Raw genomic sequence first — 57,671 nt, 5'->3', positions numbered from 1 at the left:
GACCGCTTAAGCGAAAATATGGGTTCAAGGTTTCAAACAATACGTTATACGGAAGCGTTAAAAGCCCGAACACTTTGTACCGAGGGCGGAAAATCATATGGAACCCTTCTTCGACCATGTTTTTCAAGTTCCCGCGGCCCCAGCGCTTCCGTTGGCTGCTTAGTATCCGATAAGTATCCGGCGCTTGCGTCCAACATACGGCGTCCGGGCAAAAAGCGACATGGTAAGGGATTTTATTTTCCAGGCAATAACGGTGAAGCTTGATGACGATGTTCATGTCTTCCCCGGGATATCCGCCGCGATATCCGCCTACCGCGATGACCTTATCCTTCTGAAAGACGCCGAAGGCGCCGGACACGATGATCAATCCGTTAATGGCGCTCCAGCCGATCCGGCCGCCCAAGAAAGCTTTGATATACTCTACGTTCTGCAGCGCCGGCCACACTTTTTGCGGAAAACGGATTTTTTTGACGATCCCGTCTTCTACCGTACAGCTGTTCACGATTCGTACGTTTCCGCCGACCGCCACAGTCTCTTCGGGATTTTCCATATACACTCTGGCGATTCGGGTTAGCGCGTCTTTCTCCAGCAGCGAATCGGCATCGATCGTCGAAATCAGAGAATGGCGGGAAAGGTTGATTCCTGCGTTTAAGGAGTCCGCTTTGCCTCCGTTTTCTTTATCAATGAAAAACAAGTTCGGATACTCGGGATTATGATAATAGCCTCTGACCTTCTCGGTTTTAATAGGTTTGGCGACAAAAGGCTGAATCTCTTGAAGCTGGAACTCTTCGATCATAATTCGGGTCGTATCGTCATTGGAGCCGTCATTCACGACGATAACCTCGTATTCCGGATAGTTCAAAGCCAACAAGGATCTTACGTTTTCTTTGATCGTTAATTCTTCGTTAAACGCCGGGACTAACAAGGACACTGGCGGCAAGTGTTCGGAACCGGACAGCTTCTGAATGCGATTGTAGCGAATCCCTCTTTGAAGAGGCGAAGTATGGCGAATCGATAAAGCGAAAATCAGAAAATAAATGAAAGTAATCGCCAAGGCATAATACATCGCAAAGTAGCCGTAGCCCAGTAAAAAGTCGCGCAAGAAGTTTAAAAACTGCTGCAAATAATATTCGAATATTCTCATGCTTCGGTTTCCTCCTAAATCGGCTAACTACACAACGCGATAGATTCGTTTGTTTTTGCCGAACGCTTTTTCGTAATGGTAAGCCAACGAATTGTATCGCGTCAGCCGATCAAGGTCGTGGTGCCGGCTGGAAAGGGCCTCGATTTGTTCCTCGATCAGCGTTCGGAGGAATTCTCCTTGCTCCGATCCTCTTGCTTCTGCGGCGACTTCGCACAATTGGGCGGCTCCTTCTTCTCCGAGCAGCAACAGCCCGTTCGCGCTGGCGGCGGATACTCGCTTGCTTTCATCCAATAAGGCGCCTCTCATAACATCGATATATGGAACCAGCTTCAGATCCGCGATCGCTTGAGCCGCCAGAACGCGCACCTCGTCCAGCGGGTGCCGGAGCAGCTTTTGAACGACGTTTCTGGGAATAAAATGAACGGATTTCAGATAGATTTCCACGGCTTTATACTGAATGGTGCTATCCGGGGAATCGAGAAGACGATAGACAGCCGATGCCGCCGTCGGCTCGGTATACTCCTTCAATCCGCACAGACCGATTCGGATGAATTCATGGGTGTCCCGTTGCAGAAATTCCGCAAACAGCGCCCGATGATCGATGTCCGCTTCCTTAATCATGTCGACAAGCAGCTCGTAAAAGCCTTTGTTATGCTTCAGAAGAATCTGCACCATTTCTTTGACGTCCTGTTCATCGCGAGCGCATTTCGCAATCGAGCGGGCGACGACGAAGAGGGACGAATTCCGTTTATGCGTTCGGAGCAGCTTGAGCAAAGCCGGAACGGCTTCCCGAACTCTCATGCAGCCTAAGTGATACGCCGCATCGATTTTCGCGGAATAAGCGCCTTTGCTCAGACGATTAAGGTGATTTTGCGCCAGCCCCAGGCGGACGCAGAGCTCCATGCATTTCTCGCGAGGAGCTCCAGTAAAGTTCTCGATCATCTCGTTCAAGCGTTCCTGCAGCGCTTCTCGTTCCATTTTGCTTAATGCAAACGGCGGTGCGTTTAACGGTTCTGTTCCTTCGATATTCAATTGGATGTAGGTGAGATAATCTTTGATTTTGACCTCGAACCTGCGCTCCGTTCTGGCTTTGCTCACACTTTTGATTTTCAAGGCATAGACGGCCAAAGCGAATACGAGATTCAAAATAAGAAGTACGTATAGAAATTGGATCGCCACTTCGATGTTGATATACACAAATAAATCCTTCCTCTCTTCGCTTTATTCAGTTACCGGTTGATTGACTTCGCGCATCGCTTTTTGCATCGTGTAGTAGCTTTGTTTCGGGCGTTCCACATAATCGACATCGACATCCTCCCACCTGTCCCACGCGTAAAACGGAAGCTTCGATACCGGATACGGATCGCTGCCTTCGAGACCGATCACCTTTTGCGAATCTTTGCTGACGATCCAGGGAACGAGGCGAACGCCTTCGACTTTCACCGATTCGAATTCTTTCGTTCCGGTATCCGTGTAGCTAATGGCGCTGAGCGAGCTCGGATCGCTGAATCCAAGCAGCATCCACGGAATCCGAATTTCCAGCGTATTGCCTTTGACCTGCCACATCGCCTTCGAATTATAATTCGGATCCTGCGGGTTGCTCGTTCCTCTTCGCAAGTCTCCGACGTCGATATCGCCGAAGGGATGATCGAACCGGGCATCCGGATGTTCCAGCAAATAATTCACGACCAATTTCCAGGGCTTAAAAAGTCCGCTATCGTCCTGCAGCTCTTTGGGATCAAAAGCTAATATTTTCGATAGATGACCATAGTACCGGGTATGGAAATCGTAATTGGAGGCAATCATCATCCGGCCTTCGTCCTCGTCGCCGAGCTCGATTAACGTCTCCAAGCCCTCGTCCAGCGTCTTTCCTTGGAGCTGCGGAGCATGGCGATTGCCGCCTTTTAAAGTGTCAAAGCCCAGATAGATCGAATGATTAGAAAATTCTAAAGATTCGGAAAAATTAACCAAGAGGTATAGATAACCTTCGTCATGCGTGGCCCATATTTCGTTAAATCCTTCGCTCTGCAGCTCCAGCTTTGTCTTGTCTCCGTTATCCAGCTTGTCCCAGTCCGAAGCGTCCCCGTCGATGTGAATCGTATCGTCTTTGCTCGGATACATACCGAGTACGCCGAAATGGGATTCGTTCGTGAGCGTGTTATACCAGTAGGCCCGGCGATCGGGAACGTCGTAATGCATCGTGTTCCATGTTTTCTTAAACCATTCGTCCTGCCACGTAAACAGAATCGCTCCAGAGTATCCCTCCTGATGGATCTGACGGAACATATCCGCATCCATCTCCCCCTGCTCCTTATCGTCGTGACCGCCCTGATCGCGCCCCAGCATGCCGGTATGGGCAATTCCTTGCGAGGCGGGAACGCCGAATTCGGTAATCATAATCGGCATCTCGTTATGATATTCCTTCAGCTTGTGGAGATAGGTTTTGTAGCTATCCGCTTCGCCTTTGTCGTTTTTCATCGTTTGGAACGATTTGTCGAAGGTGAAGAAATCCGGATAGTAAGGGTACACGTGATAGGAGGCAAAATAACCGGCATCCCAATCGACGGCCGCGATATGCGTCGGATCGACGCTGACCATATCCTCGGCAACGAGCGGCTCGCCCGGATGCTCCAGCGGATCAGTCGTTACCCAATTCGAGAAGGCGATCGGATGCTGCCATCCGTGCTCGGCTTCCGTGGCAGCCGTGATGTCGACCATCTCGGCCAACCATTTTTCAAAGGGACTTGCTCCGGGTTGGCTTTGAAAATGCTCGCCCTTATAATCCGCAACGTCCGGATTGTTCTTATTCGTCTTGACCACCATCACAGGGTCCCATTCCGTGCCGACGATCCAGCTCATGAGATAAGGGCCGGCATTAAAGACATAGCTGCCGCTGGCTTTGCCGGAATGCTCTTCGGCTTCAAGATCGATATTTCCGTACACGGCTTCTACAGCCTCTTGAATCTCTTTTTCAAACTTCTGTTTAACCTTCGGATCAAATGCGTTCTGCCCCTCGATCAATTGCTCTTCCGGACTCCACACCCCTTGAATAAAAAAGAGCGGATTATCCCGATGCTTCGCATTATATCGGACCAGAGCCTCGTAAAACTCCGGTTTAAGTACGGTGTACACGCGAATAACGTTGGCGCCCATCTCTTGAATCATTTCAAACCATCTCATATAGTCGTCTTTTGAAATCTCGAGCTCGCCGGGGAAATGTCCCGGAACCGCAGCTCCCATATTCACCCCTTTGGCGAAATAAGGATTCCATGACTGGTTTTGAAATTGTTCGATTTGCGTTCCGTTCGTTTTGAATTTCACTTTAACGCCATTGCCGATCTCGGCGCTTTCTACCTTAGCGATTGGCGGCATCAACCAATAGGCGACCGCCCCGCCCACGACGACGACAACAAGTCCTAATCGGATAAAGCCGTTTTTGAGTAACTTTTTCATTGCCTTAATTTAGCACAGACCTATGCCTTTTCGGCATTAATTATTTTTTAGAACTTTAATAAATCTAGCCGTTCCTTCTCTCGAATTCTGTGTAAAAGAAAAAGGCTACCCCCTCGCTTATGAGCGGAGATAGCCTTTAAATAACGAATTGGACATACTATATGAAACATTAACGCATTTTTAGAAATTACTTATTCAGAATTAATACAGGGCAGCTTAATCGGACTCAAAAAGCCGTTCGCCGCGGTGCAGTCGCCAGGCGATCCGAGCCGTATGCGGCATCTCTCTTGCTGTCGGAGCATGGGCGGCAAGATAGCGGGCGCATGCGATCAGCATCGTATTCGCGGCGCGATCCGCCAACGCTTCGGTTCCGTCCATGGCGCGCCAGTGGTCATATTCGGCGATTGCGGCCTCGTACATTTGAAAAGAATGAAATTCCGCGTCTTCTCGCAGCAAGCTGTGACCGAGCGTATTGAGCAGCGGCGCATGGTCGCGGCCGGAGTCCAGGTAGGCGGCAACCCAGCCGGCCGCCTCTTCCACCTGTTGGCGTCGATCCAGCAGCGAGAGCAAGTCCTCGGTCGAGGCTTCGGCTATGCCCGCCTTGTATTCGTCCTTCTTCGGCTTTGGAGCGCGCGGAACGTTCAAGAAACGGTCATGATAAATCGCGATCGCCCCATAAAACAATGCGCGGTACAGCAGAGGCTCCTGCGAACGCAGCAGCCTTTCGTGCACGGCATGTGCGTAAGTAAATGTATGCAGCACGGCCAGCCAATCCCCGAAGTCGTTCTGGGTATGGAAGCGTGCGATGCGTTCCGCGGCCGCCAGAGTAATGAGTCGGGCTAACCTAGCAGGAGCAATGCCCCCCATCAGCGCATCGGATATTTGTTGAATCGTTGCAAGGGGTTGGTCCCCGAGCAGCTGATCTACGAAAGCGTCTTCATTAAAGGCGGAGGTGGCGGACTTTCCGGACAAATCATCGCTCCGTAATTGTTCAAAGGCTTGCTTCAAGGGCGTAACCAGATCGATCGGCGATTGCCAATGATGCTGCTCTTCGCTGCGCGACGGATTTCTCATCAGAGGCATGAGCGAGGCAAGTATGATTTCGGCAGCGTCCGGCCCAAGCGCATCAAGCGCTTCGAACGCTTTATTATGAAAGTCGAACGTATGCCCTCCGTCCAAATAGAAATGGTCCGTGACCGCAGTAAGCAGCATATCTGCAAGTTCATCCGACGACATGCCGGCGGTAACCGCGGTCAGCAGCACTTTCTCCGCGCCTTGCGAATCGCGGACTTCGACACAGTTGCGGTACCAGTCGGCGAGTCGCTTCGGTGAAGTGTCCGCAGACGGCAGCGGACCAAGCAAGTGGCGAGGTGCGCGGCCAGCCCCGGCGCGGGCAACGTGTACAAGTCCGTGATAGAGCGCCAGGATGCGACCTTGCTTATCGAGCTTCGGAAGAACGTTGCGCATAGCGGTCAGAATCGTCAAGCCGCTGCCCCAACCGCTGCTTAGCGATGTCCCGTACAAAATGCCGATTCGCACGATTTCATCCTCGGACACGCCTGCTTCGATCAGACCGACAACCGCTTTGGCAATGACGATGCCGATGTTCTGCTCCAAGCCTTCCCGCAGCCGCTGATTCAACTTTTCAATACTCATCGTTTGCCGCGGCGCCGGGTTAACCCATACTTCCCCATTCTCTATCTTCACGTCGTGAGCCAGCGCATCGTCCGCCCAAGGATCAAGCGTGCCGCCGCTGCAGATGTCGAAGCGCGCATGATGCCAATGACAGGTCAATATTCCGTCGCACAGACTGCCTAGGTGAAGCGGAAAACCGAGATGCGGACAGCGATTGTCCACTGCCGCCGCTCCGTCCTCATGGGCAAATACGGCGATTCCCCCTTTGATGACCTTGGCGCCCTCAGACTTCAGTTGGTCCAGCGTTCCGGCAGAAATCCATTCCTCTGTTCGCATTGCTTTTCCTCCTATTTTATAAATTCTCGGACAAATCTAGGTTGAACCCCTGAAGTGGGAACCCCTTGCATTCCCTTTCTCCATTCCATTGGACCATCTCTTGATGTCTTTGGTTCAACTCACCGCCCTTATTTATACTAATTCTAATCTAATAACAATTACGAAACAATGCCAATTAATTTCGTGTACCTTTCGAATCCGCTGCCCATTCCGCTTCATGATCCAAATCGGGCATTTTTGCTGCCTTTAGACAATTCGACGAGTCCGCATCCAGAAGAGCACAGCCGCGGCGCTTACCAAGGCCCCAAGCCAGCATACGCCTATCCAGCCTGCGCGAGAATAAGTCAGAGTGGCGGCAATCGCACCGGCGGCGCTGCCGAAGGAATAAAACATCATATAGGCGGCGGTAAGACGGCTGCGCGCTTCAGGGCGCACGCTCAAAATCAGGCTTTGGTTCGTCACATGTACGGCTTGCACAGCAAAATCGAGAAGAATGACCCCGACAATCAATCCCCACAGCGTTTGCGACATAAGACTCATCGGCAGCCATGACGCAAGCAGCAGGAAAAGCGCCCAGCCCGTCGTCCGTTGGCCCAAGCCGCGATCGGCCAGTCGACCGGCCCCCGCTGCGGCCAACGCACCGGCCGCTCCGGCAAGACCGAAAGCTCCAATCGCACTGTGCGAAAGCGAGAACGGCGGGGAGCTAAGGGGCAGTACAAGCGAAGTCCACAAAATGCTGAACGCCGCAAATATCAACAGCCCCAGCACACCCCGAACGCGCAATACCTTTTCTTGAGCGAATAGCAATATAACCGAACGAATCAAATGCAAATAAGTCAAATCGGTTATGACGCGCGAACGGTTCGGCAATGCCCGCAGCAGAATGCTGGCCATTAGCAGCGTCATAGCGGCGGAGGCGAGGTAAACCGAGCGCCAGCCGGCCAAATCCGTCAATATGCCCGCAACGGTTCTTGCCAGCAAAATTCCGATCACAACGCCGCTTGTTACCAGGCCGATGACTCGCCCCCGTTCGGACGGTGCTGCCAATGTTGCGGCGAAGGCGACGATGGTCTGCACGATTACGGCGAGCAATCCGACTGCGGCGATCCCGGCAATCAGCACCGCTGCCGAGGAAGCCGTGCCGACGACGACTAATGCGGCCACAGACAGCAGCATCTGACCCACGATCAAGCGGCGCTGATTCAACAAATCTCCGAGCGGCACTAGCAGCAACAAACCCAATGCATAGCATATTTGAGTCGCCGTCGTAATGATGCCGATCGTGGAATTCGCCATAGCGAACTCTTTCGACAACACGTCAAGCAGCGGCTGAGCATAATAAATGTTGGCAACCGCCAAACCGCATGTCGCCGCAAACAGCAGCGCCAGCTTGCGAGATACGGATGAGCCTGAAGCGATCCCATCGTCTTCCGCTGCAGCAGCCTTCGATAAATTCGTCATTTTCATTTTAGTTGTACATCCCCTTATTCCGCAGTATATTTTGTACCGATTGGTACATAATTAATATCAAAAATCATAGTTGATGGTAGGGACTCCTGTCAACACTGCGCTTTTTTTTGACAGTTGAAGTTTATAAGGGTAAAATATTTTATACTAAACGGTATGAAAAGAGGCGCTATGATGGTACGACCGCGCGAATTCGATGAGGAGCAGGTTTTAGAGGCGGCTATGCGGCTGTTTTGGGAGAAGGGGTACGAGGCGACATCGCTAAGCGACTTGACGTCTGGCATGGGCATTCAAAAGCCCAGTATCTATTCCGCTTTCGGCGACAAAAAAGCGTTGTTCGAAGCAGCGCTGCGCAAATACACGCAGTCACACGCCGCTTCCGTCCGCTCCAAGCTCCATAACAACCGATCGGCCAAAGAAGCGATTCGGATATTTTTCGAGGATTTGATCGAGGAGGCGTACGGCGAGCAGCCTAACCGCGGATGCTTCTGTATCAATACGATGGTGGAGCTTGCCCCCCATGACGAAAAATTCGAGGTGCTGACGAGGGAGCATCAGATGTATCTTGCGGTTATTTTTCAGGAGACGATCGAACGAGGTGTACAATCCGGAGAGCTTGCGGCCCATTTGAACTCCAAGGCATTGGCTCAGACCTTTGTCGTTTCCTTGATCGGGCTTACCGTAATGTTGAAATCGCGTCCCGACCGGCTCGTAGCCCGCAATTGCTTAGAATCGATGCTGACGTTGCTTTAACCATAGGAAGAATAAACGGGCAACCCGCCCCGTTGTGGATATTAAGCGGAAACTCCGCCTTAAATTCGCCGCCACACCGTTTTTGGGGTATTTAAAGCGGAAACATCGCTTTAAATCTACAATTATGCTCATTTGGAAAATTTAAGATGGATTTCCCACTCTAAATCTGCGTATTTTCCCTATTCGACAAAATTAGCGCGGACTTTCCGCCTAAATTTTTCTGCCTGTTTGCCCCTTCGGTAGCTGTGGCGCTGGCGCTGACAAATGAGAAGGGACAAAATAGATAAGCAGACAACGGAAGTAGTCGACGTTGCGGTCAACTGCTTCCGTTATTCAAGCGGTCAGCCTCGGGACAACTGTTCGCGAACATTCAAGAATGTCTGATAGCTGCGTTCCGCGCATGAGGAAATCGAGACCGGATCAAAGCCGGTCATATCGGCGTAAAACGTATCGTTAAGCGGCTCGATCCATGAGGCCGGCAGCGCGGAGGCTCCTATGGAAGCGCCGAGAATCGAGCCGACGGTCGCGCCGTTGCAGTCCGTATCCCAGCCGCCGAGCACAGCGGTCGTAATGCCTCTCTCGAAATCGCCCTTCGAGTGAATGAGCGCGGCAGCGACAAGCGCCGCATTATTGTTCGTATGCACCTGGTGGTAGTGCTTAAACGCCTCCCAAATACGGTCGACAAGCTCAAGCTGGGTGCGGGACGAATCCGCGATGTCGACGGCTCGGGCAATATCGCTCGCCAGACGGGACGTGGACGGGATTTCCCGCAGCCCGGCGGCGACAATGCGATGGGGATCGGACTCGACGAATGCGGCTGCAATCATGGCGGCCACGAACATTTCGCCGTATATGCCGTTCTTCGTATGCGAGAACGAGGCGTCACGCCAGGCTAATTCCGCCGCCTGCTCCGGATTGCCCGCGGCGGTATAGGCGAAGCCGTCCGCGCGAATCTGCGCCCCGATCCATTCGCGGAAAGGATTCAAATACGTCCGCACCCACTCCTGTTTCTCGAGCCAGTCGGCCGGCTTCTCCGGCGGCATGTGCGAGACGACCTTAGCAAAGTTATAGTAGGCCTGCTGTTCCGCAGTGAACACTTGGCCATAGGTCAGGCGGCTGTGCCACAGCTTGCCGATGTCCCAAGAATCCCAATCCAGCCCCTTCTGCTCCATCATCAGCATGCCAAGCGCCGTATAGCGCACATCGTCGTCGCTTTCCATAAACCTGATCCGTTCGCGGGTGCTTTGCAGACACGATAGACGAAGACCCTGCGATTCGGCTCGCGAACGCTCCGGCGTATATCCGCGAATCGGCCAGGCGTCCGCTCCCTCAAACCACAGCTGAACGTTGCGCCAGCCCGGATTGCCGTTCGCGCCGGCCATCATCGGCTCGGACTCCAACGGTTTGCCGAGCGCGCAGCCGCTCAGTCTTCCCAACCATGCGCCGCGAAATCTGTCGCGCCACTGTTCCTCGCTGTAGCTAGCCTCCAGCCGTCTCAGCCCATCCGGCCGCAAGCGGCGAATCGCCTCCAGCTCCGACGGCTCATCGTAAGGAAAATCCGGCGACGGCGCAAGCCGGCTCAGCTCTTCATACAGCTTCATTAGCTTGCCTTCTTCCTCGCCGCATGCCACGCGAAGCTCCTCGAAGCCGTCAACGTTACAGCCTTCCTCGCGTCTTTGTATAATTTCCATGCGGACCAGTCCGCTTAACCCCGTCCATACCGCCATGCTACGCACCCTTTCGATTAGGTTATCTCTTCTTCTCCAAGATACCCCGAACGGACGCCTCATTCATCTCGTTTCCACATGGCGCTCTTCTCAAAAACGGCTATCTTTCTCCTCCTGCTGCCGCATACGGTACTGCTGCGGATTCACGCCCACGAGCTGTTGAAACGAACGATAAAACGGCGCAGAGCTCTGGAAGCCGCAAGACAAAATGACGTCCGTTACCGAGAGCTTGCTCGTCGCCAGCAGACGCTTCGCTTCCTGAATACGGACTAGCGTCAAATATTCCTTAAATCGTCTGCCGACGCCTTCCTTGAACAGATGCCGCGCTCGCGATTCGCTTAAATTCAACAGCTCCGCGATATCCTTCAACTCGAGAGGCTCATGATACCGATCAGCCATGTAATCGAGCGCCGGCTTAAGCCGCTCCAACGCGTCGCGTCTCTCCCTACTGGCCTCATGCGAGTATAGGGCTTCCGCTGCCCGATACAGCCAAGCGCTTAGCTCCAACATTCGGGCGCGAAGCACTGCGCCGTACTCCGACCGCCGCGATTCGTATTCCGTGATCAGGAAACGGAAAAAATCGGTCAACGACGACAGCCCGCGCAGCATCGGCCGCAGATCGGCCTCCGTCCAGACGCAGGTGCGCACGAACGCATGCAGAAGGCTGCGATGCTCGGCGGGGAGCAATTCGTCGCCGAAGTATACGAAGGCGCACCGGCAGCCCGTCCTCGCATCGGCTACGGCGATATGCGGCTCATAAGGCGGAAAAAGCAGCAGCGTCCCGGCTTCGATCGGCACGGCCTCATCGCCTATGTAGAACGTGCCGCGCCCTTCGAGGCAGAAGCCGATTTCGTAAAAGGAGTGCCAATGCTGCTCGGTGGGCTCCGGCTTCAGCCGATATTCGAACGTATGCATGGGCACGGAAGCTTCAAAGCCGAACATCTCTAGCATATTTTCTCCTCCTCCACATTGCCTGTTCCATTCCCCTCAAGTATACCGTACGAAATCGGGTTTGTACGTTTGCAACTGCCTTCTTGCATCTTGAATCGTTATATCGTAATATTACGATATAACGATTAGCGGAAAGGGGATTAACAACTTCAGTGGAAAACAATTTTAAGCATTACGAAGAGACGGCGGAAATTTTGAAGGCGCTCGCCCATCCGGTGCGGCTGTGCATCGTCAGAGGGCTGCTGACCAAGGAAAGCTGCAACGTGTCCTATATGCAGGAATGTCTGGGACTGCCGCAATCGACTGTATCCCAGCATTTGCAGAAGCTTCGATCGCTCGGCATCGTGGAGACGGAGCGCAACGGACTTGAAATCAACTACTCAGTCAAGGACGAACGCATCAAACAATTGATTCACATCTTCTTAGGGGAGGCAAAATGAGATGACAGGCAAAAAGGTGTTAATTGTCGGCGGGGTAGCAGGGGGAGCATCCGCAGCGGCGAGACTGCGGCGGCTGGACGAGGACGCCCATATCGTACTGTTCGAACGCGATCCCTATATTTCATTCGCCAATTGCGGCTTGCCCTACTATATCGGCGGATCGATTGCCGACCGTTCCAAGCTGCTCGTTCAGACTCCGGAGGGCATGAGAAGCCGCTTCAATATCGATGTGCGCACAGGCAGCGAGGTCGTTGCGCTCGATCCCGCCAGCCGCACCGTGCGCGTGCGCAGCGTTGAGCGCGGCGAATATACGGAAAGCTACGATGCTGTGATTTTGTCGCCTGGCGCCAAGCCGATCCGGCCTAACCTGCCCGGCATCGACAGCAGCCGCATCTACACGCTGCGCAACATTCCGGACACCGACCGAATTAAAACGAAGGTGACCGCCGAAGGCACGCGCTCGGCCATCGTGATTGGCGGCGGCTTCATCGGAGTGGAGATGGCGGAAAACCTGCGCGAGGCCGGACTATCGGTCAGTCTGGTCGAAGCCGCGCCGCAAATTCTGGCTCCGTTCGATGCGGAGATGACCGCCCCGCTCGCTCAGGAACTGGAAGCGCATGGCATCGACTTGCACCTATCCGAGATGGTAGCAAGCTTCGCCGATACGGAGAACGGCATCACGGTAAGACTGGCAAGCGGCCAAGAACTGCATGCGGAGATGGCGCTGCTGGCGATCGGCGTTACGCCGGATACGGCTTTTCTGAAGGAGAGCGGCCTTGCCTTCGGACCAAGAGGACATATTCTCGTCAATGAGCGCATGGAAACGAATCTGGAGAGCGTATTCGCAGTAGGCGACGCTATTGAGGTAAAGGACTTCGTCAACGGCAGCCAAACCGCCGTCCCGCTCGCCGGCCCGGCCAACAAGCAAGGGCGGATCGCGGCGGACAATGTGTGCGGACTCGACACGACCTACAAAGGCTCGCAGGGTACGGCCGTCATTAAAGTGTTCGGAATGACCGGCGCGGCCACAGGAAATAATGAAAAAACGCTGCAGCGGCTCGGCATTCCGTATCATGTCGTCCATGTGCATCCCGGCTCTCATGCCGGCTATTATCCCGGCGCTACCCCCATCTCGCTCAAGCTGCTGTTCAACGCAGAAGGAAAAGTGCTGGGCTCACAAGCGACGGGCTATAACGGAGTAGAAAAAAGAATCGACGACATGGCTACCGTTATCCGTCTGCGCGGTACGGTTGCCGACTTGACGGAGCTGGAGCTGTCCTACGCTCCGCCTTACTCCTCGGCTAAGGACCCTGTTAACATGGCTGCTTATGCTGCGGAAAATGTGCTGGCGGGATTAACGGACGTGTTCACGACGGCGGAGCTGGAGCGGCGAGATGCTGCGACGACTTTACTGATCGACGTCCGCACGGCGATGGAGCACGCCAATGGCCATATACCGGATTCCGTCAACATTCCTGTCGACGAGCTGCGAGGACGGCTGCAGGAGCTGGATCCTTCGAAGGAAATCTGGGTCTACTGCCAGGTCGGACTGCGCGGCTATACCGCCTCGCGCATCTTAGCGCAGAAGGGCTTCCGCGTGCGCAACCTGACCGGAGGCTATAAAACCTGGCAGTTGAGCCGGTATACGCCCGGGAAGCATACCGCAGCACCGGCGGCTCCAATAACGACGGCTACGATGACAGCCGTCCCGGAAACCGCCGCCGCATCCGCGCCTCCCGCGCCCGTCTCCGTCTCGGTCTCCGACGAGCCCGACGCCGTGCTGGACGCCTGTGGACTCTGCTGCCCCGGTCCGCTGCTTCAGGTGAAGAAACAAATAGACGGCATGGAGCAAGGGCAGATCTTGAAAGTAACTGCATCCGATCCCGGCTTTTACGAGGACATCCAGGCATGGGCGCGCATGACCCGCAATTCGCTGCTGAGCGCGGCCAGACTGTCCGGCGGACTTATTGAAGCGGTGCTGCGTAAAGGAGAAGCCGATACGGGCGCGCCCGCCGTCGCCGGAAGCGGCACGCCGCTCGAAAGCCAGCAACCGGCCGGAAGCCGTGCCAGCACCATGGTCGTATTCAGCGGCGACCTGGACAAAGCGATCGCTTCGTTCATTATCGCCAACGGAGCGGCGGCCAGCGGCAAAAAAGTTACGATGTTCTTTACCTTCTGGGGATTGAATATCATCAGGCGGCCCGACAGAATCAAGGTTAAGAAGGATCTGTTCGGAACGATGTTCGGAGCGATGCTGCCCCGCGGCAGCGGCAAGCTGGGCATGTCCCGCATGAATATGCTCGGCGCCGGTCCGAAGATGATCCGCCAGCTAATGCGAAGCAAAAATGTTTCCTCATTAGAGGAACTCATTCAAAGCGCCCTTGAGCAGGGAGTCGAGATTGTCGCTTGCCAAATGTCCATGGACTTGATGGGCATCACGCGCGAAGAGCTGATCGAAGGCGTTCAATTTGGCGGCGTCGGCCATTATCTCGGCAGAGCCGAGATGGCCGGGCATAATCTCTTTATTTAATATCGGCTCTATATATAAAGCGCAAGCCTGAGAGTTAACTCCTCTCTCAGACCTTGCGCTTTTTACATCGCCAACCTGCGGCGACAGGCGACTCGTTTAAATATTCTACATCATGTTTCTACTATTCTACGATATCGCCAGATCCCTGGTCGTAAGCGGGAAAACACCATTTATAATAGTCTTGTCAGCCTTTATGATGAAGATATAAAGCACATCTGGAACAGACAGGGGGAAGCAGCAATGCTTAAAGTCGTAATCGCGGATGATGAACGAATCCAAAGAGAAGGCATTGCCAAGCATGTCGATTGGCCTGCTTATCAAATGCAGGTAGTCGGACTGGCCGAGGACGGTTTGCAAGCCTTGGAATTAATCGAAAAAAACGGAGTCGATCTGCTCATCACCGATATCAAGATGCCCAGAATGCACGGTCTGGAGCTTGCCGAGCGGGCCAAGGAATTTAATCCTCAGCTTAAAATCCTGATCATTAGCGGATACGACGACTTTGAATACGCCAGAACCGCCATCGAGTTGAAAGCGTATGCCTATTTGTTGAAGCCGATTCCCTTTAACAAACTTAATCAGGAATTGGGTCACATAAGTGTCCAGATTCAACAGGAGCGCCTCAAACAGCAAGCACTCTCCACCCTGCAAGACCAGGTCGAGGAAAGCAAACCCGTGCTAGCGGAGAAGTTATTTAAGAATATGTTGGACGGTTTTCTGACAGATGAAGAAATGATTCGCCATAAAATGAAAACGCTATCTATCCCGATCCCCGATTACGGCTTCGATATATTGCTGCTGCAAATGGATAAACCTTCGGATCGCCCGGGTATGGAGAACCCGCTAGATGATCGACAATTCCTCAGTCAACTTACCCAAACAGGAATAGCGGAGAAACACGGACAAATCCTGCAGACGAAGGAGAATGAATTTGTCATCGTGCTGTATGCGCGCGGACCGGACGAACGTTCCTCCCTGCTTAGTACGATTCGTCGGATCAGAGACCCCTTGCCACCTGCCGACAGCCATGCTCTGACGATCTCAGTCAGCGGCCGGAAAGCAAGGTTAAGCCAGCTAAACGAGGCCTATAGAGAGTGCGCAATTGCGGCCGAACAGAAATTTCACCTCGGCAAAGGCCAGGACATCTTCTATCAAGACAGCATGCCCGATCAGCCGTTGTCCCCTCAATACGAAGTTCCCTATGAAGGCTTGATTCAAGCCATGGAGATCGGCAATATTCAACAAGCGGAGCAGTCGCTTGAGGAAATTTTCAACGAATTCGCCAATTCGTCCGTAACCCAAAAACCGGTCGTTAAAGCCTTTTGCTTCAAAATCATAAGCGACATCTTTCGCCTGCTTCACGAGGCCAACGAGAAGGTCGAAGCCGTATTCGGAGAGGAGCATGCATTTTGGAGTCAGTTTCACGATCTGGATACGTTGCCGGAAATGCGCGAGTGGCTGCTGGAAACGGTCGTGTCGGCCTGCCGCCATCTGCATTCCAAACGAATTCGAAAAAATACGAATACGATCGGAAACATCATTCATATTCTTGAAACCCGTTATGCGGAGCCCCTATCTATCGACGAGCTGGCCAAGCATGTCCATCTTACCCCCAATTACATCTCCAACATGTTCAGGGAAACGATTGGAGAGAGCATCATCGACTATTTGACGAAAATAAGAATGAAACACGCCGTTCGCCTGCTTGCCGACGAGTCCGTTCGAATCTATGAAGTCGCCGAGCAAACGGGATATAACAGCACCTCCTATTTTAGCGTCGTATTTAAAAATAGTTTTGGAATCAGTCCGAAGGAATATCGCGATAACGCATCAAAACGGTAACAAGGAGGCTCCCGGACACTGATGAAAACGCTCAACAATATCAAGCTTCGCAATAAACTGCTCATCTGTTACGGCAGTCTGATGATCTTTGCCGTCAGTTTGGTCGGTTTTCTAACCTATCATAAAATCCAATCCTACATTTACGATCAATCGAGCAAATCGTACAGCCAAACGCTTGACCAGATCGTGATGAATATCGAATATAAAATGAATACGCATCAGGAGCTTATGCGTCCTTACATTAACAATAGTAAATTTGTTTCCGCCTTAGTCACCTCCTATCAATCTCCGGCGGATTATTCGTACCAGTACTTGGATACGCTGCGTTCCATTTTTGAGTTGGAGACTCGTTACCCCGCCATTAAAAATATCATTATTTATAAAGACAACGATACTTTGCCGGACATTGGCACTTATCCCGACAATCCCGGCGTATCCGACGCCGGCCATACCGTTATTGATATCGACTTTGCCAAGCAAACGGCTTGGTACAAGCGATACTTCGCCAATCTGGAGGAGGGCGATCTGGTCGGCTTAATCTCACTTTCGAATACGACGATCTGGACGATGAATGAAAACCGGACCTTGATCTCCATCATTAAACCGATGATCTACAATCATGACAAGCTTGCCGGCATTGCCGAGATGCAGCTGAAAGTCGACTCTATTTTGCGCGGCCATATGTTCGGCGAGGAATCGCCGAAGGAGCTTTTCTATATTTTGGATGACGAAGGAAAAGTACAATTCGTGAGCAATCCCGAAATGGCGCCAATCGCCGCCGAGGACGATCTTGCAGGCAGTCTTGTTATGAGAAGCAGCCAGCCTGCAACGCTCGCCTTGGACCGGACCGACGCCTTGTCCGGCTGGAAGTATGTGCTGGAGGTTCCTCTGGATAGCTTAATGCTGAGCGCGCAATCGATCAGAAGCTTTACAATAGCCATTCTTGTTGGCAGCATCGTCATTAGCATCCTGCTTGCGTTGGCCATTGCCCGTGTGCTGACCCGAAGAATTTCACTGCTTGCGCGGCATATGGAAAGACAGGAGGATTTGACGCTCGAAATCGGTCCATCTGTAGACGGGCGGGATGAGATCGGCATGCTGACGCGAAGCTATAACCGGATGATCAAGAGAATTCTGGAATTGATCGACCAGCTCAGAACAAGCCAACAGCTGCAGAAGGAATCCGAAATCAAGTCGCTGCAAGCTCAGATTAATCCGCATTTTCTGTACAACACCTTAGCGACGATTAATTGGATGGCCGCGGACAACGAGTGTCAGAAAATCAGCGTAATGGTCGACAATCTCGCCACCTTTTACAGACTTTCTCTCAATATGGGCAAGCCGTTCTTGCGAATTAGCGAAGAGGTTAAACATATCCAAGCTTATCTGGAAATTCAGAAGGTCAGAATGGAAGACAAAATCAATATTTCCTACGAGATCGCGGACAATATTATGCACTTCTCCACGCTTAAGCTGATTTTGCAGCCTTTCGTCGAGAACGCCATCCTGCACGGCGCCGAGCATAACGTAGGCACAACCCATATTATTATCAAAGGCGGTTTGTCCTCGGACGAGAGCAGCGTTGTATTCGAAATCATAGACGACGGCGTAGGAATGAAAGCTCCCGTTCACAATCAGTATGTGAATCATGGCGGCTACGGGATTCATAATGTTCATGAGAAAATTCAACTGCAATACGGTCATCGTTACGGCGTCAGATTGTTCAGCGAGCCTGGCGAAGGAACCCGGGTTGTCATTCAAATTCCCGCTATCGCACAATAATTGCCCACAAGCAAAAACGCCTTTGGCATCCTTCGGACGATGAAGGCGTTTTGTCGGAGACGATTCAGATATGGAAAGGCGGCGAAGCAGCGCAACGTCTGCATTCACCGCCTGACTCCAGGACGTTATTTCTTCAAGTATTCATCGATCAGCCGCAGCTTCTCCTCTGTCACTTCCGGGGCGCCGATTTTCTTGAAATGCTCAAGCATTTCCTTCGTAATCTTGCGCGCCTCGTCTTCCGTCTTGGCGAATACCGCTTTGGCTTGCCACTTGTCTATTTCCGGCCACAGGTTCCCCCAGTGTTTGTCCCACTCGGGTCCGGTTCCCGCAGGGTTGAAGAGATTGTCGTCGATGGCAAGCCCCTCGGTCCAAGCAGTCTGCGCCAGCTTAAATTCTTCCGTTCCCGGCTCCACCGTAACGGCCGGAACCACGTTAAATTTCAACAAGTTATAGGCTTTAAGGCCAGTGCTCATTTCGAAAGAAGCATCTCCCTTGTCAAGCTCGGCTTTAACCTCGGGCTTAGGCTCGAACAAACCCTCTGCGTTCTTGACATAGTACTCGCCCTCTACGCCGTTCTGCAAGAGGAAGGCGCCTTCATCCGTAGCATTCCAGTTCAGGAATTCCATGAAGCGTTCCAGATTGCGGCCGTTTTCCGCGAACTTCTTGGAAATGGCGATTCCTTCAAACCCGTTGTAGTTCGCCGCTCCGTGGATCGGCATCGGAAGCCCTTCTATGCGAATTGGCGCTGACGGCACATAACGATTGTTGGCGTCGCCGGTCTTCAACACGCCGTTGGCAATATCCATCGGGCCATGCGTGTTAAAAGTAAATCCGACACGTCCGGAGCTTAGCTTGGCTTGATACTGATCGGGCTGCTGCGTCAGAAATTCCCGATCGAGCAAGCCGTTATTGTACAGCTTGTTCATGAATACCATGTACTCTTCAATCTGCGGGTGGTTGAACCACCAATAAAGCTCTTTATGATCCTCAGACAGGTTATACCAGTTTTGAGTCCAGGTATACATAAAGCTCTGTCTTCCCAGATGATCGAACGTAGCCGGAATAATCGGTTTGCCGTCCACATCCGCGATTTTCTCCTTAAAGGCCATGAGTACATTAAACAGTTCATCCGGCGTCTTTGGCACCTCCATCCCTACCTGCTTTAGCCAGTCCTCTTTGATGAAAAATCCGACGACCTTCTTGATCACGTCAGGATGATTGGCAAAGTTGACCGGAAGCACATACATTTTTCCGTCTTTTTTATTGGCGTACACCGACTCGTTATAGCTCTTGTCGCTGAATTTCAGCAGGTTTGGATACTTCTCGAGCCATTCGTCGAGCGGAACAATAAGTCCGGCGTCACCCCACTTGTTCAGAATGGAGTTGCTGACCTCGTTCGTGACATAGCGAACGACATCCGGAACATCTCCGCCGGCCAGCATCATATTCATCTGATCCGCCACTTCGCCGTTGGACATCGTTAAGCGGAGGTCAATGTTCTTGTTCTCCAGCAGCCACTGGCGCATCGGATTGTTCTCTTGCGGAATTTCCGTCGCTCCGATCAACAGCATGTTCACGACAAGCGGATCTTCCTTCGCTGGCGCGCTGGACTCCGGCGCAGAAGATGAGGATGAAGATGAAGACGAGGACGGCGATGCCGTCTTATCCTTGTTGTTGCCGCTGCAAGCCATAAGCGCGGCCGACATCAAGCTGATGACCAGAACAAGCGAGATTGCTTTCCATCTCTTTCTCACCGTAAAACCACCTTTTTTGTATTTTTGTATATTATCACGGTTCCCTAGGGCGTGTATGTAACCTCCGAGGATCGCAGATATTGCCGAATTTTCGTTCCATGCAAGGAACTTTTGTGAAGGCGTACCGGGGGTACGTCAAGCAAAAGTGACGAAGCAGGGGGCGAAAAGGCGGTGATAGATGCCTCCGAGCGGGTTTGCATACACGCCCTAGCCTTTCAAAGAACCGATAATAACGCCTTTGACGAAATACTTTTGCAGAAACGGATAGACGCACATAATAGGCATTACGACGACGACCAATGTCGCCATTTTAATAGATTGGGGCGTAACCGTTTTTCTCGTCTCGCTTACGAGATCGACCATCCCGAAGGAGGTCCCTTTATTCGAACGGGTTAGATCCAATATTTTCATCAGCAGCGATTGCATCGGAATCAGATCCTGCTTCGTCACATAAAGCGTGGCCATCATATAATCGTTCCAGTGGCCAACCGCCGAGAACAGACCCATGGTAGCGAATATAGGCAAACTGAGCGGAAACGCGATTTTGGCATACACCGTCAAATCGTTGGCTCCGTCGATCATCGCGGATTCCTCCAGTTCGGCGGGAAGCGCCCTGAAGAAAGAGCGAAAGATAAAGACGGAAGAAGCGCTGTACAACAATGGAACCACGTACACCCAGAAGCTGTTGAGCAAACCGAGCGACTTGAACAGCAAATAAGTCGGGATCAAGCCTCCGCTGAAGAACATCGTAATAATCAGCATCATATTGATCGCTTTTCTTCCTCTCAGCCTGTTCTTGGACAAGCCGTAAGCCAACAGCGAAACGAGCAGAATGGAAAGGATCGAGCCGATCAGCGTCCTCCCGATCGTAATCGTGTAAGCGTCCAATATATCGCTTCGCACAAAAATCGTTTTGTAATTGTCCAAAGTAAACGCGCGGGGCCAGAAGTGAATCCCCCCTCGGGAGCTGTCGTAGCCTTCGTTGAAGGACAACGCCACGATGCGCCAGAACGGATAGACGAACAGAAAGGATAATACGGTAAGAAATAAATAATTCAACCCTTGAAAAATTTTCTCTCCACGGGATATGATCACGGCGTTCACCTTCCCTTTTTCAGAAAATCCCGTCTTCCCCTAGTTTCTTCACCAGAAAGTTCACGGCGAACAGAGCCATCATGCCGATAATCGATTTGAATACCCCGACGGCCGTAGCAAGCTCATACTGGGCCCGGAATATTCCCATCTTCATCACGTACGTATCGATGATCTCCGCTTTGTCCAGCACCATGGAGTTCTGAAAAACATATACCTGTTCGAAGCCCGCATCCAGAATGCCCGCCATATTCAGAATGAATAAGAGAATAATCGTCGGGCGAATCGCCGGAAGCGTAATGTGCCAGATTTGCCTTAACCGGTTCGCTCCGTCAATGACGGCCGATTCGTATTGATCCATATTGACCGATACAATGGAAGCCAAATAAATGATCGTGCCGAAGCCGATTCCTTTCCAAATATCCGAAGCGACGACCATCCCCCAGAACAAGTCCGGATTTCCGAACCAGAAGATCGGCTCCTTGATTACTCCTAACGAGACGAGCAGATTGTTGACGACTCCGCCATCCGTACTAAACAGCTCATACCAGATGCCTGCTACGACGACCCAGGATACGAAGAACGGCAAGTAGGAAATCGTTTGGGTTACTCTCTTGAATACGCGATTGCGTACTTCATTCAATAAAATGGCCAATATGATCGGCGCCGGAAACCCGAACAGCATCTTAAGCAGGCTGATCGCAATGCTGTTCGTTAGAATGACTTGAAAGTTGGGGCTGTTAAAAAACTCCTTGAAGTTCGCAAGTCCAACCCATTCGCTGGCAAACACACCCTCGAGGATGTCGTAGTCTTTGAAGGCAATCAAGACCCCGTACATCGGCTGATAACAGAAAATCAGAAACCAGATCACCCCGGGAACGACGAACAGATAGAGGTATCTGTTATTCCACAGCTCTCTGCGTAATGAGGTTCCATTTAAGCGCTTACGCTCTAGCTTTTCTTCCATCTTATCCTCCTTGCTTCTCTATACTCTGTCTCGTTGGTCGGCTATTTCATTATAAAATGTAAGCGCTAAACTGATAATTCAGTATCCTACGGCAAGTGTTAAGTATTCTATCGAAATGGGGGCTGCCCCATAAGCACTCCAAGTTGCTTTAAAAGATAATCGATGAACAAGGTGCAAGGGGTATGTATCTCCCTCCGATGCTATACGCTCCCGAAATGGGAATGGGTAAACCCGTGACGAGGTAATTTCAGGAGCGTATGAGGCAGTCTCCGGGAGACACATACCCCTTTCTTTGTCTATCGATCATCCCAAGCAACTCCGCTTATGGACAGCCTTCCGACAGTTATCTAGGCCAACGAGCTTCCGCGCTCGGCAATGTCGGAAACGGAGCATGCGGCTCCGTCTGGTACCAGTAAGCGACGGAGGCGATATCGTCGATGCGCTCATACAATCTCAAACCGTCGTTGCCAATTTTCTGTACAGTCACTCGCAATTGCTGCTCGAACAGGATCGGATCGGCGATATGCCAGCGGTACAAACCGTGCATCGGCACGCTGTCGGGCGAAGTATACTCGCTCAACGTCTTATCGACTGTCGCGTAGTAAGGATAGCCGAGATAAGGCGTGTTATAGATTTGCTCGATGCGCATGCCGTTTTCAACCTCCGTAAAACCCCATGCCCCGCCGAAGTAGTCTTCGACCCCGGTCCCGCAAATCGTCGGATATTCCGTGTCGCCATCCATATAAAATTTGACTTCTCCCTCTCCCCACCAATATCGGCCGAGCGCGGTCCAGGCAAGGAAAGTACCGACGTATTTCCCTCTTCCGCGAACATTATCAATAATCGTGAAGTCGTTGCCGGGCGTAAAATCGTGCTCTCTTCTCCATTGCGCATGGAAGTAGCCGGTATCCTCGGGCAGCTCGTCAACGAGCATGTAGTTGATTTGATAGAAGAACATCAGCTCGGCGGCATGCTGGCTTTCAACGGTGATGACAGCCTTCCGGCGAAAAGGCATCGGAAAATAGCAGTTCATCCCTCCAACCGGGTTCACGACGATCGGTAGAGAATTCACGTTGTATCTGGCTCCGAAACCGTTGCAGAAAAAATCGCCAAGCGGCGCTTCGACAGACGGAGTCTCTTCATGGTCCCAGTACATGCGAAGCACCAGGTCGCTTGGCGCGTAGTAGCCTTTGGAGGATTTCTGCGGAAATGTCATCCACATGCTTTGAATGACGCCGGGTCCGTCGATTTCCGCAATCGTGACGTGTTCCCCCGGCTTCAGAATGAGGCACGGTCTGCCTTTGCGTCCTGCGCCAAGACCGCTTGCCTCCTTCCCGCCGCTTCCCGGCGCGCCATTCGGGTTTTCCGCGCTGATCGAACGGGATCGACCTTTAGGCAAGTGCGCAATCGAAGCAAGGTTAAATCCGTTATAGTCATTTGACATTTCAGTCACCTCTAACCGTTTCTACGGTAATGATCTGCTTCGGCTTAAAATGCAAAATCAAAGCTGTGTTATCCGATGAAGCAAACTGCGCCGGCCCCTTCCTATTCTCCTCCAGGTCCAGCATATAGGCTTCCTGGACCGGACGATCAAGCCGCAAGGTGACGGTATGCTCGGATTCCGTCGGGTTGAAGCAGCGAATAACCGTTCCGTCTCGAGCTTCCGTCTTCTTCATGGCGGACAGCACGATCGGATTGTCCGGCCGATCGAAGCTGGCAAAAGAATGTACGAGCGGCATCGTTCCTGTATGCCTGCGCATTTGAACCGCCCTGGCCGGCAGATGATGCTCGGCTGATTTCCTCCACGCTTCCCCTGTCTGCAGTTCGTCGCCGGCGAGCGGGATTAGCGCCAGACGATAGACCAGCTCTCCCTGACACTGCGCCTCCGGCGTAGCAAATTGCGGACCTGCCCCGCCGCTGATCGTGCGTACGTCCGGAGAACCGAGATAGCCTACGGAACGAACTAGCGTTACCGCTAGCTCTCCTTGGGGTGTCGCTTCATACTCGGGAAGCCCATAAGGCGCTATCGCAAACCCGTAGGCTCCGCAGGCGCTTGTTACTCCCGCCAAGCCCTGATTCGGCAGCGCGCCGACAGCATCCTCGATCCATTGATCGCTTGCGGGCTGAACAATCTTCGTCGACCGCCGGACGATATCGAAGGCGGAGGATGCCCAGCTTTGCTCCGATTGAATTCCTGTCGCCACCTTCACTCGCAAACGATGATCGTCCACCTGATTGTCGAAACGAGTCACCACGCCGACCCAGCGGTCATTTCGGCCAAGGCTAAGCTCCGTCGTCAACCGGCATTCGCGCTTGGCTGCCGAACGCCTACGACGATCGTTATCCAAGCCGACGGGCAACTGCCAGCTCTGCTCGATCCGAATCGTCCCCCGAGCCGGTCCGTCTTCCGCCACAGACAGGGAAGCCTGCAAGCCCAATGTAGTGAAGAGCTCATCGAACAGCGGCGGGGAGAACGTATAGCCGTCCCCGATATCGCCGCCATCCTCGTAAACGAGCAGGTTTTCATATTTTCGCCCCGTCGCCTTATCCCATAGCTGAACGCTGCCGTCCCGGTTCGCTTCCACACGCAGCCATTCATTCTCAAGCGCATGACCGTCTACCAGCGAGCGTTCATCCCTCGCCGCGTTGCGAACGGGCACGGCTGTGAAGGTTGAATAGCCCAGGGCAGGCAGCTCATAGGGGGCAAACCGCACCGTGGCCTTGCGAACATACGCCAAGCCAACGAGAATACCCTTCTCCTCGGGAGGCACAGCGGCATCCAGCAAGCCAAGATCTCTGACTTCGGCGTCAGGGTGGTTCCCAGCTATTAGCTCACGCTTCAAATCCACCCATTGCGAAGGCAGCAGACGGCCCTCGCTGTCGCGGATTTCAAAGAAGCGAATGTTCGCGTCGACATCCCGCAGCAGCAGCTCCACCGTAACCGCGTCCTTGCGACTATGCTCAAGCGGGTTAAACACATGGAAAACAATTGCCTCCTCCGGCAGAGCCGAAGTGTCGATCCGGGCGGCGATGGAGCGAAGGGATTCGTCCGTCAGCTGCTGCCCGATTTCCTGCGCCCATTCAAACCGGGTGATCATCTGCCGGTGCACTTCATCGCGGCTGCAGCCGCAGATGGAATCATGCGGATGATTTTGCAGCAAATACTTCCACGATTGGCCCAGCAGCTTATCCGGATAGGCTCCGCCCATACCGTGCCACATAGCGGAGAACGGCTCCGCCCATTTCTCCAGCTCATGCTGCACCTTTGCATTAAACTGCTTGAGCGGCATTCTGGAGGAAAGCACATTGGCCAGCAGGAAGTTGATCGCCCCATCCGTCGAACGGTTCGTATCTCTTAGCTCGCCAACCGCCGTATACAGCGAAGCTCCCTTTTTCTCCACATCAGCTCGCGTCTCCGCCAGAAACCGTTCCATCGTGCTGTGGATCAGCTTGAAGCCCGGAAACTTCGGCGCAAGCTGCCGAATAATTTCAGTCAGATTATCCTGCGGCTCCATATGGTCCACGCCCACCATCACCAGAACCGAAGCGGCTTGCGTAGGCGGGAGCAAGTGAACGTCGAGCAGCTCGCGCAGCTGTTGTTCCGCCTTGTCTAAATCGGCGTGAAGGCGAAAGACGCTGTTGTAGCCGATCGCATTCGGAAACCGGTAGGCAAACATCGTTGTCCCGTCCGCGCCCTGCCACCGCAGCTCAGTGTTCGACTTGGTCACAACGTCGCCAAGCCCCCGCCAGAACACGACCTCTTCCATGCCGAACCCGGCCAGAATTTGCGGCAGCTGCGAAATATGCCCGAACATATCCGGCAAATAACCGAACCGCTGACATCCTCCCATCTCCTCCGCAATCCGAATGCCCAATTGAAAATTCCGGATTAGCGCTTCGCCGCTGACAAGCGCCTCGTCCGGCTGCACGTACCAGGGCCCAACCTTGATTTTCCCTTCAGTAATGTAGCTTTTCAGCCGTTCCCGATCCTCCGGATGAACCTCCAAATAGTCGTCCAGCACGCTGCTCTGTCCGTCCAGATGAAAGCTGACATACTCGGGGTCCCGCTCCAAAATCGTCAGAAGCTTGCCGACCAGCCGAGTCAAACGAATTCGAAACTCCTGATAAGGCAAGTACCATTCCCGATCCCAATGCGTATGCGGAACAAGGTGTACATTAATCATGAGGTACCTCCGATAAATACTGTTTTTTCATCCTAAAAAAGGTGTAGGGGTCTAGCGGCTCAAGCTGCAGCTCAGGCCGCTCCTCCCGAATCATGGCTAACAAGTTCACGAGATGAGTCGGAGGAACGAGCACGGTACGGTAGACGATGAACTGCGGCTCCTCCGTAACGGTCAGGCTGTCGTAGATCACATCCGCAGCCTCTCGCAGCGTTCCGTAAGGCCCTATATTGTGAAAAAGCTGCTGGAATACCGTTCCCTCTACCGCGGCAGGCCCATCGTACTCCTGGGTAATCACCCCGTCCGGAGAAAAGCGGGCATACGCCTTCTGTACCTCTTCATTGATATACTGAAAGCCGTTAAGCAAGAAGCCGGTTACCGTCAGATCAAACCGCTCATAATACGTTTGGTTATGGGCCACCCATGCTTCCAATCCAGATGGCAAACCCGAATGGACTCTGGGCTCGATCAGATGAGTCGGGTTCAAGTAACCCGCTCCGGAATCGCCGGATACGAACACATCGTTGGCGGTCTTTGTTCGGTAGACGTATTCGAACGCTTGCGGCACGCGCTCGGATAAATTGGGATTGAAGCCCCACGCAAGCGGAAGCTGCCCTCTTCGCGGGTCGTCCCAGATCAGACGGATATGCGCATTAAGCCATGCCGCGGAATCGTAGTCTCCCATGAAGAATAGAACATAGACTTTGTTCTTCTCCGCCTTGTTCACGACCGCATCCGGCCTCGATTGGACGTATCGCTCCCCAAGTGGATGATGCCGGTGAACCGATGCGTTCGCCATCCCCGACAAGCCGTAGGCATCGGCGTCCATGATCGCATTGTAGCAGGACAGTATTTCCGCATACCGCCATTCCGTCTCTACGGCTTCATGTTTGCCCGGCCGGATGCTGGATTGCGTATATTTCACATACCAGGGCGTAAACCCGCCGACCGTAAAAATTCGCTCCCCTCCGCTGTTGTGATATTGGCTGAGCAGGATTGATTTCATCGTATGAAGATCGGCGCCTAACGGCTGCTCGGGATCGTCCCCGGGAAGCTCGTCGTCCCACGGGCTGAGATCGAAGAAAAAAGCTTTCCGAGCGATATAATAATCGTGATTCGTCACCATCGCATTGCTTAGATCCGGGTACCATTCCCCGTCGGGGAGCCAGCGCTGCGCGTCCAGATAGTAAGCAAGTAGATGGGGGTCGCACATTCCGGTATCCAGATAGTTCAGCTTGGCCCAGAGATAGGCGTCGCACTTGGCGCTTCCCGAGCTGGGAATATCGCTGCCCGGTATCGTACCGGTTCCCGTGAACCATCCGACAAGGCTGCGCTTCACGGGAAGTCGGCGATCCCCGGCAATAAATCGGCTATAGAACGAATCGGGAGCCGGATCGTACCGTACCGGAAGCAGCCGCTCCACGCCGCTTATGGTTGCAGCCACATTCGACGTGGCCGGAACCCCTTCATCCCACAGCACAACACCGTCCAACCAAGGCTCAAACACGGTCAGCAATTCGTCCCAATCCTGCAATTCCTGCCAGCTTTCACTCGCGAGAAATCCGTTCTTGTCCCGATATTGATTCAGCCAATAGCGATCCGTCTCTTCCATAAACGTGATATACAATCTGCAGCTGTCCCGATTTGCCAGCCCTTGCAGAGCGGATAAGGCTTTCAGCAAATCGTAACGCAGCTTGCTGTTATCAGGACCTGCATAGGAATACACATAGGCCGAAGCCTGAAAATGGTACATCCAAACCCTCCTCCTATACCGCTGAACGCATTGGAACGAGAGGCTGCCCGCAGCGCATCGTCGATGACTGGCGAGACAGCCTCCCGGCTAAGCTTCATCTTGGCGCTTACTTCTCCAGATAGCGGAGCAAATTATAGATCGCCTGCGCCCCCTCCGCTCGGGAGGTCATCTTGAGCGGCAGGAAGTTACCGGTCGGATTGCCTTTCAACAGTTCAAGCTCCGCAGCCATTCTGACCGCATCCCGAGCCCAGGAAGAGACGGACTCGTCATCCTTGAACATTGCCGGCAAATCCTTCGTCCCTGACGCATTCTTCAGTATTCGGATCATCATAACCGCCATCTGCTCGCGCGTAATGATGCCGCTCGGATTAAAGCTGTCCGCGGATTCTCCTTTCGTCCAGCCCGCTTGCCGCGCTGCGGCGATATAGCCCGTATACCACTTGTCGGCCGCAACATCCGCGAAACTTGATCCTGCCGCGGGCTTGAGTCCTGCCGCTCTGGCAAGCATAGCCGTGAATTCGGCGCGGGTGATCGGGCTGGCCGGATTAAATTGTGCGGCGTCGACTCCCGCTACGATCTGCCTTGCGCTCAAATCGCGAATCACGTCGTATACCCAATAACCGGACGGAACGTCCGCATAGCTTCTATCGTATTCGATTAATCCGTACAGGCCCGGCTCCGTTACCTCCGCTTCAACAACGCCGCCGGAACGCTTGCTCGGTACATAGATCAGCTTGCCGTCCTCGCCGATTTTATACAGATAGACGGGATGAACCGTATTCTCCGTCGGCAATCGAATCGCGATTTTCGTCGGTTTGGCCGCCGTCGCAGCGGCAACCTTAATCCCCTCGGATACCGCTCTCAGCTGTGCCGCTTCGGATTGCTCGGATTTTCGAAGCAGTTCTTCGACAAGCTCCTTATCCATCGGTTCATGGGCGGGATCTTGCTGTTCAACCTTTGGCGGTGTGCTTGGGCCTGAGGAGCTTCCGGAACCTGTGGAGCTTCCGGGACCTGTCGGACCGCCCGGATCGGTCGGGTTCGCCACCCCGACAAACTTCATATCCGCCCAATTCGCCTGATTGTCGCCATCCCCAACCCACATGATCTGCCCCCAATTGCCGGAGCCGTCTTGATCGGTGGCCAGCAAGCTCATGCCCACTTTGCGGTCCACTCCGGGGGCGAACGGCATCGTTTGCAAGGCAGACCACGGAATGGCAACTTCCATCGTATATCCGGAATCCGTAATGACGCCGGCAATGCGACCGTCCGTGAATTCGCGCTCGATCTGCCCTTCGTCCCGGCCTTCGCGAATAAACATATGCGGCTGTTCATCCGGCCCGCTCGGCGTCAGGAATAAGGCGTAGTCCCCGTTCTTGTAGACGCCCCCTTGCTTGTCATGCCCCAAGTCCAGGAATAGCATCGTGGCATCGGATAAGTACATTTGAGCGCCGGTCTCCGTAAAATGAAGCGAATCGTCCGTTCTCTCTTCCAGCAAGTACAGATGCTGATCGTCCCAACGAATCCGGTAACGAGACGTCAAATCCGCCGCATCCGTTTCCGCTCCCCATACGGTGCCGTAAGCAACCACATCGTCGGAAAGCGGACTCACGACAATTTCCGCTGCCTTTTCCCATTCCTCGGCTTTGGCTACGCCGTCTATCGTAATTGGAGCTCCGGCTTTAACGGCTTGATATTGCTTCGTTTCATCGATCGTTCCGGTATCTCCTTCGGCTTCCTTATAGAAACGGAAGTAAGTATAGGGATCAACCACTTCAAAATTCAGCTCCGGATGATTCGTTTGCACGTATTGAACGGCTGCAACGATGTCCGACGGCTTCGTCAGAATGACTCGGATGTTCAAAAATTGATTTCTTTTTAACGCTCTGACCAAGTCCTTGCCGAATTGCTCGGTATCCGATCGGAACAGGCCCATGTCCGTAACCGGAGCAAACGGCGTACCATTGACAATATCCTGATCGAACCCGGCGTTGTTCCCGACTCCGGCCGGTGAAATACGGCTATAGACTTCCTGCACTCTTAACGGCGTGCTCTGGGAATTGCCGCTGATGAGAAAACCGGTAATGTCCAAGTCGAACTTGTCGTACAATCCGACATTGTAGCTCTCCCACACGTCCAGGAAATCCGGAAGACCGTCGGGCCGATTTTCCGCCATAAGCATCATCGGGTTCAAGTAGCCCGCCCCGTTGTCTCCGGCTACGAAATAATCGTTTGGCCCCATCGTCTCATACAGATAGTTGTACATCTGCGGCACGCGCTCCGACGTATTCGGAACGAACGACCAGGCAAGCGGAAGCTCGCCTCGCTGCGGATCGTCCCACAAAATCGGCAGCGCGCTGGACGTCCAGGCGCCGGCATCGAAATCTCCCATGAAGAAGGTCACGTACTTCTTGCCTTCCTCCAGCGTTTTACCGTTATTTCCTTTATCATTGTTCTGTTCGTAAGCAGCCGCCAGCGGCACGTGCCTGAAGACCGAGGCGTTGGACAAGCCGGTTAAGCCGTAAGCGTCCGCATCCTTCTGCGCGTTATAACGAGATACGATATCCGCATACGTCCACTCCGCCTCTACCGGTGTAAGATTGGAGCCGAGCGGATCGGCAAAATTCGTATACTTCAAAAACCAGGGAACAAACCCGCCTACAGTGAAAATATTCTCGCCCGCTTTGGCGTTCTGCGCAGCCAGCAGCTCAATCAGCGTTCGATAGTCCGTGCCCAAGGGCTGACTCCTGTCATCGTTCGGTATACTGGTCTGATCCGGACTCAAGTCGAAAAAGAAGGCTTTCTTGGCGATATAATAATCCGCGTTCGGCAAGGAATTATTGAATAAATCCGGATAGGAGAACGTATCGCTGTTGACGGGAATTTCAACCGGTTCCGCCGACGACTCCCCTACCGTGATCGACTTGGTCACCTTCGGACCGAACCAGGCTTTGCCGTCACGAATCAATTGCGCCGCGAACGTATACACGCCGGCCTGCTGCGGCGCTTCGATCGTGAACCGGAAGGTATATTCCTCCTCCGTGTCAACTTCCCCGTTCATAAACACCCGGGCGTTGTTAGGGGCCAACGAATATCCGCCATTGGTTTCCCCCCACTGAAACCCGTTGTTCTCCAGCGTTGCAAGGCGAACATTTACAGGTTCACCGGCCAGTATTTCCGCCCATGTCTGGGTTCCCTTATTTCGCAGCGTAAGGGAAATATTCATCACGTCTCCCGGATTCATCGCATTCGGGAGATTCTCGGCAATCGCTTGAGCCGCCAGCGTCAGTCCGTCGGCTTCCGCAGGAGGCGTATCTTCAACGGTCGCCGGGATTCGATTCGGATCGTCCGGCGGATCGATTGCCGGAGGCGGGCCAACCGGAGGCGACGAAGGCGCCACGATATCGATCGTCCTCGTGATTCCCGTCCCGGCCATCCAAGCGACTCCGTCTCTGACGACATTCGCCGAGAAAACAACCTGGCCTTGTGCGTCAGGAGCTTTGAGCGCAAAGCGGAATTTCTTCGTCTCGCCCGGAGCGATCGTATCGGCAGCATTCAGAAACACCCTCTGATCGTTCACCGCCAACGAATGACCGCCATCCGGCATATTGGTCCATAGGATCGAATTACTAGACAGCGCCCCTAGACGATACAATTCGTCTAGCTTCCAGGTCGCCGTCCCCGTATTTTGAACGGTTAAGGAAACCGCTGCGGTCGCTCCGGCTTCTATCTGCTCCGGAATATAGGCGGAGATGACTTTGGCCCCGTACTGCGTTTCTCCTTCCACATCGTTCAGGCTCCAAGACGCTCCGTCAAGGGAATTCGTCATCAGCATCGGATTCGTCTTGCCCGTATCCAGGTACAGCGCCTTAGCCCATAAATAAGCGTCGTTCTTGGCGCTTCCCGTACTTGCGCGGCCAATATCCGGTATGACGCCCGTACCGGTAAATTTGCCTCTTAGGTCGACAACGACAGGGAGCCCCAGACCGGTAACCAGTTCCGTATAGGCGCTCCCGGGCGAAGGATCGTATCGGACAGGAAGCAAATTATCCACGCCTGCAAGGGTAGAAGCCACGTTGGCAGTCGCAGGCACTTCCTCGTCCCACACCGCTACTCCGTTGACCGACGAACGGAAGATCGCGAGCAAGTCGGAGAAGCTTTGGCTGTCGTCCTTCGCATAATCGTGCAAGTACTCGCCCGGTTGATTCAGCTTATCCAGCCAATACTTGTCGGTCTCCACATTCGCTTCCGTCGCCATGCTATTGCTCTCGTACTCATAATAGATTCGAGGCGCGTCGCGATTCGCAATACCTTGCAGCGCTGTCGCCAGCTTCTGATAATCGTAGGCAACCTTCTGGCTAATCATCCCTTTGCCGCGGATAAAAGCTTTCAAATCAAATACATAAAGCGTTTGCGATGGCGGAGCAGCCTCTGCCGAACCCGCCGCTGCCGCACTCCCCGCCAACAATGCGAATACCAATAAGAGTAGTCCCAGCCTTTGTCTCATTGTTTCCCCTCTCTCTTGAAAGCGCTATTATTCCAAGACTGCTCCTATTGTATTTCGAAGAGCTTCCAACATAAATCTACTTTCCTACACAAACTATTAAGTATTCTACGGCAACGTTTCCATCCATAAAAAAAGCGCAAGCCCGGGGCGCTTACCCTAAGCTTGCGATATTATTAACAATGCAAAATCCGATATTGAACAGCACTTATCCCTCAACAACCCGCCCTTGCCTAAGCACATAATCGACATTCCCCGCAAAAAATCCGCCTGCCCGCGGAACCGCTGACGTATCGCCAAGCAGTTGCTCCACCTGGTCAAGCTGCCATTCCAGGCTGCTGGCATTATTGGATACGCCTTTTTGTCGGATGACGTATACTTGTTTGTTTCTAACCGCGCTTAATTCGTTCCACTGTTTCGTCTGAATCAACCCCTTCAGCCAGCGCTTAAATTCCTTCTCCCTCCCCTCTACGACATACAGTCGATCCGCTTCTATCTCTGCAAGTCGATCGAACGGAACCTCTACCCGCCTATTATCGGCGTTCCGCTCCGTTGTGAGGTTCATAAGCGCAGAGGGGCGGAATCCGATTGCATCGTAAAACAGAGGAAAAAAACGCGACGCATGAACCCATACTTTCTGTTCATCCAGCCGAATAACCGCCGCCGTCTCATCGGGCTTTAACCGTTCCTTGCACCAGCTCTGCACCGCTTGTTTTTTGCGCGTATAGCGGTCGAACCATACCTGAGCCTCGTTCTGCTTGCCCAATACGCGGGCGATCTGCTTCAGCCGCTCGATCGGCAGCGTATCCCACGGAACGACGATGACCGGAGCCAGCGTTTCGAGATGGGTGAGCTGCTCGCGAGACATAAAGTCGGAGGCCACGATCAGATCCGGTTTCAGCTCCAGCAGATCGCTTGTCCTGTACTCCGCTTCGCCAATACTGACGATGCCGGTGGCGTCCTCCTGCAGCTGCTCCAGAGTGACGTCCAGCGTGCCGATCGGCCTCATGCCAAGCGCCAGCATCTCTCCCGTGTAATGCATCGTTACGATTTTCGAATCGATTTGACGTTTTCTCACATATTCCTTGGGCGAACAGCCTACCGTTTGTTTGAAACGTCGATTGAAATAGTGCACGTCTTTAATTCCGATTCTGCTGGAAATTCGGCTGAGCTGGTCATCCGTTTGGAGCAGCAATTCCTTGGAGCGGTTAATGCGAAAATCGTTCAAATAGTCCATCGGCGTCTTCCCCGTAATCCGCTTGAACAAGCGCGTATACTGACGGACGCTGATATTGACTTGATCCGCCAACTGAGTGACGGTGTAGTCGGAGGCATAGTTCGTTTGAAGATACGCGATCGACCGGCTTACCGCCTCCAGCGAAGTCCCTTCGTCGTTCGTCGAACGGTACTGATCCAGCATGCGATACAGCATCTGCTGAAATAACAGCTGCGACTTGAATTGCTCCAGCGGCGTCGTTCCGTTTAAGCTGCGATACAGCTCTGCAAGCTCGTCCGCCAGCCGGGCGAAAGGCTTGATGCGAAACGAACGTTTGCCGTACTCTTCCCAAGGAAGCGTCATGCGATTATCTGCGCCGCTTGGCTTAACAAACCGATACGAGAGCCTATAGCCTTCGCAGCCGTCCGCGTCAGCAGTCAGTAGTAACGGGTCCAAGGGAGACAGCATCATGCTGTCTCCCTTGGACAATTGCCTATTTCCTTCAGCGGATGCCGCCCAAACTTTGCCTTTCGTAATCGACAGCATCCAATAGCCGGCGCCGCTTCCATAGTCCTGCACAGCTTCGGGCGCCAAGCTCAGCCGCTCCATGTAGTCCAGGCAAAATAACAGCGGCTCATCTATCCGCCTACTCCCGAACAATTCTGTCATTGCTAATCCGCCTTTGCATAACGATTTCGCGGACGCGACAGCCCCAGATTGCCCCGCAGCGTCGTGTGCTCGTACGCCTTGCGAAACAGCCCCCGATTTTGCAGCTCCGGAATGACGAGATCGACCAAATCGTCCAGTCCGCTTGGAAGGATGTTGGGGATATACGTAAAGCCGTCCGCTCCTTCATTTACTAGCCATTCCTCCAACCGATCGGCAATTTGCACCGGCGTACCGATCAGCGTCAAATGTCCGCCGATCTCCTCCAAATGCCGATGAAGCTGTCGAACGGTCGTCCAGCCCTGGCGATCGGCCAGCTCTTTGTTTCGTTTATATTTTGCCGTAACCAAGCCCTCATGCGCAACCGGCAGCGGGCCATCCAGCATCTGCTCCGTAATCTCGATTCCCAGCATAAAGGAAATTCGATCAAGTCGAGTATCGAAGCGCTCCAGCTCCGTTAAATATTGTTGCTTCTCCCGCGCTTCTTCCATGGTTGTCCCAACATGCAAATGCAATCCCGGCATAATCAGCAGCTCTTCGGAGGTTCTCCCGTATTTGGACAACCTTTGCTTGACATCCTTATAGAACTGCCGCGCTTGCGTTAAATCGTTCAGCATCGTAAAGATCACATCGGCGTTCTGCGCGGCGCGTTCCTTAAAGCTGTCGGATTGACCGGCCTGAATCAGCACCGGATAGCCTTGGGTCGGTCGAGCGACATTCAGCGGTCCCTTCACGGAAAACCATTTGCTTTCATGTCCGACAATATGGATCTTGCCGGGATCGGCGAAAATGCCCGCTTCCTTATCGGCGATAATCGCATCGTCTTCCCAACTGTCCCATAGCTCTTTAACGACGTCGACGAATGCGGCCGAATGTGTATCCCGTTCCTCTTGCTTGGGGCGATGATCGTTTTTGAAATTCGGCGCTTCCAGCTCCCCGATGGATTGAACGATGTTCCAGGAGGCGCGGCCGCCGCTCAGATGATCGAGCGTCGCCATCATGCGGGCCACATGATAAGGCTCGTTGTAAGTCGTGGATATCGTAGCCGCCAAGCCGATTCGCTTCGTAAAAGCGGCCATCGCAGTCAGCAGCGTAACCGGCTCCGGCCATACATTGACGTTGTGCTGAAACTCTCGATCGGTCGTGGCCGACACGCGATACTGATCCGGCTGGAACAAATAATCCAACTTGCCGTCCTCCGCCTTGCGAGCAAGCTCAGCGTAGTACGAAATGGGCTCCTTCGCGTACGCTTCCGCCCCGGGGTGTCTCCATCCGCCGCTGGCCGCTCTCGGCGCGATCAGCGTCGTCGCCAATTTCAGTTGTTTGCGCTTAGCGGTCATCTCTCGGCCCCTTCCCTTTCGCTTATTTAGACTTGGTCAACAGCGCGTACACTTCGTCTAATGCCCAGTCCAGCGTGGTCACATCCTTTATCGCGATCCGGTGGCTGATCTCGTACATCTGCCCCTTCTTCACAGCAGAGAGGTTCTTCCAGACGGACTCTTTCTGCATATCCTCGAAAACCTGCTTGGATTCGTCGTCATTGATAAAGACAAACAGATGGTCCGCCTCAAACTCAGGAAGAATTTCCAGCGAGAGACTTTCATTTTTGAAATCCGGCTTGCTCTCCAACTCAAGCTGTTTGTCTGTCACTTTAAGCCCATAGGCGTCAAAAACGGTAGGGAACGTATCGCTCTTGTACATGTAGACGTTTTTCAGCGCGAATTGGATGACTAGCGCGGTTTGCTCCTGCAGCTGTAACGCTTCCGTTTTTTTACGGGCTTCTTCTACGCGCACTTTATAGTCGTTAATCCACCGCTCCGCCTGGTCCTTTTTATTCATAATGTCGGCCACAGCTCGCAGCGATTCATAGGGGTCTCCGAAGAATTCCGTTGTCACCGTCGGAGCAATTTTGCTGAACTTCTCCAGCTCCTCCGGCGTAGCCAATTCGTACATGATAATGAGATCGGGCTCCAGAGACAGCACCTTCTCATAGTCCCCCGCGACTCCCTCTCCGACAATCTCAATGTTCGCCTGATCCTCTGCGGAATAGAACCGAAGCAGATTGGCCGTGGAGCCGACCGGCTTATCCCCCAGCGCCAATATCTCGCCGACTGTCCATAGGGCGACGACCCTCTTCGGCTGAACCGGAATTTCAACCTCGCGTCCCAGCGCATCTTTATATATTCTTGTAGCCGAAGAAGTGTTAGACTCCTCCGCTTGGTCGGCGGACGGCGTGCTTGCTGCTTCGCTGGCGGGCGACGCACTTGCCTCTTCGCTGGCGCTTGGAGCAGCGCTCTCTTTTTCGTTGGCGGCTCCGCAAGCAGACAAGACGAGGACGACAATTAGAACGAGCAAAGAAATGAAAAGTGGTTTTCTTGAACGGTTCATGCTGACTCTCCTTCATAGATAACGATTATCATTATCAATTATAGTGAGAGAGAAATCCATAAACAATAGAGAATAGCGTCACATTAATAGGGGATAAAAGCGACATCGCCACCGACTCTCTATGCTGAGGAACGCTCTAACGTTGCCCATTCGGCTTGCAGCTTCGTGCTGCCGAAATTCGTCGCTCTAACGTTGCCCATTCGGCTTGCAGCTTCCTGGCGCCGCAATTTGTCGCTCTAACGTTGCCCATTCGGCTTACAGCTTCCTGGCGCCGCAATTCGTCGCTCTAACGTTGCCTATTCGGCTTGCAGCTTCCTGGCGCCGCAATTTGTCGCTCTAACGTTGCCCACTCGGCTTGCAGCTTCCTGGCGCCGCAATTCGTCGCTCTAACGTTGACCATTCGGCTTGCAGCTTCCTGGCGCCGCAATTTGTCGCTCTAACGTTGACCATTCGGCTTGCAGCTTCCTGGCGCCACAATTCGTCGCTCTAACGTTGCCCATTCGGCTTGCAGCTTCGTGCTGCCGCAATTCGTCGCTCTAACGTTGACCATTCGGCTTGCAGCTTCGTGCTGCCGCAATTCGTCGCTCTAACGTTGTCCATTCGGCTTACAGCTTCCTGGCGCCGCAATTCGTCGCTCTAACGTTGCCCATTCGACTTGTATTTCTCCAAAATACTGCAGACGTAAGCTTGGAATGCCGCACGCACATCAAGCGGCTCAAGAACTTCACATTTATCCCCGAATGCGAGCAGCTTGTCGTAGCCGTACGTATTGTTAATAATGGGGTAGGTCGCCAGACAAGTATCCCCCTCCGCTCGAAGAATGTGCCCTTCCCCGAAGCGTTCAATCACTTTATCCGCGACCGAGCGATGAAGACGAACGGTGACCTCCACCCAATCTCGGCTCATCCATTCGGCCCCATCCATGGGCAGCGGCGTAAATTTTCTCGGCGCAAAAGCTTCGGACGAAACCTGCAGCCCGCTCATCCTCGCCAATTTGAAGATACGGAAATCTTTCCGATCCGCACAATAGCCTTGCAAGTACCAACTGCTTTCTTTGAAAACAACCCGGTACGGCTCGACTTTCCGGGAACTGCCTCCCCCGTCTCGCCCCACATAATCAAACGTCAAATACCGATGTTCGTTCATCGCAATTTCGACCAAGCCGAGCAGGCCTCGCAACGATTCATTGCCTTGGTTTAGAGCCAAATCTACCGCAAACTTCCCTCCGGCACTATCGGCAACGCCGCCAGGATGGAAGCTCTGCAGCTTCTCCAGAACATAAGTTAGCTCCTTATGCCCGAATAACTGTCTATAGCTATTCAAGCTGTCCAGCACAGCCTGCAAATCCTGCTGCGTAAATAACAGTCGGTCTATTTTGTAGGATTTCATCAGCCCGACGCCGCCCATCGCTCCCTGATTCGTAAAAATAGGCAGTCCGGCAAAGGTTAACGTATCGATGTCGCGGTAGATGGTTCGTCTGCTCACTTCGAGCCGTTCGGCCAGCTCTCCTGCGCTTACCACTTCGCGTTCCAATAAAATCATGATCAAAGCTATTAAACGATCGATTTTCATATTCCGCCCCCCACTCAAGTATGCCATACAGATGTCATAGTTGATAGTTTAGGCTTAATACGTATTCAACATTTTCTCTAATCAGGAGGCTACAGCAATGAACAATTTCAAAATTGAATCGAAGCAAGCTTTTCGCATCATCGGGTATAAGACCGCGCTGCATGAAGGGTCAACGATTCATTCGCCGCAGTATTCCAGCCCAAAAACGGCGTTCTTCAAAGAGCTGCTGGCTAACGGGCTGTTCGCAAGCCTTCGTCCTTATTCGGACAGCCGTTACGGTTACGCAGCGGTCGCTCTGGAAAATGGAACCGTCCATTATTATGCAGGGGTGCAATCGGCTCAAGCTCTGTCTGAAAATGCCGAAGAGCTCTATTTTCCGGAAAGCGACTATTTGATTTTGTCGGGGAGCGGCGGATTATCGCGCTTGGCGTTTGACAAACTGGAGGATCAGGCGTTCGGAGCGGTTCTAACCGATGAGTTCGCCTATGAATATTCCGGGGCGGCAATTGCGGAAGTTTTGCTGAACGGCGACCCGACGAATGCCGAAGTCGAAGTATGGGTTCCGGTTCGAAAAAGGCAGGATCGGTAAAGCCTCTACCCGCTCATTGGAAATAGCGCAAGCCTCGGGGCTGAATTCCCCTCGGAGCTTGCGCTATTTCCTTGCGGCTTATGAAATCGACCAATCAATCTATGTAGTTATCCAGTTTACTCCGATTATTTGACCAAAGCGCCCCTAAGCCTGTTCACGTCGAACTCCAAATACCCTTTCAGACAAGTCAGCATATACACCCATCCCTCTTTGTTGCCCACCAACTTCGGGATTAGCTCTGGATCGTTCTCGTCAAATCCGTCTTCGTTCACTTCTACGACAGTGCCGGCTAAATCCGAATCCGTATTCTTGAACGTAATGGATACGAGATGCGGCTCCCCGTCTTCCCTCCCCCATTCGAATACAATCTTTTGATCGCTAATCATTTCGATGACATGAATATCTCCTTGGGCTCCGTACTCTTCATATCGCAACGTGACCGTTTTACCCTCTTCCCATCTCTCCGAGCTGGACGAAAACCAGAAGTTTCCGATCTGATCAGGATCGACAAAAGCTTCAAAAACATCGTGGGCAGGCTTGCGAATCTCCATTTTGGTCAGGTTATTCATAGAATCTCCTCCGTTACTCGTATGGAAATATTTGATATAATTGAAGCAATTAAGCTTGGCATTTCTTGCTGGCGTCGAGGAGTCCGGATAACGCGACTCCTTCTTCTATTTTTATCCTACCACAGCCGTTGCATTCATGGACATTCAAGGAGAGATTCAATTTGGCACTGGAATGGCTAAAAGACATTAAAAAAACGATAGCCCACTTTAAGAACGAGGTACCCAAAGGCCGAGCGTTATTAGACAATATCGACGTTATGGATGCGGAGAAGCTGTTAGACGTACTTCACGGAGTATTTAATTTGGAAGAAGACGCTATTAAAGAGGAGCACAAGAAAAACTTTGTAACCGATACCTACGAAAATAATGTACGGCATTTTGCCAAGCAGCTTATGATGTCCATGATCTCGAACCACGGCCAGCTTATTGGGCATGAAGGATATAAAAGCTTGCTGGGCCGTCGGCATATGGCTTACGGCTTCTACAGCATTCTGAGGAGCGGGGGCACGGAAGGTCTCGATATCTTAAAAGCAGAAAACGGGGCAATCGAACAATTGCTTTACTCCGGTTTGGTTGAGTTTTACGGAGACTTCTACGGCAGCTTCTTCGACAATCAGGAAGCCATCGAGCTGCTATGTCGGTACTATCCTAGTAATAATGTCGAGAACAATGAAACCGTCGCAAAGGCTTTATATACTCATGTTTCCAATGCGGGAACGTCCGGCGACGTCGGCTTTGCTTTTTCAGGCATAGAGTTGATCCGGAAGTACATCCATCGTCTGCCCATTGAGATCGTCGACCTCTTGCTGCGGGAATACGATTTATACAGAATCATTACCAACAAAGTGTATAGGCATCAAATCTTCACGATCATTGATCATGCATCCCTTGCATCCGAGAAAAAAACGATCTATAAATTCAGTTACCTGGACAGTATCCTTCTGACTAATTCCATGACAAACGCTATTTACGAAAAATACGGGAACAGCAGCAATCTCAGCTTACTAGATCCTTTTCACAGACAAAAACTGAAAGAGGATAAAATCGGAGTTATCGCAAACGACGCTCTGGACAGCATCTACGCTTATTGGACTAATGAGTGTTCGCCAACCCGTCAATTCGTTGTCGATGGCAAACCGGTGATTAACGTAGCTCTGGATATTGCCAATCACCAGATTTCAATTGCTTCCACCAATCGGCCGTACCCCGACATGCAATTTGAATTTATTTACAGCGACTGGATGCTGGAGGACTACCGGCCAAGAGAAATGGAACAGAAATTATCCGAGCTTGTTTATGGAGGTAACAACGAGGTCACGGATTCCTATCTTTACAATCGCCTGACGTTTTCGCTGCTTTTCCTTAATTCGTACAGAGCGGTAAAAGAGCAGCCGGTTGATTTTGATCACCGTTTCACCTACGACTGCAGCGCGAAAGAACTCAAAGCCCTCTCGGAACCGCCCGATATTTCACATTTTTATGGAGAAAAGATTCACTCTCTATCCTGTATCGTAGGCAAAAACGGAACGGGAAAAACCAGTACGGTGGATTTTCTAAGAGATACCTTTTTCCGGCTTCTTTATCTAATAGATATACGCGAAATTCCCTGCAGCAACGGCTATGTTGACGAATCCGATTATGGAAACTATGGCTTATTCGACAGAGGCAGCGAGTTTGTGATTGTGTTCCGCCTAGACGATGAGCCCTATTATTTGACTAATATTAAAGCTGTCGTCGTCTCGGGAGCAATGCCTTTTGTAAACGGCACTTATAAAAGAGCCCATGAATTAGGCAGAGTCGTCTATTTTTCCAGCATGCTCAGCGTTCACCAAACTTTTCTGTTTACAGATGAAGAAATGACGCTGCGGGAAGATATAGAGAACGATAAGAAGCAATTAGCCAAATCTCTTAGCGGTCTCGGGCAGGCCGATTATTCGGAGGCTGCAAGCTTTATTCGCAAGAGAAAAGACATTGAAACCCTAAGACAGCGAAAAATGCGGGAAGCTACGGAAAAATCAATGCCGATCAACGATCCCCCTACGATCAACAAAGACCTGTGCTACCAGTTGGTATTTTTGGATTCTTTGTCAGCGACAGGACTGGAAACCTATTTCGATATGCCGACAGATCGTACATTTACACTAAAAAGTGAATTATTGGGTTTGGCAAAGATGGATCTTACGGTAACGCAGATCGGCAAGAAGCTTTCATCGCTCAAACCGTATCTCGCCGCGCCCGATGCCAAGCTGGAGCATTTCTCGTCTGGCCAATACGCCAAGTTTTCTTTTCTAGCCAAGCTTTACTGGTTTTTGGAGGGTCATCGGAAGTACATGGGACGTTTGGAGCCTTTAATTGGACCAAACGTATTCAGCCAGGATGAGCTGCTGCAGGAGGACGAAACCGCGCTTCTATTTATTGATGAGGGCGAGCTATATTACCATCCCGAGTGGCAGAGGAAGTATATCGCTACGCTCATCGACTTCATTCACGATACCGAAACTGCAGCACGGATCCAGGTGGTGATCACGACAAATTCGCCGTTTATGATTTCCGATGTTCTCAACGAGGATATTGCTTATCTAGCGGAAGAAAAGAAAAGCTTCGAACAAACCTTCGGGCAAAATATTCACAAGCTTCTCAAACACAATTTCTTTATGTCTTCTACGATAGGCGATTATAGCAAAATGTTGATCGAAAATATTACGAGATGGCTTTTCCCTAGAGAAGGCGAAACGGTAAAAATCGGCGAGGAGCTAGGTCGGTATTATGACCAGCCTATCGAGCCGGAGGACTACGCTGAAAAAATAGGCCGTTTAATTCTTAAAATCGGCGAGCCTATTTATCGAGAGAAGCTGATGGATGCGCTAGACAAATCCGAGCTGGTTAAGCTCTACAGGTTAGCTCAATTGCGCAAGCAAAGAGATAAGCTTGACCGTGAAATTAAGCAGCTAGAAGAGGGCGAGTGAGACTATGATCCAACTTGAGCCGTATTCCGAGAAATTCGAAACTGAATATTGGAACGCAGTCGATAAAAAGTTAAAAGCTTTTGACCGCGGCAAATTTATGGACAGCTGCAAAAAGTATTTGCCGCCCGACTTTTTCGCCGGCAGCGACAATGAATTTAAGTCTCTAATTCTTGCCCGGAAAGAAAAACTAAAAGCGGCCGAAGCCTACATCTCCGGTACGACGATCGATCGTATGAACCGCGAGTGCTTCAGCATGTACGGAAAGAAAACGCGTATGAGAAGGCTGTACCGGGTTATCCATGACTGCTACTCGTCTCTTGCAGGTTCAACGCTTGATCGTACATCCTTGCGTGTGAGAATCGTCCAGAATACCGGCCTTACCGTCTGCCCTTATTGCAATAGGGATTACATAAACTGTCGAGGGAAGAAGGTTTCGGGGGCGCAGTTGGATCATTTTTTCAATAAATCAGCGTTTCCTCTCTTCTCGGTTTGTCTATACAATCTCATTCCCGTCTGCGGCAACTGTAACAGAGTCAAGAGCGACAAGGCCTTAAAATTCGCCTCCCCTTTTGACGGCTCTTTGAATTGGATCGAAGACTTAACGTTCTCCTATATAGGCACCACGCCGAAAGATATGAGGATCAAAATAACCGCGGATGGAAATCTAAAAAACAACATCGAAACTATGAAAATCGAACAAGCGTACCAAATACATAGCACTGAAGTGCTCGAATTGGTCGAGAAAGAGCAAATGTACAATCAGACACAAAAGGACGAGCTTCAAGAAATGCTGGAGCGAGTCGGTTTGACGGATAAAGAACTCAAAAAAATGATCTTCGGACCTGAAATCACAAAAGAGAACATGAGAACGAAACCGCTTGGGAAAATGATGCACGATCTGCACAAGGAGTTGAAGATTTACGGTTAGGTGTATCCTTATGAGGAGAAAGACGCTGGGAACCATATTTCCCAACGTCTTTCTCCTCGTTTCTATTTGGTAATCGCCCGATTGTCGCTTTGTACGATTTTCCCTACAAACATCCGTTGTTTGAGCCAGATTTGAGTTGCTTTGTACGAATATTCGAACAAACGTCCGCGTTTAGACCTAATCCAAGTTGCTTTGTATGATTTTTCGACTAACTTCCCTCACGGAATTGGAATCGTTGTGAGTCATGATCGGCTACCCGTCTAAAGGCTCGGCAGTTACGGAATGACAGCGTATTTCACGCCGCCGATCGTGATCGTCGCATTCGCCGGACCGCTGATCGGCAAGTAGTACACGAGGTCGAACAGCTCGGATGCGCCCGGGGCGATCGACTTGTAGCTCGCCAGCGTTACGGCGACGCGGTGGAAATCTCCGTCCAAGCCGCCGATGTTGTTGCCGGTATGACCGGTCGAGACGATGCTGACCTGATCGCCGTTCCAGCTCTTGAACAGCGGGTTGACGGAGGTCGGCACGTCAAATTCGATAACCGAGCTGCCGGTAATGGTCATATCGCTGTTGTTCGTCACTTTCATTTTGATGTTGATCGGATAGTTCTGATCGCCCAGCTTAAAGGCGGTAAACTCCACTTTCGCTTTGAGCTTGTTCGCAGGCAGCGGCGTGGCGGAATTCGTATTGCCGTAAGGCGTCGTGTTCGAGAATTTGCTGTGAATGGCGTTGGTCAGCGTATAACCTACGCCGTATTCTCCTTTGCTTGCGTCCCAGTCGTAGTCGCCGGCCAGCTCCCAGATCATCAGACCGCCGATGCCATTGCTGATCGCCCAATCGGCCTTCGCGTTAATCGATTCTTCATCCTCGGTGGAGAGGAACACTTTTTTCGTGTTGTTCCATAACCACGGCGCAACAAGCGTTGCATCGTAATGGCGCGCATAGGTGCCTGTCAGCGTGGCGGAACCGAGTCCGTAGCTGCCCAGATAAGAGCCGAGAATGCCGTGCTCCAGGTTTTTGGCATGCCACATCGGGTTGGAACCGGCCGGAGATTCGTTGCCGTTGGTATCCAGATCGTGCCAGAGGTTGTCGATGCCGACCGCACCGTCACCGCAAGCGGTCAGACCCGAGCCCGCCGGACATGTCGTTGAAGGCGCCGTACCCCAGAGGCCGTTCGTACCTCCCGTTACGTTCTTGAAGCCGCGGGTATAATACGGAACTCCGACGTTAATGCGTCCGGCTTGCATCATTCCGCGCATATAGTGATACGCCCAATCCGTGTTCAGATAGCCGATTCCGCCGTATTCAGCCATGTTATATACGCCTGCCCCCGCCAGCTCGCCGTCTTTGCCGTCATCGAACAATGCGGCGTTGGGGCCTACGAATTTATTCCAAGCGCCGTGCAAATCGTAGCTCATCACGTTTACGTAATCCAGATACTTAAGCTGCTGGAATGTTTCCATACCCCGCAGCAAATAACCGGAAGAAGGCGAGGCGATCGTTAGCATGTAATATTTTCCGTCCTGCGCGGACGCTTGGTCCAGCTTCGTGCGCAATGTTTTCAGCAGCGCGTCGTAGCTAGCCTGGAGCCCCTTCAGACGCGCCCCGGAAAAGGACCAATCCAGCGGATTGCCGGCATTGTTCATTGTCGTCGGGTATTCGTAGTCGATATCTACGCCGTCAAAGCCGTATTGACGAAGGAAGGAGACAGCCGAATCGGCAAACGTATTGATGCCCGCCTGATTGACCGAACCGTCCGCATTTGTCGTCATTGTATAGAATCCGCCGTTGGATACGCGTTGGCCGTTATCGTCGAAATAACCGCCGGTTTCCGCCCAGCCGCCGACCGAGACGAGCGCTTTGACGCCCGGATTTTGCTTCTTGAACTTATTCAACAAGTTAAAATGTCCCTGGTAGGAGTAAGCAGGGTCCATCTCCGCCCCTGCAACGCCAGGCCAAGTCATGCCGGTCGCCGGATTGGTCGGAGACTGACTGCCGACGGAAACTTGATTGTTGCTGTTGATATGAGCAAAGGCGTAGTTGATGTGGGAAAGCTTGGTCCACGGAATGTCGGAAGCGAGATACCGCGCTTCGCCGTTCGTTCCGGTGCGCCAGGACGTGAAGTAGCCGATGATGCGGCGTTCCAGTCCGTTCGGCAGCTTCTCGCGGCCGTTGACGTCGTAAACGTCGCAGTAAGGGATGCCCGCGACGCCGGAATCGTACAAGCCTTCCGGACGACAGGCCGCTTGATCGACCGGACCGATTGGCGTCGTAACGGACAGCGGGGTACTTGCATTGGAGACGTTGCCTGCCGCATCCTTGGCTTTAACCGTGAAGGCGTAAGGCGTATTCGGCGTCAGTCCTGTTACGTTGTACGTTGTTGTCGCCGATGTGCCGATCAATGTCGCGCCTTGATAGACATCGTATCCGGCAACGCCGACATCATCGGTCGAAGCCGCCCAAGACAAAGTGAGCGAATTCGGCGCGACATTCGACGCCGCAAGACCGGTTGGCACCGTTGGAGGCGTGATGTCCGGCGCTTCGGTCGTGGCGTTTGCCGCCGCACTTGCCGCCGAGATGTTGCCCGCCGCATCCTTCGCCTTAACCGTGAAGGAATAAGACGTATTAGGCGTCAGTCCTGTCACGTTGTACGTCGTCGCGGCCGTCGTGTCCAGCAATGTCGTGCCTTGATACACCTCATAGCCGGTAACGCCGACATTATCCGTCGAAGCGATCCACGACAGAGTTAACGAGTTCTGCGTCACGTTCGACACAGCCAGACTGGTTGGCACGGACGGAGGCGTGGTATCCGGCGCTTCGGTCGTTGCGGTTAGCGCCGCGCTTGCCGCTGAGATGTTGCCCGCTCCGTCCTTCGCTTTAACGGTGAAAGAGTAAGACGAGTTAGGCGTCAATCCTGTCACGTTATACGTCGTCGCGGCCGTTGTGCCCAGCAATGTCGTGTCTTGATACACTTCATACCCGGTAACGCTTACATTATCAGTCGAGGCTGTCCACGACAGCGTCAGCGAATTCTGCGTAATGTTCGACGCCGCTAGACCGGTTGGTACGGACGGAGGCTGGTTGTCCGTCGTGCCGCCTGCCACCGTATACGTCAAATTGCCCGATGTCGTCGTGCCGTAAGAGTTGATCAAATCTATTTTATACACATAAGTGCCGGACGCTTTATTCGTGAAAGAGTAACTCGCAGATTGACCGTTCGGCGAATTGTCGGTCAGCGTGCCTGTGAAAATAACGGCGCCGTTCTCATACAGCTTCCAGGAAGTTCCGTTGTTGCCCCACCACATGTCAAAGCCGATTGCATAGTTCGGACTGTTGTTCCAATTGCTCTGTTTAATGCTAGGGTTGCCTGGCGCTCCTGTCGCTGCGGCGAAAGTCATTCCGGGGAGCAATGTGCAAACGAGCGCAAAACTTAATAGCATGCCAATCCATTTGCTTGATCTCATTATCTCTTCTCCTCCATGATATGAAAGTGCTTACAAGAAACAACTTAACGGTAAAATTCCCCACCTCCTCACCTGAGATTTTATTATATTTTCGGTAATCTCAAAGGGGGATATTTCGCTAGTCGAGGATGAGATTTCACTTTATTCGTCGAAAAATTGAGATTTTTCCGATAAGATAGAATCCGTTATGAGGTTCGGACCGGAGATGAGCCTTGCAATGTCCCTGTAAGCGGCCTTTCATTTAGACGGCATAATATAGAAATGAGCGACACATTTGCCGCTCTTTCAACAAAATATGGTATAATTGGAATACAACAGTATAGGCTTTGAGGGCGGTTGGCTAGTCTCCCGGAAGGGAGGTGATGCCCCTGGAGGTTAAAGACGCATTGGCGCTAATGATTTCATTTGCGACACTGATCGTACTTATACTTTCATTCCATAAAAAGAAATAAACCGCCCTCACTCAAGGTTGCGGTTTATTTCTGACCGTATGACTGGAAGCCAACCGCCCTTAAAAGCGGCTGTTGTGGGGAGTCGTGTTAGCCGCACGGCTCCTTTATCAATCTTACTTTCAGTATACCATATTAATCCTAAACCCCGGAAGACCGTAAATTAAGAGCCGGTCACGAGTCGGATGCACGGTTGGAGCGAACCTGTTGCCGCCGCGTCCATTCAGCCATCCTTCAGCTCCCCTCAACGCCTCTTGCAATAAATTCGTGCAGAGCCTCGATCCCCTTCTCGATCTGCCCGTGACTTAAATGGCCGTAACCCACAAGGAGCTTGTCTTGATGATCGCCGGGAATGGAGCAATACTGCGATACCGAAGCGATTCTTATGCCTGCCTCCCTGCAAGCTCGAATAAACGACTCCCCAAACTCCATTCCCGGAAATTGAAGCGCCACATGCAAGCCAGAGACGTCTCCCCAAGGCTGTACGGAGCTTCCGAAGCTGCGCTCCACCGAACGCAGCAATACGTTTCTTTTTTCGCCGTATACGCGCCTCATTCGCTGTACATGCTTATCCATTTTTCGCTTATTCAGAAATTCGGCCAGCGCGATCTGCTCCAATATCGGATTTTGCACATCCATATACATCCGATGATGCTTCCATCTCGCTTGCAGCGGCTTCGGCAGAATCGCAAATCCTAATCGGAGCGCGGGGAATAACGTCTTGCTGAACGTTCCCACATAAATGACGCGAGAGGAATCCATCGAATAAATCGGACTGACGGGAGCGACGGCATAGCGAAATTCGCTGTCGTAATCATCCTCGATGACATAGAAATCGTTCGCCATGGCCAGGCGGATCAAGGCGGCGCGGCGCCCGGCGGGAAGAATGCCGCCAAGCGGAAATTGGTGGGACGGAGTGACGTAGACCGCCGCAACGTTTTGATCACGTAGAGTGGAGATGTCCGCGCCCTGGTTGTCTACCGGCATCCAGTGCAGAGGATATCCCCTATCACCGATAACGGTGCGAATCCCCTGATGGGAAGGGCTTTCCAGGGCAAAAGCATGCCCCTCCCTATAAAGAAGATCAACCAGCAAATGCAAAGCTTGCGTCGCGCCGGACGTTATAAAGATATCCTCCGGATCTACTTCCATGCTTCTGCTGCGAAGCAGCCAATGGGCGATTTCCTCGCAGAGAGGCCAATAGCCTCTTGGACTGCTGTAGGCCAATTGTCGAACGGACAGATGGCTCGCCGCTTGACCAATCATCTGACTCCAAAGCTGCCGGGGAAAAAGGGACAGATCCGGCTGCCCGGTTTTGAAATCCCATAGAATCGGCGTTGGTTCTTTTGTTCTTTCCGGGTTAGGCGCAGCATTGCCGGATGTAATCTGCAGCCCTTCCGCGACGCGCGACGGCGCTCCCTGGCGGCTGACAATAAAGCCTTCCGTCCACAGCATGTCGTACGCTTCGCTGACCGTATTGCGGGAAACCCCCACCCCTTTGGCCAGCTCGCGCGTGGACGGCAGCGCTTCGCCCTGGGCAATTTGACCTGCCAATATGCGCTGCTTCAGCGTCAAGAAAATCTGCCGCGCCAGGCTGATTTCGCTTTTATCGCGTAGCTCGATTCCCCACATGAGAGCTCCTCCCAACTGGCCCAATAGAAATATGTCTGTACTGGCCCTTAAAGCAATCCAGTTCCCACGACATAATTATATCAGTAATCCGCCGTACGGGATCGCATAGAAAAGGGTTGGAGATGAGGAAGATGAAGGGGAAACTTTATTTACTGCTCGCCTTTTCGCTGGCTGGCACTTCGGTCATTACGGGATATCTCCTATTCGAGAAATTAGGCAGCTTTACGGTAACCTCCGTTAGCCTGGGAATTATGCTTTTGTGCTTATCGCCTTTTTATGGGAGGAAAACCGTTCAAACGATTCATTTGCTCGGTAGAAGCGACTGGAAAATGCTCCTGCTGCAGGCCTTCTTCGGCATCTTTCTGTTCCGGATCTTCCTGCTGCTCGGAGTGGGGCTGACAAGTACGGTTGAAGCAGGCATCTTAATCGGAACGACGCCTGCCATCACATCCCTGCTGGCTTACTTTGTTCTAAAGGAGAGGCCTTCAGGCTGGGCGGCAATCGGCATTGCCGGCACGGTTCTAGGCATTGCTTTGCTAGAGGGGGTGAATCTGAATTCCGCGGCATTCGCTATGCAGCATACTTGGGGGAATGTCCTTATTCTATGCGCTGCGGCCAGCGAATCTACCTTTAGTATCCTTTCAAGAAGGCATAGAGTCCGGCAACTGCACGATACAACGATTCAGATCCATCCGATCGTACAAACGCTGCTCGTATCTGCGATCGCTTTCGTATTGTCCGCAATTCCGGCGTTGTGGGAAAATCCTCTGGGCAACTTGCAGGGGATAGGAACGAGGGAATGGTTGGCTTTAATATGGTATGGGCTAATCGTAACCGCGCTCGCTTTTGTATTTTTCTACGCAGGCGTGAAGCGCTGCGACGCTTATACGACCGCTGCCTTTTCCGGAATGATTCCTCTCACGTCCATGCTGTTATCCCTGCTCTTCCTGCAAGAGTCCGTTGGGTATGAGCAATGGGCGGGCGGCTTGCTGATTATTACAAGCATGCTGCTGATCGGCGCGAAAAAAGCAGGCTCAGCTCCCCGCCCCGTTCGTACGTCGGCGAGGCAGCTATAGCCGTTGATTGGAGCCGGGCTTGTGCGATAGGCTATTCGTTGGCGGCGAAGCGGTTGATCTCCGCAAAGTCGAGATGATCGGTAATCAGCCGATTGTAATGCGCGACCTTCACAATCCCGTTGTCATCGATGATGAATTCGGCTGGAATTCGGTGGAAATTGGAGCCCTCCTCGGGAGTCAGCTTAAATCCCGCGGCCGCCGCCTCGGCAATGCGGACCTTTGTGCCGGCATCGGCCAATGTGGACTGCACCTTCTCTTCGGACGTCTCGATGCCGTACAGATCATACAGCGCCGCTTCCGGATCGGCGATCAGCGCGAATGGAGCGTTCTGAGCGCCCACATAGGTCTTCATATTAGCTAGCGGCGATTCGAAGACGGCGATGACCTCCATGCCCCGGCTCTGCCACTGCGGGTATCGGCCAATGAATTGCTGCACGCGCAAGTTGCACAGCGCGCAGGCGGAGAAGCGGAAAAAAGCAAGCAGTACTTTGCGGCCTCGATAGCTATCGATAGCGACAGAGTTGCCGTTAATGTCGACGGTTGCGAATACGGGGGCGTTCATGCCCGGTTGAAGTTGATTCATGGATCGTTCCTCCTAAAGGTGGGGTTGAATAGGTTCAACCCCATCCTATCAGGAGAGTCGCATTACTTCCGTGACCTAGTCACCTAACAGAGCTTCCAACCCGTCGCGGCGAACAATCCGTACCCAGCCCCGCCCCGTCTCGATCAGCCCATGGCCTCGATAGCGACGTAACGCACGACTGACGACCTCGCGGACCGAACCGATCTCCGTCGCCAGTTCTTGATGCGTGACGACGAGCAGGGACTCGCGCCCCGATGAGGCGCGCAGCAGCGCCTTCGCCAGACGCGCGTCCAAAGGCTCGGACCGCTGCTCTCCGGCCTGCTCGCCGATGCGAAGCATTCCATCAAGCAGGCCGCCGAACACCGCGGTCCGAATTTCATCATGGATTTGCAGCCAGCCGAGAAAGCTGCGCTTCGCCACGAATAGCGCCTCCACCTCGGATTCGGCCCGAATCGTACCCGGATAATCGCGTCCGCTGAGACCGCTGAGCACGAGCAGCGCGCATACCTGGCCCGGTTCAAGTATGCCCATGACGGATTCCCGCCCCTCCTCATCTATGCGGTTGATACGCGCTGACCCGCTAAGCAGGAACATCCCGAACAAGGCGGCCTCCTCTCGCTGGAGTATGGCCGTCTTCGCAGGGAACCTTTGCACAGTCGGCTGCGCCTCTGCCCATTCCTCCGCGGTAACCGCGCGTAAACACGGAAAAGCGGCCAACAGCTGCGAATTCGGGATTTTCAATGCCATGCTCCCTCTCTCTGTCACATCTGCTCATTCCATTCCTCTTTTTGGCTATCTCGTTTTATTCGCCGCTGTCCGCGGCGGTTCCTTCATGCGCGTGGGCCGCTGTATTCCAGAATATCGCCAGGCTGGCATTCGAGCGCTTTGCAGATCTCTTCCAAGGTGGAGAAGCGAATCGCTTTGGCTTTCCCTGTTTTCAGGATGGACAGGTTCGCCATCGTGATTCCGATTCGTTCAGATAGCTCCGTCACGCTCATTTTCCGTTTCGCCAACATAACGTCCAGATTGACGATGATTGCCATAGCCTTCACCTCACACCGTGAGTTCATTTTCCGACTTGATGTTAATCGCATCCTTCAGCAATCTTTCAAGCACGGCCGCGAATGCCGCGATCACAAACGAAGCAAAGGCGACGACCAACCCCAGTACGATAAGGCCCGGGGCGTCGTCTTGCTCCGCCATCATGTACAAGTAAGGCTCCATCGCCAGAAAAATAAGGCAAATGCTGAATCCGCAATATTTGATCTTCTTTAATGCCTGAACCGACAGCTCGGAAAAGGCCACATTTTTATCAATATAGCCAAGCAGCTTATACGCCTGGTACAGCGCGATGTAATACGGGATAATCGCTACAAAAAAACCGGCATCCGCTGGATACATCTTGCCTGGAAATTGCTCGTTGTTTCCGCTAACTAAGGAAAGGATCACAGCCACGCATAGAGCAAGCGGCGGCAACCCCATCAGGAACACCGTAATCTTCAGAAACAATGTGGATGCACGTTTCATCAATAACACCTCACTTGGATAGGTTCAGTGTTATTATATCCCCGAATTTATCGTTTATCAATAAATATTGAGTGTTATACAATATATATTTATTGTTTTATGCAATAAAAAATGGCGCTCCCCTAGCGCCGCGGCACTTTTTTGGCCTACACTCCATGGCTTGGGTAACGTCAGGGCACTTTTGGGGCCTTCGCTCCACGGCTTGGGTAACGTCAGGGCACTTTTTTGGCCTTCGCTCCGCAACTAGGGTAACGTCAGGGCACTTTTTTGGCCTACACTCCGCAACTTGGGTAACGTCAGGGCACTTTTTTGGCCTTCGCCCCGCAACTTGGGTAACATCAGGGCACTTTTTTGGCCTTCACTCCACGGCTTGGGTAACGTCAGGGCACTTTTTTGGCCTTCGCTCCACGGCTTGGGTAACGTCAGGGCACTTTTTTGGCCTTAGCTCCACGGCTTGAAGGCAGCAAGGCACTTTCTTTGCCCTCCTCCCCCAGCTTATGTAGCACATTAAATTCGTCCCGCACCCTTTGCTGCTTCAAGACTCGTCGCTGTGCCCCGTTCTCCCTTTAATGCCATGTTGAATATAAGGAAATGCGAATTTAATGAATTCCTCCGGCGGTCTGTGCTGCCCCTCTCTTCTCCATTCCACTGAAGCCCCGTAAATGCCCCAGCTTAATAGAACGGCCGTAATTTTTAGAGCCTCGTCCTTCTCGGCTTCGTGCTGCTTTAACAGCATTTTGTAAAAAATGACTTCGAGCTGTTCCCTAATAATGCGGGCAATGGTGTCTTCGTAACCTCTATGGCAGCGGGCCGATAACGACTTTTGAAAATCCGTTACGGCTTTGAAAATTCGAACGAAAGCCCCTTCGTCTAGCTCGTCGTTTTGGTAGAAATCGTAGTTTAAGTCCACTAACAGGACTTCCGATAGCGCCTTTTCCAATAAGTCGTAAATATCCTCGAAATGATAATAAAAAGTGGCGCGATTAATCATCGCCTCTGTCGTGATATCCTTTATGGTTATATCCTTGAATTCCTTTTTTCCCGAAAGCTCGATGAAAGAATCCATGATTAACTTGCGAGTACGCACAACTCGAGGGTCTGTCTTGGATTGCGTCATTTGAATAACCCCCCTACTTTTTACGACAAGTTCCTTAATGTGTTGGATAACCGACAAATCCGCGGAACTATTGGTGTTGATCGCTTTTATTATGATTTAAAATTCAAATACAGGCAAACCGAGGAGGAGAAATAAATATGATCTGCGATCTAAAAACAGGCGTATGCGGAGAAGTCGGCGAGGATGAAATGGAAGTGATCGATTTTAATCAACCGCAAAAGTCGGTTCAGCTTTATTACGTCACCGATCCGATTTGTTCTCATTGCTGGGCGATCGAGCCCGTTCTACGCCGCTTTGTGGAGCAGTATGGACACTATTTTAACTTTCATACGGTGATGGGCGGTTTATTGGAAAAATGGCACGACGGCCCGATCGATCCCGCTAACGGAATCTATAAACCGGCCGACGTGGCCGGTCATTGGAGAGAGGTAGGACAGCATTCGAGAATGCCGATTGACGGGTCGTTAATGATCGACAATCCGGTTCAATCCTCCTATCCCCCCTCTCGCGTCTTTAAAATCATTCAAAAGAATCATTCCGATGCCCAAGCATTCGAGTATTTGCGCCGCGCAAGAGAAGCGTTGTTCGCGTTTAACCAAAATATAGCCAATAAATCCGAGATGATTGAAATTGTAAATCAGCTTGGATTCGATGGCGAAGCCATTGTCACCGAAGCCGAACAGCCTGTCGGCCAACAATTGTTGAATGAGGATTTTGCTCTGGCGAGAAAATTAGGGGTTCGAGGCTTCCCGACTATTATGATGATTAATGAGGAAAATAAGGGCGTAAAAATATCCGGCGGTCGTCCGTTCGAATTCTACGTTAACGGATTAAAGCAAGCTCTTAATCAAGAGGAGCTGCTGCCCAAATCGGTTCCTTCCTTTGCCAACCTGCTGGAGAAAGAGAAACTGCTATTTTCCAAGGAAATTGAAGTGATGTACGATCTTGAGCAATCGGAAGTTGCCGCTTTTGTGCAACAAGAGCTGCCGCATGACCGCTATCAAGCGAAGGAGCTTCTGGGGGAACTGTATTTTACATCGGCTAAAATGAGCTGAACGAACGAGGTTGTCACATAAATCTATTCCTACAAATGTTCATAGTTTGAGCCTCCGCTGCTATATGCTCCTGAAATCGGAATGGGTAAACCCGTAACAAGGCGATTTCAGGAGCATATGAGGCAGTCTAGTCTACCGGCTAGGATTGATCCACAACGTGTCCGATTAATTGGAAACTGAACTTTTACGGAGGATCTATTTGAGCTGCTTTGTACGATTTTCCGCCCAAACGTCCGCCGTTTGAGCCTGATCCGAGTTGCTTTGTACGATCTTTCGAACAAACGCCCGCCGTTTAAGCCTGGTTCGAGCTGTTTTGTACGATTTTCCGACTAACTTCCTGCGTACGTAAACTCTTGTTTATTTTTCACAGCAACTTGAAGTGGCTACGGAACAGCCCCGGTTCCATGTGAGTTTTCGCCAATCTCTATTTCATCGCCTCAATGACCGTGTCGATTCCGTAAGCTTGGCCGATCGGGCCGATGCCGAGAGCCAGCTCGCCGTTAAGCGGGTATACCTGATTGTTTTTGACGGCTTTAAGACCCTTCCATACCTCGCTGTCCTGCCATTCATCCGTAAGCGCCGCCAGCGATTTATCCGTCCAGTTGAAATAACCGAGGAAGAGGTGGTCGGGATTGATCACGGTTAAGCCTTCCAACGAAATCTGCGAGGGAGCCTCCATCTCTTTCACCGCATCGGGTGGCGTAAGGCCGAGACCTTCGTAATACTGCGGAATGGAAGCCGCGCTCATGACATATACGGCGTTCTCTCTGACCTGGACGAACATGACCGTTTCGTCGCTGCGGCTGGCCAGCTTCTCTTTGCCTTCGCTTTGCTTTGTGCGGAAGTCGTTAATCAGCTCCTGCGCGCGCTCCTCTTGCCCCAGTACTCCGCCCATATAAGTCAGAAGCTCGGTCCAATCCTTCCGTACGTTAATTTTCTCCTCGTCGTACCAAGCGGTCGGAGCGATCTGCTCCAGCTGCTGCTTGATCTCCTTATTGGAGACGCTTCCCGCAATAATAACATCCGGCTGGAAGGCCAGCATCGCTTCAAGATTGACCTGCGTATTCTCGCCGATAATTTTCAGTTCTTCGAATTTATCGGCATATTGCTTGTAGACGTCGGACTCCAACGACGAATTGGCTGCCGAGAAAGGCAGGGTTATCCCGGCCTGCTTCAGATCGAACGGGAGCAGCATTTCCAGCAGCATCCAGTTGGCCAAGCCTACCTTCAGCGGCTTCTTGTCAAGCGTCACCTTCCCAAAGGCGCTATCTACATCGCGAGGGAAGCTCGCCGCCGCTTCTGCGCTTTGTTCAGGCGATGCGGATTCGCTTGGCTGCGCAGTTGCCGCAGACTCGCTCGGTTGTGCGGAGGTTGCCCCCGTCTCCGGACTTCCGCTTGAATTGTTGGCTTTCGATCCGCCGCATGCCGACAGCATCAGAATCAAAACGATCAAAACCATACCCAGTGCGCTTGTTTTCATGCTCTTATTCATTCTGTTTCCCCTATCTTTTGTGTGTGGATGTAATCGATAACGATTATCATTATCGAATCAATTGTAGAGGATAGGGTAAACAAAGGGAATGGCATATCCGTTGTGAATGTGATGTCATATCTTCCGTTAACTTGCGGCACCCAGCCCCCGTCTTTCGTCCCAACTAACTTAACGCGTTGGATTTGAATTCGCTCGGCGCCACGCCGATGTGTTTTTTGAACATTTTGCTGAATTGATAGGGATCGGCATAACCTACGCTTCTTCCAATCTCGCGAATGGAGGCATTCGTCGTCAGCAGCAGCTTTTCGGCAAATTTCATACGGTAGTTAATCAAGTAATTAATCGGGCTTATCCCCACATCCTTGTAAAAAATCTCCGCGAAATATTTCGGGGACAGCTGATAACGGCTGGCCAGGCCGAACAGGGAATGCGGGTCTTGAAAATGCAAATGGATATAGGCGATGCTGTCCTCCACAATCGTTCGATGAACGCTGGTTCGCAAGCTCCTTGCAGCCGCAAACATTTTCCCCAGCAGCTCATAGAAAAGCACCTTCACTTGAAACTCGGATTGAATATCGCCGCGACTGGACAGGCTGTTCATTTTCTCCAACGTGGAAAAGATTTGCGGATTGTCGCCAAACCCCAGCTCATAGTGTTTAAACATGTAATTGTCCTTGCTCGATTCCTTCCCTTCCGGCACATAGAGCACCCGATAGCACTCGAATTCCTCTTCGCCGGTATTCCAGGCTTTCAGCCACATTCCCGAACAGCTGTGAATAGCCTTGCCGGGCTGCAGCTTATAGACATCCTTATTTAAATGAAGCTCGCCGCTTCCGCGCGCAACGAATGTAAATGCAGGGCATATTGTCTCGTAGGAGGTCGTAAGCTCGTGCGGAGCTTTGATGATTCTGACGATCGATTTCATCCTGAAGCTGTTGCCCATCCATTGCTCTGTAAGCACGTTCAAATCGGCTTCCATGTGTGCGACACCGCCTAACCTTTTGGAAAATATCGCGTTAACCTCATTTTGATGATAATGATTTTCAGTAACCATGTAAAGAAGAAGCGCCCCGCCCCTACATCGAGGGATCGGGACGCCTTCAATTGCGTCTATTGCTCCAAAATCGTCTTCAATTCCGGGTCCAGCGTGAGCAGCTTCCAGAGCATCGTAACCGTCTCTGCGCGAGTGGCTTTGCCCTTCGGAAGCAGCTTTCCATCGTACCCTTGAACCAATCCGGCCTGCGCCGCGGCGTCTATCGACTGCCGGGCGAACTTCCCGGCATCCGTCATGTCCGTGAAGCTCGCCCGGCCCGTCTGCGGCAGCGCCGCTTCGTTCACCGGTCTCATCATCATGACGATCATTTCTTCCCTTGTTATCGTCGCATCCGGCCGGAAGCTGCCGTCGCCGTAACCTGTGACAATTCCATGCTTGGCCAGGTCGGCGATGTTGGCCTCCGCCCAATGCCCGTTCAGATCGGCGAAGATTACCGTCGAGTCGGATGGCGCAGGCGTGAACACGAACAGTCTGGCAATGACGGAAGCGAACTCCGCTCTCGTAATCGACTTGCTCGGCTTAAAGCTGCCGTCGCTATACCCGACGAGAACCTTTAGATTTGCAAGCTTGTCGATGGTCTGCCGCGCCCAATGCGTCGCGGTATCTGCAAACGCCGTCTGATTCGGGTCCGCCGACGCCAGTCGCTCCTTGATAGCCTGCAGCATCTGCTCCCACTGTATCAGACCTTTGTTAAAGATAGACGTCGCGTCTGGATCCGGCTTAGGCTCAGACGGCGTTTCCGGAGATGTCCCCGGGTTCTTGCCGCCGTTAGATCCGTTACCGCCTTCATTGCCGGAGCCGGAGCCGGGGCCTGTTCCCGGGTCCGGATTTGGCGTTGTCGAGCCGCCAATGGCAAATCCTGCAGCGTCCACCTCGTACTCCAAGCCCGATGCCAATACGACTTTGGCCGCAACCTTATAGGAGCCCTCCTTCGACAACGTCGTCAGCTTCTGTTCCGTATTGCCGTCGTAGGCGATCGGCGACCAACTCTCGTCATTGACTTTGTACATCGCCTTA

General features: G+C 52.3%; 40 protein-coding genes (2 of these 40 only partly in view). 11 read left to right on the top strand and 29 right to left on the bottom strand.

What is annotated here, in order from left to right; genetic code table 11:
• The 5 genes from DFP98_RS23370 to DFP98_RS23350 all read right to left on the bottom strand — a co-directional run.
• Positions 1-1,102: the 5' portion of a glycosyltransferase family 2 protein gene (locus tag DFP98_RS23370; RefSeq protein ID WP_116063042.1), read on the bottom strand. It extends 299 nt beyond the left edge of the window; only the first 1,102 of its 1,401 coding nucleotides appear in the window; it begins with the start codon at positions 1,100-1,102; the stop codon falls past the left edge of the window.
• Positions 1,103-1,171: 69 nt separating this feature from the next.
• Positions 1,172-2,341 (bottom strand): HEAT repeat domain-containing protein, encoded by a 1,170-nt coding sequence (locus tag DFP98_RS23365; RefSeq protein WP_116063025.1) that lies wholly within the window; start codon positions 2,339-2,341, stop codon positions 1,172-1,174.
• Between the two features lie 24 nt (positions 2,342-2,365).
• A complete protein-coding gene (locus DFP98_RS23360; RefSeq protein WP_116063024.1) occupies positions 2,366-4,597 on the bottom strand; it encodes a hypothetical protein in 2,232 nt (743 codons plus the stop codon).
• A gap of 216 nt (positions 4,598-4,813) precedes the next feature.
• Entirely contained in the window at positions 4,814-6,568 is a 1,755-nt protein-coding gene (locus tag DFP98_RS23355) for a Rieske (2Fe-2S) protein (RefSeq protein ID WP_116063023.1), read from the bottom strand.
• 246 nt (positions 6,569-6,814) lie between these two features.
• Positions 6,815-8,035, bottom strand: coding sequence for an MFS transporter (locus DFP98_RS23350; protein WP_425455547.1), 1,221 nt, complete (start codon positions 8,033-8,035; stop codon positions 6,815-6,817).
• A gap of 174 nt (positions 8,036-8,209) precedes the next feature.
• Between DFP98_RS23350 and DFP98_RS23345 the strand changes: the two genes are divergently transcribed.
• A complete protein-coding gene (locus tag DFP98_RS23345; protein WP_116063022.1) occupies positions 8,210-8,788 on the top strand; it encodes a TetR/AcrR family transcriptional regulator in 579 nt (192 codons plus the stop codon).
• A 341-nt stretch (positions 8,789-9,129) separates the two neighbouring features.
• Here the strand turns inward: DFP98_RS23345 and DFP98_RS23340 are convergent, their stop codons facing one another.
• A complete protein-coding gene (locus DFP98_RS23340; RefSeq protein ID WP_116063021.1) occupies positions 9,130-10,515 on the bottom strand; it encodes an ADP-ribosylglycohydrolase family protein in 1,386 nt (461 codons plus the stop codon).
• A 90-nt stretch (positions 10,516-10,605) separates the two neighbouring features.
• Positions 10,606-11,466, bottom strand: coding sequence for an AraC family transcriptional regulator (locus DFP98_RS23335; RefSeq protein WP_116063020.1), 861 nt, complete (start codon positions 11,464-11,466; stop codon positions 10,606-10,608).
• Between the two features lie 152 nt (positions 11,467-11,618).
• On the opposite strand from DFP98_RS23335, the gene DFP98_RS23330 reads away from it, so the two are divergent.
• From DFP98_RS23330 to DFP98_RS23315, 4 genes are all read left to right on the top strand, one after another.
• Positions 11,619-11,906: an ArsR/SmtB family transcription factor gene (locus DFP98_RS23330; protein WP_116063019.1), complete on the top strand. Its 288-nt coding sequence runs from the start codon at positions 11,619-11,621 to the stop codon at positions 11,904-11,906.
• Position 11,907: 1 nt separating this feature from the next.
• On the top strand, positions 11,908-14,436 hold the full coding sequence (locus DFP98_RS23325) for an FAD-dependent oxidoreductase (RefSeq protein WP_116063018.1): 2,529 nt from the start codon (positions 11,908-11,910) through the stop codon (positions 14,434-14,436).
• A 240-nt stretch (positions 14,437-14,676) separates the two neighbouring features.
• Positions 14,677-16,278, top strand: coding sequence for a response regulator (locus tag DFP98_RS23320; protein ID WP_116063017.1), 1,602 nt, complete (start codon positions 14,677-14,679; stop codon positions 16,276-16,278).
• A gap of 21 nt (positions 16,279-16,299) precedes the next feature.
• Positions 16,300-18,060 (top strand): sensor histidine kinase, encoded by a 1,761-nt coding sequence (locus tag DFP98_RS23315; RefSeq protein WP_116063016.1) that lies wholly within the window; start codon positions 16,300-16,302, stop codon positions 18,058-18,060.
• Between the two features lie 125 nt (positions 18,061-18,185).
• On the opposite strand, the gene DFP98_RS23310 is transcribed toward DFP98_RS23315, so the two are convergent.
• From DFP98_RS23310 to DFP98_RS23260, 11 genes are all read right to left on the bottom strand, one after another.
• A complete protein-coding gene (locus DFP98_RS23310) occupies positions 18,186-19,814 on the bottom strand; it encodes a type 2 periplasmic-binding domain-containing protein (protein ID WP_116063015.1) in 1,629 nt (542 codons plus the stop codon).
• A 207-nt stretch (positions 19,815-20,021) separates the two neighbouring features.
• Positions 20,022-20,909 carry a carbohydrate ABC transporter permease gene (locus DFP98_RS23305; protein WP_116063014.1) on the bottom strand — a complete coding sequence of 296 codons (888 nt, stop codon included), beginning with the start codon at positions 20,907-20,909 and terminating at the stop codon, positions 20,022-20,024.
• 19 nt (positions 20,910-20,928) lie between these two features.
• Positions 20,929-21,873 (bottom strand): ABC transporter permease, encoded by a 945-nt coding sequence (locus DFP98_RS23300; RefSeq protein ID WP_246016663.1) that lies wholly within the window; start codon positions 21,871-21,873, stop codon positions 20,929-20,931.
• A gap of 343 nt (positions 21,874-22,216) precedes the next feature.
• Positions 22,217-23,317: a glycoside hydrolase family 172 protein gene (locus DFP98_RS23295; protein WP_116063013.1), complete on the bottom strand. Its 1,101-nt coding sequence runs from the start codon at positions 23,315-23,317 to the stop codon at positions 22,217-22,219.
• Position 23,318: 1 nt separating this feature from the next.
• Positions 23,319-26,057: an alpha-mannosidase gene (locus DFP98_RS23290; protein WP_116063012.1), complete on the bottom strand. Its 2,739-nt coding sequence runs from the start codon at positions 26,055-26,057 to the stop codon at positions 23,319-23,321.
• Positions 26,050-27,807: a GxGYxYP domain-containing protein gene (locus tag DFP98_RS23285; protein WP_116063011.1), complete on the bottom strand. Its 1,758-nt coding sequence runs from the start codon at positions 27,805-27,807 to the stop codon at positions 26,050-26,052. The genes DFP98_RS23290 and DFP98_RS23285 overlap by 8 nt, the downstream gene beginning before the upstream one ends.
• Positions 27,808-27,913: 106 nt before the next feature.
• Positions 27,914-32,311 (bottom strand): S-layer homology domain-containing protein, encoded by a 4,398-nt coding sequence (locus tag DFP98_RS23280; protein ID WP_116063010.1) that lies wholly within the window; start codon positions 32,309-32,311, stop codon positions 27,914-27,916.
• A gap of 205 nt (positions 32,312-32,516) precedes the next feature.
• Complete coding sequence (locus DFP98_RS23275; RefSeq protein WP_116063009.1) at positions 32,517-34,193, bottom strand: helix-turn-helix domain-containing protein; 1,677 nt, start codon at positions 34,191-34,193, stop codon at positions 32,517-32,519.
• A 2-nt stretch (positions 34,194-34,195) separates the two neighbouring features.
• A complete protein-coding gene (locus tag DFP98_RS23270; protein WP_116063008.1) occupies positions 34,196-35,530 on the bottom strand; it encodes an NtaA/DmoA family FMN-dependent monooxygenase in 1,335 nt (444 codons plus the stop codon).
• A 22-nt stretch (positions 35,531-35,552) separates the two neighbouring features.
• On the bottom strand, positions 35,553-36,578 hold the full coding sequence (locus DFP98_RS23265) for an ABC transporter substrate-binding protein (RefSeq protein ID WP_116063007.1): 1,026 nt from the start codon (positions 36,576-36,578) through the stop codon (positions 35,553-35,555).
• A gap of 636 nt (positions 36,579-37,214) precedes the next feature.
• On the bottom strand, positions 37,215-38,150 hold the full coding sequence (locus DFP98_RS23260) for a helix-turn-helix transcriptional regulator (protein ID WP_116063006.1): 936 nt from the start codon (positions 38,148-38,150) through the stop codon (positions 37,215-37,217).
• Positions 38,151-38,247: 97 nt separating this feature from the next.
• Here DFP98_RS23260 and DFP98_RS23255 point away from each other — a divergent pair, with 97 nt between their 5' ends.
• Positions 38,248-38,739: an effector binding domain-containing protein gene (locus DFP98_RS23255; RefSeq protein ID WP_116063005.1), complete on the top strand. Its 492-nt coding sequence runs from the start codon at positions 38,248-38,250 to the stop codon at positions 38,737-38,739.
• A 125-nt stretch (positions 38,740-38,864) separates the two neighbouring features.
• On the opposite strand, the gene DFP98_RS23250 is transcribed toward DFP98_RS23255, so the two are convergent.
• The gene (locus DFP98_RS23250) at positions 38,865-39,308 is read right to left on the bottom strand and encodes an SRPBCC family protein (RefSeq protein ID WP_116063004.1); all 444 of its coding nucleotides are present in this window, start codon (positions 39,306-39,308) and stop codon (positions 38,865-38,867) included.
• A gap of 161 nt (positions 39,309-39,469) precedes the next feature.
• Between DFP98_RS23250 and DFP98_RS23245 the strand changes: the two genes are divergently transcribed.
• Positions 39,470-42,274 (top strand): AAA family ATPase, encoded by a 2,805-nt coding sequence (locus tag DFP98_RS23245; RefSeq protein ID WP_116063003.1) that lies wholly within the window; start codon positions 39,470-39,472, stop codon positions 42,272-42,274.
• 4 nt (positions 42,275-42,278) lie between these two features.
• Positions 42,279-43,202, top strand: coding sequence for a hypothetical protein (locus tag DFP98_RS23240; protein ID WP_116063002.1), 924 nt, complete (start codon positions 42,279-42,281; stop codon positions 43,200-43,202).
• Positions 43,203-43,477: 275 nt separating this feature from the next.
• Here the strand turns inward: DFP98_RS23240 and DFP98_RS23235 are convergent, their stop codons facing one another.
• Positions 43,478-46,669 (bottom strand): glycosyl hydrolase family 18 protein, encoded by a 3,192-nt coding sequence (locus DFP98_RS23235; RefSeq protein WP_116063001.1) that lies wholly within the window; start codon positions 46,667-46,669, stop codon positions 43,478-43,480.
• Between the two features lie 362 nt (positions 46,670-47,031).
• Here DFP98_RS23235 and DFP98_RS40310 point away from each other — a divergent pair, with 362 nt between their 5' ends.
• The gene (locus DFP98_RS40310) at positions 47,032-47,121 is read left to right on the top strand and encodes a putative holin-like toxin (RefSeq protein WP_220377153.1); all 90 of its coding nucleotides are present in this window, start codon (positions 47,032-47,034) and stop codon (positions 47,119-47,121) included.
• Positions 47,122-47,352: 231 nt separating this feature from the next.
• Here the strand turns inward: DFP98_RS40310 and pdxR are convergent, their stop codons facing one another.
• On the bottom strand, positions 47,353-48,750 hold the full coding sequence (gene pdxR / locus DFP98_RS23230) for a MocR-like pyridoxine biosynthesis transcription factor PdxR (RefSeq protein WP_116063000.1): 1,398 nt from the start codon (positions 48,748-48,750) through the stop codon (positions 47,353-47,355).
• Between the two features lie 131 nt (positions 48,751-48,881).
• On the opposite strand from pdxR, the gene DFP98_RS23225 reads away from it, so the two are divergent.
• Positions 48,882-49,826, top strand: a complete 945-nt coding sequence (locus tag DFP98_RS23225) for a DMT family transporter (RefSeq protein ID WP_246016662.1) — start codon at positions 48,882-48,884, stop codon at positions 49,824-49,826.
• A 31-nt stretch (positions 49,827-49,857) separates the two neighbouring features.
• Here the strand turns inward: DFP98_RS23225 and DFP98_RS23220 are convergent, their stop codons facing one another.
• The 5 genes from DFP98_RS23220 to DFP98_RS23200 all read right to left on the bottom strand — a co-directional run bounded on the left by DFP98_RS23220 (position 49,858) and on the right by DFP98_RS23200 (position 53,053).
• Positions 49,858-50,409, bottom strand: a complete 552-nt coding sequence (locus tag DFP98_RS23220; protein ID WP_116062998.1) for a redoxin domain-containing protein — start codon at positions 50,407-50,409, stop codon at positions 49,858-49,860.
• A 75-nt stretch (positions 50,410-50,484) separates the two neighbouring features.
• On the bottom strand, positions 50,485-51,156 hold the full coding sequence (locus tag DFP98_RS23215) for a Crp/Fnr family transcriptional regulator (protein ID WP_116062997.1): 672 nt from the start codon (positions 51,154-51,156) through the stop codon (positions 50,485-50,487).
• Between the two features lie 83 nt (positions 51,157-51,239).
• Positions 51,240-51,452: a helix-turn-helix domain-containing protein gene (locus tag DFP98_RS23210; protein WP_116062996.1), complete on the bottom strand. Its 213-nt coding sequence runs from the start codon at positions 51,450-51,452 to the stop codon at positions 51,240-51,242.
• 10 nt (positions 51,453-51,462) lie between these two features.
• Positions 51,463-51,936: a DUF2975 domain-containing protein gene (locus DFP98_RS23205; RefSeq protein WP_116062995.1), complete on the bottom strand. Its 474-nt coding sequence runs from the start codon at positions 51,934-51,936 to the stop codon at positions 51,463-51,465.
• Positions 51,937-52,471: 535 nt separating this feature from the next.
• A complete protein-coding gene (locus tag DFP98_RS23200; protein WP_116062994.1) occupies positions 52,472-53,053 on the bottom strand; it encodes a TetR/AcrR family transcriptional regulator in 582 nt (193 codons plus the stop codon).
• Between the two features lie 137 nt (positions 53,054-53,190).
• Between DFP98_RS23200 and DFP98_RS23195 the strand changes: the two genes are divergently transcribed.
• The gene (locus DFP98_RS23195; RefSeq protein WP_116062993.1) at positions 53,191-54,108 is read left to right on the top strand and encodes a DsbA family protein; all 918 of its coding nucleotides are present in this window, start codon (positions 53,191-53,193) and stop codon (positions 54,106-54,108) included.
• A gap of 424 nt (positions 54,109-54,532) precedes the next feature.
• Here DFP98_RS23195 and DFP98_RS23190 read toward each other — a convergent pair whose 3' ends face one another.
• The 3 genes from DFP98_RS23190 to DFP98_RS23180 all read right to left on the bottom strand — a co-directional run.
• Complete coding sequence (locus DFP98_RS23190; protein WP_116062992.1) at positions 54,533-55,600, bottom strand: ABC transporter substrate-binding protein; 1,068 nt, start codon at positions 55,598-55,600, stop codon at positions 54,533-54,535.
• 163 nt (positions 55,601-55,763) lie between these two features.
• On the bottom strand, positions 55,764-56,579 hold the full coding sequence (locus DFP98_RS23185) for an AraC family transcriptional regulator (protein ID WP_181917891.1): 816 nt from the start codon (positions 56,577-56,579) through the stop codon (positions 55,764-55,766).
• A 131-nt stretch (positions 56,580-56,710) separates the two neighbouring features.
• Positions 56,711-57,671, bottom strand: partial view of an S-layer homology domain-containing protein gene (locus DFP98_RS23180; RefSeq protein WP_116062990.1) — the end only. The gene runs 8,570 nt beyond the window's last position; 961 of the gene's 9,531 nt are visible here — the last part of the coding sequence; its start codon lies beyond the right edge, outside the window; its stop codon occupies positions 56,711-56,713.

This window comes from Cohnella phaseoli (assembly GCF_003386235.1).
GTDB lineage: Bacteria > Bacillota > Bacilli > Paenibacillales > Paenibacillaceae > Cohnella > Cohnella phaseoli.
This window is presented reverse-complemented; position numbering and strand designations above follow the sequence as displayed.

Bases quoted from the DNA above. Each gene is read 5' to 3' on its own strand.
- DFP98_RS23235 (WP_116063001.1), bottom strand. From the start codon at position 46,669: ATGAGATCAAGCAAATGGATTGGCATGCTATTAAGTTTTGCGCTCGTT.
- DFP98_RS23275 (WP_116063009.1), bottom strand. From the start codon at position 34,193: ATGACAGAATTGTTCGGGAGTAGGCGGATAGATGAGCCGCTGTTATTT.
- DFP98_RS23215 (WP_116062997.1), bottom strand. From the start codon at position 51,156: ATGGCATTGAAAATCCCGAATTCGCAGCTGTTGGCCGCTTTTCCGTGT.
- DFP98_RS23270 (WP_116063008.1), bottom strand. From the start codon at position 35,530: ATGACCGCTAAGCGCAAACAACTGAAATTGGCGACGACGCTGATCGCG.
- DFP98_RS23195 (WP_116062993.1), top strand. From the start codon at position 53,191: ATGATCTGCGATCTAAAAACAGGCGTATGCGGAGAAGTCGGCGAGGAT.
- DFP98_RS23295 (WP_116063013.1), bottom strand. From the start codon at position 23,317: ATGTCAAATGACTATAACGGATTTAACCTTGCTTCGATTGCGCACTTG.
- DFP98_RS23185 (WP_181917891.1), bottom strand. From the start codon at position 56,579: ATGGAAGCCGATTTGAACGTGCTTACAGAGCAATGGATGGGCAACAGC.
- DFP98_RS23325 (WP_116063018.1), top strand. From the start codon at position 11,908: ATGACAGGCAAAAAGGTGTTAATTGTCGGCGGGGTAGCAGGGGGAGCA.
- DFP98_RS23265 (WP_116063007.1), bottom strand. From the start codon at position 36,578: ATGAACCGTTCAAGAAAACCACTTTTCATTTCTTTGCTCGTTCTAATT.
- DFP98_RS23345 (WP_116063022.1), top strand. From the start codon at position 8,210: ATGGTACGACCGCGCGAATTCGATGAGGAGCAGGTTTTAGAGGCGGCT.
- DFP98_RS23225 (WP_246016662.1), top strand. From the start codon at position 48,882: ATGAAGGGGAAACTTTATTTACTGCTCGCCTTTTCGCTGGCTGGCACT.
- DFP98_RS23250 (WP_116063004.1), bottom strand. From the start codon at position 39,308: ATGAATAACCTGACCAAAATGGAGATTCGCAAGCCTGCCCACGATGTT.
- DFP98_RS23220 (WP_116062998.1), bottom strand. From the start codon at position 50,409: ATGAATCAACTTCAACCGGGCATGAACGCCCCCGTATTCGCAACCGTC.
- DFP98_RS23240 (WP_116063002.1), top strand. From the start codon at position 42,279: ATGATCCAACTTGAGCCGTATTCCGAGAAATTCGAAACTGAATATTGG.
- DFP98_RS23340 (WP_116063021.1), bottom strand. From the start codon at position 10,515: ATGGCGGTATGGACGGGGTTAAGCGGACTGGTCCGCATGGAAATTATA.
- DFP98_RS23200 (WP_116062994.1), bottom strand. From the start codon at position 53,053: ATGACGCAATCCAAGACAGACCCTCGAGTTGTGCGTACTCGCAAGTTA.
- DFP98_RS23190 (WP_116062992.1), bottom strand. From the start codon at position 55,600: ATGAATAAGAGCATGAAAACAAGCGCACTGGGTATGGTTTTGATCGTT.
- pdxR (WP_116063000.1), bottom strand. From the start codon at position 48,750: ATGTGGGGAATCGAGCTACGCGATAAAAGCGAAATCAGCCTGGCGCGG.
- DFP98_RS23255 (WP_116063005.1), top strand. From the start codon at position 38,248: ATGAACAATTTCAAAATTGAATCGAAGCAAGCTTTTCGCATCATCGGG.
- DFP98_RS23260 (WP_116063006.1), bottom strand. From the start codon at position 38,150: ATGAAAATCGATCGTTTAATAGCTTTGATCATGATTTTATTGGAACGC.
- DFP98_RS23280 (WP_116063010.1), bottom strand. From the start codon at position 32,311: ATGAGACAAAGGCTGGGACTACTCTTATTGGTATTCGCATTGTTGGCG.
- DFP98_RS40310 (WP_220377153.1), top strand. From the start codon at position 47,032: ATGCCCCTGGAGGTTAAAGACGCATTGGCGCTAATGATTTCATTTGCG.
- DFP98_RS23315 (WP_116063016.1), top strand. From the start codon at position 16,300: ATGAAAACGCTCAACAATATCAAGCTTCGCAATAAACTGCTCATCTGT.
- DFP98_RS23335 (WP_116063020.1), bottom strand. From the start codon at position 11,466: ATGCTAGAGATGTTCGGCTTTGAAGCTTCCGTGCCCATGCATACGTTC.
- DFP98_RS23360 (WP_116063024.1), bottom strand. From the start codon at position 4,597: ATGAAAAAGTTACTCAAAAACGGCTTTATCCGATTAGGACTTGTTGTC.
- DFP98_RS23320 (WP_116063017.1), top strand. From the start codon at position 14,677: ATGCTTAAAGTCGTAATCGCGGATGATGAACGAATCCAAAGAGAAGGC.
- DFP98_RS23290 (WP_116063012.1), bottom strand. From the start codon at position 26,057: ATGATTAATGTACACCTTGTTCCGCATACGCATTGGGATCGGGAATGG.
- DFP98_RS23350 (WP_425455547.1), bottom strand. From the start codon at position 8,035: ATGAAAATGACGAATTTATCGAAGGCTGCTGCAGCGGAAGACGATGGG.
- DFP98_RS23285 (WP_116063011.1), bottom strand. From the start codon at position 27,807: ATGTACCATTTTCAGGCTTCGGCCTATGTGTATTCCTATGCAGGTCCT.
- DFP98_RS23205 (WP_116062995.1), bottom strand. From the start codon at position 51,936: ATGAAACGTGCATCCACATTGTTTCTGAAGATTACGGTGTTCCTGATG.
- DFP98_RS23300 (WP_246016663.1), bottom strand. From the start codon at position 21,873: ATGGAAGAAAAGCTAGAGCGTAAGCGCTTAAATGGAACCTCATTACGC.
- DFP98_RS23210 (WP_116062996.1), bottom strand. From the start codon at position 51,452: ATGGCAATCATCGTCAATCTGGACGTTATGTTGGCGAAACGGAAAATG.
- DFP98_RS23355 (WP_116063023.1), bottom strand. From the start codon at position 6,568: ATGCGAACAGAGGAATGGATTTCTGCCGGAACGCTGGACCAACTGAAG.